Here is a 46,013-nt window from a genome sequence, read left to right as displayed (position 1 = left end):
CGACCGCGACGACCGCGACGACCGCGACGACCGCGACGACCGCGACGACCGCGACCACCGTGACCACCGTGACCACCGCGACCACCGCGACGACCGCGACCACCGCGACGATCGCGACGAGCGCGATGATCCCGCCGGTCGACGTCGAGCCGACCAGCGGGATCAGATCGAGCACCGCGACGAGGAGTGCCGATGAAACCAGAACTATGCATACATCGCAATCTATGCATATTATGTGGGTATGACTACTGACGGACGAGGCGAGCACGGGCATGGGGGCGCGTTGCTGGGCGAGCGGTCGGAGCTGATCTTCGCGATCACCTCCGGCGTCACCTACGCGGGCGGCATGACGGCGAAGTACCTGGTGTCCGCGCCGGAGTGGGTGGCGATCGCGTTGTTCGCGGCGACCTACTTCTTCGGCGGCTATTTCACCATCCGCACCGCGATCGCCACCGTGCGCCGGGGTCGATTCGAGGTCGACTTCCTGATGCTGGTCGCGGCGGTGGGCGCGGCGATGGTCGGTAAGTGGGCCGAGGGGTCGGTGCTGTTGTTCCTGTTCAGTCTTGGGCATGCGCTCGAGGAGTATGCGATGGGGCGGGCGCAGCGGTCGATCGAGGCGTTGGCCGAGCTGGCGCCGGAGACCGCGTTGGTGCGTGGACCCGACGGTGCGGTGCGCGAGGTGGCGGTCGGCGCGCTCGCGATCGGGGATGTGGTTGTCGTGCTGCCGAATTCCCGGCTTGCCGCGGATGGGATGGTGGTCGACGGTGTGAGTAGCGTCGACGAGTCGTCGGTGACGGGTGAGAGTATTCCGGTGGAGAAGGCGCCGATCGCCGACGCGGCCGCCGCGTTGGCGAGTAGTACAGCCGTGCCTGAATCGCATCGGGTGTTCGCAGGCACGATGAACGGCTCCGGTGCGATGGATGTGCTGGTGACCAGTCGGGCTGCGGACAGCATGCTGGCGCGGGTCATCACGATGGTGCGCGAGGCAGATACCCAGAAGTCGCCCACCCAGCGATTCATCGACCGCTTTCAACTGTTCTATGTGCCGGTCGTGCTCGCTGGAGTGCTCGGCGTTCTTGCGTTCGGCATGTTCGCCGCGTCGGAACCGTTCGCCGACAGCTTCTATCGCGCCATGGTGGTGCTGGTGGCCGCGAGCCCGTGTGCGCTGGCGATCGCCACGCCGAGCGCGGTACTGGCCGGGATCGCGCGGGCCGCGCAGGCCGGGGTTCTCGCCAAGGGCGGTGGACCGCTGGAGACGCTCGGCCGCGTGCGGTCGATGGCATTCGACAAGACCGGCACGCTTACCTGGGGACAGCCGAAGGTCACCGATATCGTCGCGGCCCGGCCGGAACTGCGCGACGAACTGATCGCCACCCTGTTCGCCGTCGAGTCCTACAGTGACCATCCGCTGGCCGGTGCGATCACTCGTGACCTCGCGCAACTGGTGCCCACGGGCGCCGAACGGACTGCGACATCCGTGAACTCGGTGACCGGTCGTGGCGTGACCGCCCTGGTCGACGGTCGCACCACCGAGGTCGGCAACCGCACTATGTTCTACGAACTCGATCCCGAGGGGGTCCCCACCGACATCATCCGGATCGTCGACGAGCTACATGAGCGCGGCCGCACCACGATGATCGTCCGGCACGCGGGCGTCTACCTGGGCGTCGTCGGCGTGATGGACATCCCGCGTGCCGAGGCGGCACCGGTCGTCGCCCGGCTGCGCGCACTGGGCATCGACGACATCGTCCTCATCTCCGGCGACAACCAGCGCGTCGCCGACGCCGTCGCCGCCGATATGGGCCTGAACGCCGCGCACGGCGGCCTGCTGCCCGAGGACAAGGTCACCATGATCGGCAAACTCGGCGGCCGCACCGGCACCGCCATGGTCGGCGACGGCGTCAACGACGCGCCCGCCATGGTCAACGCCTCGGTCGGCATCGCCATGGGCGCAAGCGGTTCCGCCGTCGCCCTGGAAACCGCCGACATCGCGCTCATGGTCGACGACATCGGCCGCCTCCCGTTCGCGGTGGACCTGAGCCGCCGCACCGCCCGCATCATCCGCCAGAACCTGACCTTCTCCCTGCTGATCGTCGCGGCCCTGGTCCCGGCCACCCTGATCGGGCTCCCGATCGGTCCCGCCGTCTTCATCCACGAGGGCTCCACCCTCCTGGTCGTCGCAAACGCCCTGCGTCTGTTGCGATTCCGTCGCGGAGCCGAGCACGAAGGTATCGAGCACGAGCCCCGCCCCGCTATCTGAGCGCGTTGCCCACTGGACCCGGCTTGCGTGGAGTGCGGGTAAGCATTCGATGCCGTTTTGCTTCGGGTGCCCACCGAGCAGGGCGTCGATCCCACCCCGCGACTGACTGGGCTGATGGTCAGACGATCACTGGGAGTTGGTGCTGGCATCGGTCGACTTGGGTTCAAGGGGGCGATGCAACGTCGATGAGAACCGAGTTGTTGTAAAGCTAAGCCTCCCGGAAAGGTGCACCTATCCGTGCAAGTGCCACTTAGGACTCCAAGCGACGAGCTGTTCATTGAGCTGAAGACCGATCCCAGGTTTTCTTGTGAGTAGTGCTGGGCGCGTCGTGTGCCGTACCCGACTTTAGGTGTGCGTCAGGTGCGCGATGTCGCGTTCTGGAGGTGGTCATCTGGCTGTGGTGGCGTTTCGAGAGCTCGATAATCGGCGAATCTCGGGTTCCGGAGTGGTGAAGCTACCGTCGCGCTCCCGCTGTGTCAGCCCCTCACCCAGTTGCGGCCGGAGAGCTTCGCCGTGGTGAACCTGTTGGTGTGGAGCGGGTTTCACAGAGGGTGCATACCCCTCACAGGGTGTCTAGTCGTTGTGAAGGGTATGCACGTTCTGTAGGTCGGCGTGGGCGGGGCCACGGAGGCGACGATCGGCGCCGCCGGTGGCGGGTTTGCTCGGGATCTGCACCCTTCCTCGGGGTCTGCACCCTGTGTCGGGATCTGCGCTCGGAATTGGGCCCGAGAGTCGGTGTGGGTTCCGAGTGAGTGCTCGGATTCTGCCGTCAGCTCGGCGAATTGGCGGCAGCACACCGGTTGTGTGAGGTGCACACCCTCCGCCCGCTGTCAGGATGGTCGTGAGACGCATGGTGTGCGGTGGGGTGCGGGGAGTGCAGCGGATGCAAAGGGGGTAGGTGTTCCGGCGTGGCGGATCGTCACAGGGGCCAGGGTGATTTCGATGGCGACCGCGCCCTTCGTCATATCCGAGCGGGGGCGTCGACTTCAGTTACGTGCGCTACACCGACCGCGAGCGCAGAGCATCGCTGCTGATCGCGGAGTGGCCGTCGATCAGCGCCAGCGGTCGCGGGTCCCAGGCTGTAGCGCCAAATCTGCACTCTGTCTCGGGATCTGCACTCGGAATAGGGCCCTATAGTCAGTGCAGGTCCCGAGAAGGGGTGCAAATTCTGCTCGGTGTCTCTGTTGGACAGCCGGTCAGGAGGAACTGGTACTGGCATCGGTCGAGAGGCCAGCGACCTCAGTTCCCCGTGATCGCTTGTCCAACAGGGTATTTCGATCGCCATAAGCTAGCCGCATGTCTCATTGGGGCACCGCGCAATGCTTTCGGGTGCGGGCGCGCGATCGGTGGATGCTGTCGGGCACGAGCGCGGGTTCGCTCGCGATCTACCGTGATCCCGATTATCGGTGTGGGGAGGAGGCATCCGCCCTCGAGAACTTCGGCGCGGTTCGAGCTGCCGACCGGTGAGTCTCGGGTGCTGGTGCGGAGTCGGCGCGATCGGGCGACAGGGCGGGGTCGGGGCCCCTCGACACGGAATCTCCACATTTGGTGCCGGACCTCTCCACAGGGGGTGGCTAGGGTTCCGGGCATGGAACAGAGCGGAGCGGCTGGGGGACAGCTGGCGCGGCGGATTCTGGTGGTCGATGACGAAGTGACCATTGCGGAGTCGGTGGCGGCGCGGTTGCGGGCCGAAGGGTTCGCCGTGGATCTGGCGCACGACGGTCCGAGCGCGGTGGCCGCGGCGTCGGCGCTCACGCCTGATCTGGTGGTCCTGGACGTGATGTTGCCAGGTTTCGATGGGCTCGAGGTTTGTCGGCGGATCCAAGCTGAACGTTCGGTGCCGGTCCTGATGCTCACCGCGCGCACCGACGAGACCGACCAACTCGTCGGACTCGGCGTAGGCGCCGACGACTACCTGACCAAACCGTTTTCCCTGCGCGTCCTCACCGCCCGCGTGCACGCCCTGCTACGTCGCATGGACCGCGCCGCCGACCGCGACGGCGACACCATCATCGTCGGCGACCTCCGCATCGACGTCGACCAACGCCGCGTCTGGCGCGCCGACGTCGAAGCCCAACTGACCCCCCTCGAATTCGACCTACTCGCCCGCCTCGCCCGCCGCCCTCGCGTCGTCCTCGCCCGCGAACGCCTCCTCGAAGAAGTCTGGGACTGGGCCGACGCCGCAGGCACCCGAGCCGTCGACAGCCACGTCAAAGCACTGCGCCGCAAACTGGGCGCCGACCTGATCCGCACCGTGCATGGTGTCGGCTACGCACTGGAGGCGCGATGAGCGCCGACCGTGCGGTGCCGGATGAGAACGTCGTGCCGGATGAGAGCGTCGTGCCGGATGAGAGCGTCGTGCCGGATGAGAGCGTGGTGTCGGGCGAGAGCGCGGTGTCGGGCGAGAACGTCGTGTCGGATGAGAGCGCGGTGTCGGATGAGAGCGCGGTGTCGGGCGAGAGCGCGGTGTCGGGCGAGAACGTCGTGCTGGGCGAGAACGTCGTGCTGGGCGAGAACGTCGTGCCGGATGAGAGCGCGGTGTCGGGCGACAACGCGGTGTCGGGCGAGAACGCGGTGTCGGGCGAGAGCGTCGTGCTGGGCGAGAATGTCGTGCTGGGCGAGAACGTGGTGTCGGGCGAGAGTGTCGTGCCGGATGAGAGCGTCGTGTCGGATGGGAACGCCGTGCCGGGCGAGGGTGCCGTGTCCGGCGAGCCGGATACGCCTGGCGGTAGGGCCGCACGGAACGGGAGTGCCACCCAGGGCGAGAAGGCCGTGTCGAATGAGAGTGTCGCGCGCGGCGAGTCGGCCGAGCCGCGCGAGAGAATCGTGCCCAGTGGGAGTATCGCGAGGGGCGAGAGAGTTGTCCCGGGCAAGGTGGCCACCTCGAATGAGAGTGTCGCACCTAGCGAACGGGCCGGGAGGGCCGCGGCAGGCGAGCAGGCCCTGGCGAGTGAGAGTGCTGCGCGCGGCGAGTTGACGGAGCCGCGCGAGAGAATCGTGCTCAGTGGGAGTGCCGCGCGGAGTGAGAGCGCTGTTTCGAACAGGGCGGTCACCTCGCGTGCGAGTGCCGCGTCCGGCGAACGGGCCGGCCTGCCTGGCAGGGTCGCCGCCCGAGGCGAGCAGGCGACTAGCAAGAGCGTCGCGAGCAGTGCGACCGCTGCACTGGAAGTAACGGCTGTACAGGACAACGGCGTTGTTGTGGCGTCGGTGTCAGGCTCAACTGGTGATCGCCGGGCTGCAGTTCACGAGCGATCGACCGCAGTTCACGAGCGATCGACCGCCGAGCGTTCGACCGCCGAGCGTTCGACCGCCGAGCGTTCGACCGCCGAGCGTTCGACCGCTGATGGCGTGGTCAACCAGGCTCGTGACAAGGGCCCCACTGGGTTTCCTGCGATCCTCGAGCGGTTGCGGGCGCTGTCGGACAAGGTGGCGGAGATTCTGCCTCGTCCGTTGGATCCGGTGCGGTCGATCAAGGTGAAGCTGGCGATTCTGATGTTGTGTGCCGGGGGGATTGCGTTCGGGTTCTTTCGGATCAAGATCGGGTGGTTGCCGCCGAAGACCACGTTGACTGCGGTGGGGATCGCCTTGGTGACCTCGCAGTTCTTGGCGCACGGGATTACCAGGCCGCTGCGTGAGATGACGGCGGCGGCCAAGCGGATGGCGCACGGGGACTACACGCGGCGGGTGCGGGCGACTTCGCGGGACGAGGTCGGGCAGTTGGCCGAGGCGTTCAATCAGATGGCCGCGGATCTCGCGGCGGCCGACCAGCAGCGGCGTGACCTGATCGCGAATGTGTCGCACGAGCTGCGCACGCCTATCACCGCATTGAACGCGGTGCTGGAGAACCTCGTTGACGGGGTGTCCGAGCCGGATCCGAAGACGTTGCGTACCGCGCTCGCCCAGACCGAGCGGTTGAGCCTGCTCGTCTCCGAACTGCTCGACCTGTCCAGCATCGAGGCGGGTGCCTTCCCGCTCGACCGTGAAAGCCTCGATGTCGCACCGTTGTTGGCCGAAGTGGTCGCCGAGGCGGATGTCGCCGCAGCGGCACTGGGCCGGGGTGTGCGATTCACCACTGACGTACAACCAAGCAACCTAAGCGTTTTCGCCGACCGTGCACGTTTGCATCAAGTGCTGCTCAACCTGCTCGACAACGCGGCACGCCACGGCCCGGCCGGCGGCGAGGTCCGGGTCGCCGTGCGCAGACACACAGGCAAGCTGGTGATCGAGGTGTCCGACGACGGGCCAGGCATCCCACCGGCCGAACGCGCCCGCGTCTTCGACCGATTCACCCGCGGCGGCCGCACCGCAGGCGGCGGCACCGGCCTCGGCCTCGCCATCTCCCGCTGGATCGTCGATCTGCACGGCGGCACCATCGCCGTCGCCGACCCCGGCTCCCGCATCCGCGTGGTGCTACCCGGCCACTGACCCAAGCCATACCCATTCCACCTGGACCGCACGAGGTCCCGGGGCGATCCCGCACACCCTCAGGAGGGGAATCAATGCCCGAAACGCCAACATCTCCGGAACCTGATCGGCTCGAAGTGCCGGTGCCCACCGAACCGGCATCGGGACGCGCCGTCCCCGAGGGGGCGCTGTTGTCGGTCGCACCACGGACTGCCGTTCAACCAGACGACGAGACGTTGCCCAGTTGGGCGTCGATGCAGTCGTATCCCGGCCCGCCATACCAGCCGATGCCGAGGTGGGCTCGCGTCGTCTGCCCACCCGGCGTACTACCCGCGGCCTGCCTCGCCGGATTCACCGGCGCAGCGCTGATCCCGGTGGACCGCCCCGGAATCGGCTGGCTGCTCACCGGATCGGTGGCCGTCGGCGCCCTCTATCTGGTCGACCGCAACGCCCGTAAATCGGCGCAGCACAACAACGAAGTACCGGACGTCATCGATTGGTCTGCGCCCAGCGAGACCACGGCGCCCGATCCGGCGCATGGTGCTTCGCCGACACCACCCGCAGCGACGTCGAATCCCGGAGGGGAGGATTCGACGTCCAGCACAAAGGCAGTCCACGACACCGACTTCCGAGAAAAAGAATCGGCTGTTGCGAATACACAGCACGGCAAGTTCGGAAACGCCCAGGATTCAACCGCAGCGAGCCAGCGAGATGAGGAGAATCCGAAACCCGCGGCCGGTGCAAAGCCTCAGCCGAAAGGTACCGGGGCGAAACCGGATTCCATCTCGGACGGGTCGTCTGCCGGAGGGCTGACCCAGTCAGGAGACCACTCGGCTGCCACGGACGAGGAACCCTCCCGCGACCGGACTGTCGCGGCAGTGGTCCCGGCGGACAGTGTCACTCGGGCCGCGACCGGTGCGAAATCCGAGGCGGGAGCCGTCGACGCCACAGCAACGTCGGCAGAGGTCGGTAGGGCGTCCTCGGCGACAGGGCGGGATCAGTCGCCGGATTCGTTCGCTGAATCTCCTGCTGGCGACGAAACCCTCGAACAGTCGACAGACCGAGGCGTGCTCGGGGCGACGTCCGCGCGGATCTGGTGGGCTGGAATGTTTCTCGCCCTGCTGGCGGTCGGCACCTTCCGTGCGGCGGGTTGGTTGTTCACGCTGTGCGTGTTGGCAGCGTGTGTCGCCGGATCGCTGGCTGTCGTGGGACGACGGTCGACGCACGGCGTGCTCTACGACGTGATCGCTTGGCCGCTCGCCGCTTTGGTTGCGCTGCCGTGGGTGTACACGTCGGCCGAGCGGTTGCGCGGGATCCGGTCGCAGCGCGAGTGGGGAATCGCGCTGTCTGTCGTGGTCACCATCGCGTTGCTCGCGGTGTTCGTTCCGCTGCTCGGTGGCGCGGATGCGACGTTCGCGAACCTGTTGGAGTCGGTGACACCGGAGGTCGACAGCGCCCTGACGGTTCAGTGGATCCTGCTGTTCGTCGTGGTCGGTCTCGCCGCACTCGGCGCGTTGTATGTGCTTGCCGCTCCGCCGTTGCCCGCATCGGAATTCGTTGAGGAAGAGCACGGGCGGACGCTGCGTCGCTTGGAGTGGGCACTGCCGGTCGGCGCGCTCACCGTGCTGTTCGCGGTGTTCGTCGGCGCACAGTTCGTGGCCCTGTTCGGCGGTGACGATTATGTGCAGCGCACGGCCGGACTCACCTACGCCGAATACGCGCGCAGCGGATTCTGGCAACTGTCGGCGGTCACCATCCTGACTCTCGCGGTGATCCTGGTCGTCTTGCGCTGGGCCGCGACGGACTCGGCGGCCGACCGCCTCTGGCTGCGCGTGCTGCTGTGCGCGGTGAGCGTGCTCTCGCTGATCATCGTCGCCTCCGCCCTCGCCCGCATGTGGACCTACCAGCAGGCTTACGGCTTCACCGTGCTCCGGCTACTGGTCGAGGTCTGCGAACTCTGGCTCGGCCTGGTCTACCTGCTGGTGCTCGCATCGGTACTGAGCCTGCGCCGGATGTGGTTGTCCCGCGCGATGATCGGCACCGCCATGACCACCCTGCTCGCACTGGCGATCCTGAACCCGGAACGCTTGGTCGCCGACAAGAACATCGACCGCTGGCAGCACGGCGAGGCGTTCGACGCCGAATACCTGGCAACCCTCTCGACCGACATCCTCCCCGCGACCGACCGGCTCTCCGAACCACTGCGCACGGAAGTCCGCACCCGGATCCGCGACCACCTCGACCCGGACACCTGGCACAGCTGGAACCTGTCCCGCGCGAACGCCGCCAATTGACCAGCGAGTTGTCGTTGCCACGATGGCGGTTTCGGTTGTCGTTCGGCGCAGATGAGCCCGAATGTCGACGCTCTTCGAACTGCCGCTGGGCCGCTCTGCTGGTGCCCACCCGATGGCGTCCATCTGCAGGTCAAAAGGTTTGCGCGACAACAGGCAGCACCGAGCACACCGTCGAGCAAGCACGTCCGTTGCCAGCGAAACCTGCACTCTCTCTCGGGATCTGCACTTGGAATAGTGCCCTAGAGTCGGTGCGTATCCCGAGAGAGAGTGCAGATTCTGAGGCGCTCAGACGTAGGCGTGCGGCCGTGGGTGGCAAGGCCGCTGTGAGGTCTGCGGGCGGATGGCGGTCGCGCGCTCTACGGGTGGCCACCCGATCGCATTCATGTCCAGGTCGAAAGGTTTGCGCGACAACGGCCAGCACCGGGCAAGTGCCCGTTGCGAGTGAAATCTGCACTCTTTCTCGGGATCTGCACTTGGAATAGGGCCCTAGTGTCGGTGCGTATCCCGAGAGAGGGTGCAGATTCTGAAGCGGTCAGGTTTTAGGTGTGCGGCTATGGGTGGCAAGGCCTGTGAGGTTTGCGGGTGGATGGTGGTCGCGCGCTCTGCGGGTGTCCACCTGATCGCATTCATGTTCTGGTCGATAGGTTTGCGCGACAACGGCCAGCACCGGGCAAGTGCCCGTTGCCAGTGAAATCTGCACTCTTTCTCGGGATCTGCACTTGGAATAGGGCCCTAGAGTCGGTGCGTATCCCGAAAGAGAGTGCAGATTCTGACGGGCTGCAGGCTTAGGCGTGCGGCCATGGGTGGCAAGGCCTGTGAGGTCTGCGGGGTGGATGGCGGTCGCGCTCTGCGGGTGGCCACCTGATGGCGTTCATGTCCAGGTCGAAAGGTTTGCGGGACAACGGCCAGCACCGAGCAAGTGCCCGTTGTCAGTGAAATCTGCACTCTTTCTCGGGATCTGCACTCGGAATAGTGCCTTAGAGTCGGTGCGCTTCCCGAGAGAGGGTGCAGATTCTGAAGCGGTCAGGCTTAGGCGTGCGGCTATGGGTGGCAAGGCCGCTGTGAGGTTTGCGGGTGGACGGCGGTCAGCGCGCTCTGCGGTCGCCCGAAACCTTTACGACCTGTCCATCCAGCGGTGAGCGGTCACTGTGGTCGCGGCGACACTGGCGTGGTCGAGTCGGCGGACCGCCCTCATCGCGGTTCGTCGAGCTGTGATGGTTCGTCGAGTCGTGATGGTTCGCCGAGTCGTGATGGTTCGTCGAGTCGTGAAGGTCCGTCGAGTCGTGATGGTTCGTCGAGTCGTGAAGGTCCGTCGAGTCGTGATAGTTCGTCGAGTCGTGAAGGTCCGTCGAGCTGTGAAGGTTCGTCGAGTCGTGAAGGTCCGTCGAGTCGTGACGGTCCACCGAGCCGCGTCCGGTCCCAAACCAGCGGGAACTGGTTGCGCCGGAACACAACCGGGTCCCGCACAACCAAATCCAGCGCGCTCAGTCCAGGCAGAACTCATTTCCCTCGGGATCGGTCATCACTATGTTGCCCGCACCCATCGGCGGCTGCGGGTCGTAACGTTGCACCCGCTTCGCGCCCAGCGCGACGAGCCGATCGCATTCGGCCTCCAATGCCGCCATCCGTTCGGCCCCTTGTAATCCGGGAGCCGCCCGAACGTCGAGGTGGACGCGGTTCTTGGCGACTTTGTCCTCCGGTACCTGCTGGAAGAACAGGCGTGGTCCCTCCCCGTCGGGGTCCTCGATGGCCGACCTGGTGTTGCGCTGTTCCGGCGGCACGCCGATTCGAGCGAGAAATCCGTCCCAGGCGGCCAGTGGGTCGGTGCCTGCGGGGACGTCGACACCGGGCGGGCCGGGGTGGACGTAGCCGAGCACTTCGCGCCAGAAGGTCGACAGTGCTGCCGGGTCGTGGGCGTCGAAGGTGACCTGGATGTGGCGGCTCATCGGGTTGCTCCATTCGTGGCGGTTTGTGTGTGCGGGTAGAGGTCTCGTAGTAGGCAGACCTCGGACAGATGATGGATCAGTTCGCGGTGGATGTGCAGTATCAGGTCGGCCATCGACGCTTCGGGATAGGGCTCTTTCGGGCCGACCGGGATCCGCAGCTCGGCTTCGCTTAGTGTGCGTACCCCGGCCAGCCAGGTGTCGAGCTGGGTTTCGAACTGGTCGAGGGCGGTGGCCGCGCTGCCGGCGTATTCCCACGTGTCGTAGGAAGCCGCAGGCCCGCCGAAGTGTGCCGCGTTGCGTGCGGCGAGCACGCCGACGATGACATGACCCAGTCGCCAAGCGATCGAGGTGAACGGCGCGGGAACCGGCGTCGGAAACGCATAGTCGATGGCGAAATCGCCGCCGCCGATCTGCAGTGGTGCGGTCGAGCTGCCGCGCGGCCGCACACTCCATCCGTCCGGCACCGGTAACCAGAAGTACTCGTCGTCGGTGAGCCCGTCGAGCCGGGCGCGCACCTGGTGGTCCCAATGGAACTCCCACTGCTCGCGCAGCGTCTGGTTCCAATCGAAGTCGTCTGCTTCCATGCGGCTACCCTGACATGCCTAGCGGACAGATCCGGTCCGCTATTTCTGGCAGTGTCGGTGAGGTGGACGTGGCGGGCGGGGACGATCGGGGGACGACCGAGCGGGTGCTCACCCTGCTCGGGTTGCTGCAGCAGCGTCAGGTGTGGACCGGCCCCGATCTTGCCGAGCGGCTCGGTGTCACGCCGCGCACGGTTCGACGTGACGTCGAACGGTTGCGCACGTTGGGTTATCGGGTGCATGCCAGTCAGGGTGTCGGCGGCGGCTACCAGCTCGGGCCCGGACAGGACTTGCCGCCGCTGCTGCTCGACGACGAGGAAGCGATCGTCACCGCGGTCTCGCTGCTGATCGGTGCGGGCGGCGCGGTCGCCGGCGCGGGTGACGCCGCACTCCGCGCGCTGACCAAACTCAACCAGGTGCTGCCCGCCCGATTGCGACACGAAGTCCGCGCACTGTCCGGCTCGGTGGAATCCTTCGACGGCGGTCGCACCCCGGTCGACCCCGATGTCCTGATGACACTGGCCAGGGCCTGCCGTGACGAGGTCGAGACCAGGTTCGGCTACCCGTCCGGAAAAGTGGTGCGCACGCGGCGCGTCGAGCCCTATCGCCTGGTCACCTCGGACCGACGCTGGTATCTGCTCGCCTACGACCTCGATCGCGACGACTGGCGCACCTTCCGCGTCGACCGGATGACCGACGCGGCGGCCCGAACTTGGCACTTCCGCCCACGCCCCGCGCCGGACGCGGCACCGTATGTGCAAGAGGGCGTGGCGAGTCGCGTCTATTCACACCAGGCCCGCTTTCTCATACACGCGCCGGCCGACGTTGTCCGCGCACAGATCCCACCGTCGGCGGCCGTCATCCGACCGCGCGACCACGACCACTGCGAATTGATCAGCGGCGCCGCCAATCTCGACGCCGTCCTCACCCGCGTACTCTTCCTCGGACACACCTTCGAGGTCCTCGACCCACCCGAGCTGGCAACCCGCTGCCACGAGTTAGCACAGCAACTGCGGACAGCCGGTGCGACGATCGCGCCTACGCCGGACGCGGCGGACTCGTGAGAAGCCGACGCCACCGACGACATCGCACACGAACTCCGTCGCGTTGCCCCAAGGCGCGCCGGCGCGGGCGAGTTCGTCTGCGGCAGACATGGGCCGCACTAGCCGAGGTCGACAGGCTCTCGTCGAGCAGTCCTGGCCTGCGGCTGGTTCCGTGGTCTATGCCTGGAGTTGGCCGAACCTAGGGGGACGCGGCCCAGGTGTCGTCCCTGAGTGCGGGTGGGCGCATCGGGCTTACGGCGTGCGCTGCTGAAATACGCGCAGTGGCGGGATGATTCGGACTCGCTACTACGACTTGCGCGGGGGGTTAGTCCAGTTGCGTGGCGAATTCGCCAGCGTCGGTTCTGAGCGCAGGCCGCTGAAATGTGCGCGGCGTCTGGTGCGAGTGGGTGCATCGGGCTTGCTGTGCGTGCCGCTGAGGTATGCGCGGGGAAGGTGCGAGTCCGGGCTCACCGCGGCGACCTGCGCGGGCTCAGGTGAGTAGCTGGTCCAGCTGCGTGGCGAACTCGTCGGCGTCGGTGACGTATCCGATGTGGTTGCCGACGAATTCGACGACCTCACGACCGAGTTCCTCGGCGAGCGCGAGATTGGGGAGGGCGGGGAAGGTTCCCGTCGAATCGTGCCCGATGCCGAGCACGAGCTTGTCCGCCGACTTTCGCAATGCTGGGAGATCGGGTGCGTAGCGAACGTATTGGCGCAGCTCGTTTTCCATCCAGAATTCGAGGTTCTGCTGGATTCGGGCGATCATCGGCGCGCTCTCGGGCGGCGGTTCCTGAGGCTGCTGCCCCGGTCGCCGAAGGCCCATCCCCTCAGCGAACGCACCCATCGCCACCATGCTGCCCTCGGTTCGGCTGGTGCGGTAGATGTTGTCGAAGAACTCCAGCCAGGTTGCCGAATCGGGCAGCAGGGTCGCCATCGGTGGCTCATGCGCGACGACCATGCGCACCGAATCGGGGTATCTGCTGAGCAATTCGAGCGCCACGATCGCACCCGAACTGCTGCCGAATACATAGGCGGGCTGGTCGCCGAGGTGGGTGAGCAAGGCCGCGGCATCGGCTCCATCGTTGACCACCCGATCCTCCGGTGGTCCGGCGAGCGGGCTGCGGGCGAAACCGCGCCGATCGTAGGCGACGACGGTGTATCGGTCGGCGAGACGTTCCGCAAGCGCATCGAACACGGCTGCGTCACCATTGCCGCCGGTGATCAACAGCAGCAGCGGTCCGCCACCGCGGATCTCGTAATAGAGGCTGGCGCCGGGAACAGCGAGGGTGTGCTGAGTCGGGACATCCATGGGAAACACTCCTGGAAGAAAGGAAAGCTGCCGCAACGCCTCTCGGATTACCGGCAGCACGGGAATCGGCGGGTCGGCATCCACCCACCGATCGATGGCGACCTGCAACGCCGCCGCGACAGCGCCCGCCATGATCTGCGGGAACATGTCGGCACCGAGGTCGTGGCCGGTGCGTCCGGCGATGGCTTCGGCGAGCGCCGCCTCCATCACCGCCTGCGCTTTGCGATATTCACCTTGCAGCGCAGGGGCGTTGGTGATCAGCCGCACGCCCGTTGTCCAGGTGGGATCGGGTGTTTCGGCGTCACGGAACTCATCGAGTGCAGCGTGAATGACCGCGGGCCACAGCGCTTCGGTCTCCGGCCGCTCCCGCAGGTTGTCCGCGATCCGGCGAGCCCGATCGACCGCCACCGAGCAGACCGCCTCGTACTTGCTGGCGAAGTAGTTGTTGAACGTCCGCGGCGAAACCCCGGCCGCGGCGGCGATGTCCTCGACCAGTACCTCGTCCACGCCACGCTCGACCGCCAACCGCAATGCCGCGAATCCCAGTGCTTCTCGGGTCGCCAGCTTCTTGCGCTCACGCAGTCCGAGTACGAATGCCACGAGCTCCACGGTAGTGAAACTTGCGTGGCACGCAAGATTGCGTGATCGGAAAGTTTGAGCGACAACGTGATCGGAGGAGTTGGCATCCGAACTCCGCCGAGATGGACGGGATTCGCGCTCTGCGAGCAACTACTGCGCGAACATCATCGTGTCCAGCGGGGTTTACGTGTACCGAGCAGACGGATCTGTCCGATCGAAAGTGGTTTGCACTGGGTGCGATTCAGCACAGTTGGCAATCGCTGGACTGTGTGAGTCCCTGTTCAGGCTGTGAGGTTTCGAATTGCTGCGGGTTACGACGTTGTCGACGCGCGCGCGAGCTGATGTGCGGATCGTTGGGTGGCGATGATGACTGCGCTGGCGGCGAGCGGGGGCAGTGCCCAGAGTGCCGCGGTGATGTAGCCGGCCCGGGTGGGAAGCACGGTGCCATTCGGCGTGCTGGTGGCGAGCAGGAACCCGGCGAGCGCACTGCCGATGCTCATGCCGATACTGCGAGCGATCTGGTTGATCGAGAGCACACTGGCTGTTTCACCGTGCGGCACTACGGCGACGATGAGCTTGGGCGTGACCGCGAAGACACCGCCGACGGCGAAGCCCAGCAGAGCGATCGCGGCGAGGACGGCCAGGAGCGACTGGTTGCAGGCGGCGAACAGCAATGTGCTGGCGATACCGATCACGGCCGCGAGTGTGTACGTCCACCTTTCGGTGATCCGCGCGATGAGATGCGGCACCGATCTTCCGGCCACGAACCCGAGCAGCGAGAACGGGATCAGTGCCGCGCCGGCCGCGACACCGGGGAGCATGAATCCATAGGACGCGCCTTCGGGAGTCTGCACGTAGCGGGTGAACAGGCTGAACAGCAGGTACAACCCTGCTCCGGCGACAAGTATCGCCAGGTTCGCGCGCAGGATGGGCTCTTGGCCGAGTAGTCGCAGGTTCACCAGCGGCGCTGTGGTGTGTAGTTCGATGAATGCCCAGATGACAAGGACTGCAAGGGATCCGGCGATGAGGCCACCGGCCGACCATGCCGTTGCCCACAACGCGGGTTTCGCGATGACCAAGAGCAGCCCGAGGGTGCCCAGAGCTAGGAGCAGCGCGCCGGTGATATCGATCCGGGGCCGCTCCCCGGGCGCCTCGGCAGGCAATGTCCGCCAGGCGATGGCCAGCGCGACGGCGGACAGCAGGAACCCGAGTCCGTAGGCGACGCGGAGCCCTGCGAGTTGGTCGAGCAGGCTGATCACCGGGTAGCCGACCCCGATACCTACGGTCGACGCGACCGACAACGCGGCGACCGTCGACGTCGCGCGTTCCGGTGGCAGGTGCGTGCGGGCGACACTCATCAACAGCGCGCTGACCGCGACCGCGAGTCCTTGCAATCCGCGTCCGATCAGCAATGCCGCGAACGGGAGTGGAAGCACCGTCAGCAGTCCACCGAACGTCACCAGTGCCAGGGTGGCCAGGATCGTGGTGCGACGGTACGGGCCGCTGCCGAGTCGGCCCAGTACCGGACCCGCGATCGCACCGACGAACAGCGTCACCGTCAAAGTCCATTGCGCGGCACCGAGAGACACGTGCATGCCCGTGGCGACCGCGGTGATGAGCGGCGCTCCGACACTGCCGATCACCGCACCCGCCAATGCCGTGCCCACCAGCGCGGCGCCGAGCCGTCCGTCTCGGTGGACGGAGCTCATCGGTTTGCCTCGGTCGTGATGTGCGCGAACAGCCCCGACTGGATTCGGGTGCGGACACCCTCGGCCCACGCGGCGTCGACCTGCTCGATGTCCATTGCCGCGCCCGCGTTGAGCAGCATCCCGAAGGCGAGGAACGCTTTCACGGTCACCGGTTCCAGTCCGGTGCCGTCCGCGGTTGTGTCCCACAACTGTGCGAAACACGACCGCACCGTGTCTCGCACTTCAGCGTCGCCACATGCGGCGAAGCCCTGCAGCTGCAACAGCAACCCGGTCCGATCGGCGAGCAGGTCGAAGTACTGAGCGCCCATCGCGGAAAGCGCATCCAGGTCGCCCTTCTCCGCGGCCACCTCTCGCATCCCACCGCTGACCCGCTCGAACGCCGCCTGAACGAGCTCAAGGAACAGGGCTTTCTTCGTCCCGAACATCCGGAAGATGTACGCCTGTGTGATCCCCGCGTCTCTGGCGATGGCCTCTGTAGATGCCCCGTGCAACCCGTGCTCGGCGAACTCCTTCGCCGCGATGGCAAGCACCTGGGCACGTCGTTCTGTTCCGCTCATTCGTCCAGCCATGCTCGACAAGTTAGCAGTTAGTAACTACTAACAAAATGTGACATCGGTCCCTTGCCGCGCTCACTCGCCTGCACCGAATGAGAAGGCGGCGACGGCAATTGGCAGGCAGCTAGGCGTTGTCCTGAAGGGCACGGGTGACTGCGTCGGCCGGGTCTGTCGCGGAAATGGTTGCTGGCAATGGGGTTCCGTCGGTGGCGAGAATTTGCCACGTGCCTAGTGAGATCACCGGGATGTCGCGGCTGCGGGCCAGGGCGAGTTCGGATAGCGTGCCCCAGGATCCGCCGATCATGATTACCGTGTCCGCCGACGCCACGAGAATTGCGTTGCGCGCCTCGCCCATTCCGGTGAACAGCACCGCCGACAATCCCGCGCACACCGCGTCACGATCGGTGTCCGGCCGCACGCCGATCACGAGTCCGCCTGCGCTGGATGCTCCCTCGGCGACGGCGGCCATCACGCCGGTGCCGCCGCCGCACAACACGGTCGCTCCGGCCTCGGCCAACAGCCGCCCAACCTGTCGCGCTTGGTCGGCTTCGACGTCGCTACAGTCCCTCGGCCCACACACCGCGACTTGCATTGCCACCTCCTCGAATCCGAGCGGGATATCCCCGAGTGATTATTTCGAGTGTTGCCGCCGTTTTGTCTGACTCGCCAGCACGATCCGGCTACCGGCCTGACGTATGCGATGCGCCCACCGCTCGCGATGATCGACGACGCCTGGACTGATGCCCGAAGTGCGGGGCGCGGCCCCAGACGTCGTCGAATGGCTACTCGACTATTGCAGCCGCTTCGTCCCACTTGCCCAGGGCGAGCCGCCGGCCGAACTGACGTAGGCGATGCGGCCCACCGATCGCAATGATCGACGACGGCTGGACTGGTCCGTCTGCACTCCCTTGGGCCACACACTGCGGCCTGCATCGTCACCTGCTCGATCTGAACGGGACATCCCCGGATGGGTTACTCGACTGTTGCCGCCGCCTTGTCTCACTCGCCAGGACGAGCGGGCGGCCGAACCGGCGTTATGCGATGCGCGTCCCACCGATCGCAGCCTGGCTGGGTTCGCCGCACTGGTGTGCCGGCGCGGCGCCGCACCGTCGTCTGGCCCGCGACACCGACTTGACGCACGAAGCATGCTCTTGACGCAGGTTGCAGCGTGTGTCAAGAGCATGCTTCGTGCGTCAAGTGCCGCCACGCATGCGTGGTAACGCGGTAGACGGCAGGTTTTAGGGGCGGCCTTGCGTAGTCGGTGGTGGGCAGGCAAGAGAGGCGCTTGCGTGTCCGGTAGTCGTGGTAGCTGGAGGACGCTTGCCTTGTGATTGTCGCCTGTCGAGGGCGATAACCGAAGGGGCTCTTGGAAACCGGCAGTCCGGTCTGTGATTGATTTGACCGGCATACCGGACAAAGGTGTGCAATGTTGTTACTGCGCAACGGCATTGAGGGTGTTCCGGGGCGCTGAGTAGGCACCGGTAAAGGGGGTGCGGCGGAACTATGTCGTCGTCGAACGTTTCCGGGGGGAGTTCCGCCGCGCACCGCGGGCGGCACAAGGCGGTTCCGTTGTGGCCGGGGATGATTCCGGCGGCGGGATCGCAGCGCTGGGCTGCGCAGCGCAAGAATCGGCCGTGGTTGGTCGGGTCGGCCGCGGTGGTCGGTTCGATGGCCGCGGTGGCGGTGGTGATGGTGTACACGGCGTCGGCGAGCGAGCCGCGGCAGTCGGCCTCGTATGCGGATCCCGTGCTCGGCGGGGGACCGGGCTGCGAGCCGACGAGAAACGCCCAGTTGGTGCGCGGCAACGGAACCGGATCGACCACCTCGGGACCGGACGTCATCCTGGCCTTCCAATACGCCTACTACGTGGCCCGATCCGGGGCCGACGCCCGCGCGGTCACCACGACGGACGCGTCCGTGCCGTCGGCCGAGGTGATCGGCGCCGGCATCAAATCCGTCCCGGCGGGCACCCAGCACTGCGTGATGATCACACCCATGGCCGACGGCCGCTTCGACGTGGTCATCACCGAGATCCGCCCCGACGCCGCCGTCCGCACCTACCGCCAATTCGTCACCGTCACCACAGGTCCGGGCGTGGTCTCCATCGCAAAGATCGCACCACCGACCTGACACGGCCGCAACGGCGTGGCATACCAAGGGGCGTGAGCGTGCCTCGGTGTGCCACGCCGACTGCCTGACGCGTGTGCCACGCCGACTGCCTGACGCGTGTGCCACGCTGAGTCCGCCGCGTCCATGCGGGTCGGCGGCGGAGACTTCACCATGCTTCATCGATGTGGCCACCCGGGCGTCTCCGCCGTGGACATCGACGGAGCTCCGGTGTGCAGGGTGTGCGGGCGGCACACGGATCGACCATGCCGGGCGCAGGGGCGAGCGCTGAGGGACATCAATTACCGGACCTGCGGCCCCAACTCGAACAAGTCTGCTGCGGGCGCAATCGCCACGCACGCGGGAGTCAGCGCGATCGTGCATCCCGAAACCTGCCCCGCAGGCCCGCAAGATGCGGATGCTTGCCGTAGACGGTCGATGTGAGACCTTCGACGCGGAAGCGGACGGGTTCCTGCTCGCCCCAGCGAGCTCGCACTTGCCAGGGCGGGCGGCAATTCGCTACACCCTACGTCGAGACGATCGCCAACTGCCGTGACTGGGCGACCAAAGTGCCTGTGCTGTCCCAGATGTCGAAGTCTTCCTCATGGAATCCGTCGATCAGGTAGTTGGTGGTGACGCGGCAGGCCAGCCAACCGGGGGCGGGGCGTTTGCGGATGTGGACGGTCAGTTCGATGGTGGCGGAACCGGGTATGCCGAGATCGAAGACGATCGGTGCTGCGGAGTCGACCAGGAACGCCAGCGCGATCGGATCGGCCTCGCGGCCGTCGGCCAGCCGCACCCAGAACTCGGTGGACGTGCTCCCACCCGGTTCGCCGCGCCAGAAACCGGGGACCTCCGCCATCCGCGCCTCGGTTCGCTGTGAAATCGGCGGCCGCTGGTTGCGGAAGGCGGCGAAGGCGTCGACGCATTGGTCTGGCGGCGGTAATGCCGGCGGTTTGCCATTGACCATGGTCGGCCCGTCGGCAGCGGCCAGATCGGTGAAAGTCGCGAGGACCCGCAGGATTTCCTTACCGTCGCGCAGCAAGGTCGCCTGTCCCGTCGCGGTTCGCCGCCCGACCCGGGCGACGTCGGTGGTGATCCGCGCGGGCCCCGGACTACCCGGCCGCAGGAAATGTGCGGATGCGGACAGCAAATCCGGATGCGGCACGTCGTGGCGCAACGCCTGTAAACAGCTGGCCAGCAGATACCCTCCATTCGTGGTGCCGATGAAGGTGGTCCACCGGTCCGACAGCGTCAGCCCGAACTCGTGCTCCCCGACTCGTTCACTGGCCGTATCGCTGTCGAACACGAAATCCGCCGTAGTAGTCATCCCCCGATCCTGCCCGCCGAATGTGACATGAGCGAGCGCGCACCCGGCGTTCGCCGCGACCGTGTCGCGCTCGGCAAAGACTAGCCAGTCCGTTGCTGGTTGCTGTGCGAAGTACTAGTGCGGCTATGGAATGTGCGCTCGCCGAGCGCCCCGGCGAAAGGGACAGACAGATGCAGACGTTTGCGATGAATGCCGATATCGCTGATTGCCGGGTCGATCCCGGTCCGATGTCGGCGGCGCGGGCACACCGCGCGATGCAGATCCACCTGGACTGTTCGGTGGATACCTGCCGGGTGCGCCGTCGTGCCCGGGGCATCCTGGTTCAGTCGGGGGCGATGATCCTCGACCCGCGTGCGGACCGCTGAAACTGGTTCGGCTTCCGACCCATCCGGGTCGGCGACCCAGGCGAATTCCGTTCCGTCCAATGCCAAACACGGCTTCTAGCCGTATCGACGGAAGCGAAAACAACAATGACTGTAATGCGACGTTCGGTCGTGGCGGCGATGATGCTGAGCGCCGTGGTGGGTGCCTCGGCCTGTTCGAGTGACAAGTCCACAGACACCGCCGCCCCCTCGTCGTCGGCGGCGATGACCACCAGCTCGACCATGGCGTCGGGCGATCTGGTCGGCTCGGGCTGCAAGGCCTATGCCCAGCAGGTGCCGACCGGCGCGGGTTCGGTCAGTGGGATGGCACAGGATCCGGTCGCCACCGCGGCGTCCAACAATCCGCTGCTGACCACGCTGGTCGCCGCGGTGTCCGGAAAACTCAACCCGCAGGTGAATCTGGTCGACACCCTCAACGGCGCCCAGTTCACGGTGTTCGCACCGGTCGACGCGGCGTTCGCGAAGATCGATCCGGCCACCGTCGACGGGCTGAAGACGGACTCGGCCACGCTGACCAAGATCCTCACCTATCACGTGGTGCCGGGCCAGATCGCGCCGAACAAGATCGCGGGCATGCACAAGACCGTCGAGGGCGCGGACGTGACGGTCACCGGCAGCGGCGACAATCTCAAAGTGGGTAACGCTTCGGTGATTTGCGGCGGAGTGAAGACGGCAAATGCGACCGTGTACCTGATCGATACCGTGCTGATGCCGCCCGCGGCGTAACCTCGCCACACCTCGTAGTTCGGAATGGTCCTTCCCCTCAGGAGTCGTGCTCGCCGTGTTGCTGCCGCAGATCCATTCCCGATCCGTCCTCGTCAGCGATCGTCGTGGAGGTGAGCATGCCGAATGAGCCGAGGCTCGCCGCGATCCGCCTGCGCCGCAACACCGGCGGAGGCGGACCGCCGGTGCCGCCGTCGTGCTCGACCGGCGCTGATCCGGAGGAGGCCGCGCGGTCGCGACGGCTGGTCGAGCTGCTCGACTCGATCGCGGGTGGGGATCGCGACGCCTTCACCGAGTTCTATCGGGCGACCAGCCATCGGGTGTTCGGTTTGGCGCTGCGCATCCTGCGCGGTCACGCGGCGGCCGAGGAGATCACCCAGGAGGTGTATCTGCAGGCTTGGTCGCTCGCGTCGGGGTATGACCGGAAGTTGTCGAGTCCGATGGGTTGGCTGATGATGCTGACCCACCGGCGGGCGGTCGACCGGGTGCGCCGCGAGCAGTCCGCCGCCAGCCGCGACATCGCCTACGGCCAAGCCAATCTGGGCCGCGACCACGATGTCGTCGCCGAGGAGGTCGGGCAGCTGCTCGACGAGCAGTCGGTGCTGGACTGCCTGGAAACCTTGACCGCCATCCAACGCGAAGCCGTCGCGCTGGCCTACTACAGCGGCCGGACCTACAGCGAGGTCGCCGATCACCTCGAGGTGCCGCTGCCCACCGTCAAGACCCGCATCCGGGACGGACTGAAGCGGCTCGAGAACTGCCTGACAGGAAGTGATACCGCATGAGTGAGCGCGGGGAGCCCATCCCGGCACAGCGCGCGTCGCGGATGCCGGAACCGAATGCTAGTGAGGTACGAACCCCGATGGGTGAGCGAACAATAGGTGCAGCCGAGCACTCGCGCGTGCCTGGGCCGAGTGTCAGTGTGGTGCCGGCATGAGTGAGCGAACAGTAGGCGCAACCGAGCTGTCGGTCGTGTCGAAGCCGAGCGTCCGCGAGGTGCAGGCATGAGCGAGAACGGGCGGGCCGCAACAGATCTGCTCGACCTGGCCTACCCGTACGCGATGGACGCGGTGGCCGAGCTCGAGCGCCGTAGCATCGAACACCGGGTGCGCGAGGCCGACGAGGCCACCGCGGATGCGTTCGCCGCCATCGTTTCCGGCGTCCGCGAGACATTGGCCGCGCTCACCGTGCTCGACGCGACCGCGCCGCCGCCCGGCCTGGAGACCACGTTGCTGCGGGCCCTCGACGCGGCAACCGGCGCACCGGGCAAGTCCCACAAGCGATTCGAGCGGCTGCGCTGGCTCGCGGCAGCGGTCGCGGCGGTCGTGGCCATCGGTGCGGGCGTGGGTGTGCTGGTGCATCGCAGCATCGATCCGGGCCCGCCCGCACTCACCGCGCAAATGGTGCTCGAACAACCCGATGTGCTGGTCAAATCGGTGCCGGTCACCAGTGGCGGCACGCTCACCGTTCGCACCTCGGCTCGAATCGCCGCCGCCACAGTATCTTTCGAGTCCGTCTCGGCACCGCCGCCGGGCCGTGCCTATCAAGTCTGGCTGGTCCCGCTCGGTGGTACGCCCCGCTCCGCCCGGGTGATGACCGAACTGCCGGCCACCGGTCCCGCCATGGTGACTCGCTTCGACACTGTCGACACCTTGGCCGTCACCGTCGAACCCGCCACCGGTTCACCGGCGCCGACGACCAAGGCGATCGCCAGCGTGAACCTCACCTGACCCGAGCTGCCGTCCGCCTACCGCGGGTGTCGCAGCTTCCGATCCCGACAAGCAGGGAGACTGCGATGAAACAGCATGTGGCACAAGCGCGTCCACACCCGGCACGCGGTATACCCGCTGCGGCCCTGGCTGGAGTGCTGGCCGCTCTGACGGTACTCGGTGTCGGCCACCTTGTCGCCGCATTCATCGATCCCGCCGCCTCACCGTTCTACGCGATGGGTTCCGCAGTAGTCGACCATACGCCACATGCGTTGAAGGACGCGGCGATTCGCCGCTTCGGCAGCAACGACAAGCTCGCGTTGTTCGCGTCGATGGCCGCGGTGATGCTCGTCTTCGCCGCAATCCTCGGCATGGTGGAGCGGCGCCGCCCACTGGGCAGTGTCCTGCTCTTCCTGCTCGGCGGAGTAGTACTCGGCGCCGCACTCCAACGCCCCACGGCCACACCATGGTTCGCGCTGCCAACAGTCATCGGCGTCGCGGCGGGCGTGCTGGCCCTCCGCGTGCTCATCGGCCGGGGTGCAGACGGCGGTCGCGGGCTCAGTGCCGAGTCGGCAGCGAATGTTGAACCGATATCACCGGAAGACACTGCGGCGGGCGCGGGTGGCAAGCATCCGTCGGATGCTGGCGAGGGGCACGAGCCGGGGGTGCCTGCTCCGGGCGGACCTGCGCTGCGAGGCGGTGCTTCGCGACGTCGATTTCTTACCCTCGCAGCTGGAGTGGGAGCCGTGGCTGTGGGCGCGGCCGTTGCCGGGCAGTGGATCGGGGCGCGGCTGCGGGATGTGGTGGCCGATCGGGCTGGGTTCGTTGTGCCGCGTCCGGTTGCGGCGGCGGCGCCTGTCGAACCTGGTGTGCGGCCATCGGTTCCGGGGTTGACCGAGTTCGTCACTCCCAACGATCGGTTCTACCGTGTCGACACCGCGTTGCAGCTCCCGGCGCTGACGAGTGGCAACTGGCGACTTCGAATCCATGGAATGGTCGATCGCCCAATGGAATTGGACTTCGACGAGCTTCGTCGGCGAGTAGCGGTCGAGCGCGTGATCACCATGACGTGCGTATCCAACGAGGTCGGTGGTGATTTGGCAGGCACCGCCGTCTGGACGGGATATCCACTGGCCGGCCTGCTCGCCGAGGTGGGTGTGCGACCCGAGTCCGACATGCTGTTATCTCGCAGCATCGACGGATTCACTGCGGGCACACCGGTTTCCGCGGTGACCGACGGTCGTGACGCGCTACTGGCGGTGGGAATGAACGGCGAACCACTGCCGATCGCCCACGGTTATCCCGCGCGACTGATCGTCCCCGGACTCTACGGCTATGTATCCGCCACCAAATGGGTCATCGATCTCGAACTCACCCGCTTCGACCGCGCCAAGGCTTACTGGACCGAACGCGGTTGGGGCGCACAGGCACTCATCAAAACCGCGTCCCGCATCGATGTCCCCGCCGCATTCGCCACCGTCCCCGCGGGCAACCTCACCGTCGCCGGCGTCGCCTGGGCCCAACACCGAGGCATAGACTCCGTCGAAGTCCAAGTCGACGACCAACCCTGGCAACCAGCCACCCTCGCCGACGAATACTCCACCGACACCTGGCGCCAATGGACCTGGCCCTGGACCGCCACCCCCGGCCCCCACACCCTCCGCGTCCGCGCCACCGACCGCTCCGGCACCACCCAAACCGACCGCCGCGTCCCACCTTTCCCCGACGGCTCCACCGGCTGGCACAGCCGCGTGATCACCGTGCGCTGAGAGACAAGGCGTCGCAGGACCGATCCGCACCGACGGCCCGCCACCGGCACCCTCCGCGTCCCACCTTTCCCCGACGGGTCCACCGGTTGGCACAGTCGCGTGATCACCGTGCGCTGAGGGACAAGGCGTCGTAAAACCGATCCGCCCCGAGGCTCCGCCACCCGCACCGACGGCCAGCCACCCGCATCGTCGATCGGCGACCGCGGGCGATCGGCGACCACCATGGCGAGCACGTCCAGGATCGTCACCGAGCCGCCGAGTTTGCGGCTCGCAGGTCGTGCGTTCGGCCTCATATCGCCAAGGGGACGGAGACCACGGTGGTACACGATCGTCTCGCGCTAGTCGTGCTGACCACGATATCGGCGATGATCGGCTACGCCCGGTACTGTCAGGCCCGCGTCCGTGGCGCGGGCGTGCTGGATCTCGCCATCAGATCGCCAGATCGACGTGACGTGACGTGACGATCGGGGGCGGCGCGATCAACGGAGCGGTCGGGTCGGTGGCACTGAAGCTGGCTGACGATCCTCACCGTGGAACGCCCGCGCCCGCAACGTGAATGATGAGTGTGCTGCGGCGACTACGGCGCAGAGCACAGGGTGGTGCTCCACCGCGATCACTCTGGTGCGTCCTCCGCACAACACAGTGGCCCCCTTGGTCGCGAGGCCGTCTGCCTCGTCCCCGGGCGGCGTAAGAGAAGGTCGCGCCCTGCTGGTACGCCGCACGAAGCAGCAGCACGCAGCGACCTCGGCCTTGCTCGGCCGGATAGCGGCCGAGCGCGGCACACGTGCCATCGGCGAGCAGCCCGGTCCATTACCTGTGAGGTAATCGTCGTGGCGTCGGGTTGTTCGTAGGATCGGGGAGTGGGTACGCAAACAGCTGGTGATCTGCTGCGGCATTGGCGGCTCGAGCGCAGGCTCAGTCAGCTGGAGTTGGCGGGGCGCGCCGAGACGTCGGCTCGGCATTTGAGTTTCATCGAGACCGGTCGTTCGACGCCGAGCCGGACGATGCTGGTGCATTTGAGCGAGCATCTGGAAATTCCACTGCGCGAACGCAATCGGCTGTTGCTCGCTGCGGGCTACGCGCCCGCTTACGCCGAACCCTCGCTCGATACTCCCGCGATGGACGCGGTCCGCAGCGCGATGCGGCAGATCCTCGTCGGCCATCAGCCTTATCCGGCGTTGGCCATCGATCAGAGCTGGACCATGATCGATGCGAACTCCGGCGTCGCGCTACTTGCCGGCAGTGTCGACCCCGCGCTACTGACTCCACCCGTGAATGCGCTGCGGTTGAGCCTGCATCCCGATGGCATGGCGGGCCAGATCGTCAATCTCGCGGAATGGCGCGGTCATGTGTTCGCGCGCCTGACCCGCCAGATCGAGGTCACCGGTTCGCCCGACCTGGTCGAACTGCGTGACGAGTTACTCGCCTATCCCGGTGGTGAGATCGACCCGGCGCTGCCAGAACCCGACCAATCCGTCGTCTCGCTACGTGTGCTCCGCGACGGCCACGAACTGTCGTTCCTCAGCGTCACCACCGTTTTCGGTACTCCGATGAACGTCACCGTCGCCGAACTCGCCATCGAATCGTTCTTCCCCGCCGACGAGGAAACCATGAAACGCCTCACCGCCCAGACCTCATGACCGTCGCCGACCAGCTCGGCGCACTCCTCGGCACCTCCGTCCGCGCCGTCACCGACCTCGGGTCGAGTCACACCTGGACCTTGCACCGCGCGACACTGGCCGACGGCCGCGACGTCTTCGTCAAAGCCTCCGCCGAGCCGACTACGGTCTTCACCGCCGAAGCCGCAGGCCTGCGCTGGCTCGCCACCGGGCCAGGGGCAGTCGCTGACCGGCAGGTCGCACTGGACCACACTTCCGGCCAGGTCGGAACGGCTGGCGTGTTAAACCATGCGCCGGGCAGGGGCAGACCGGGTGAGATGTTGGACGACACGCTGGGCCGGGTCGAATCAGGTCACGTGCTGAACCACACTCCCGGCCAGGCTGGATCTGGTGAGGTACTGGGAGACGCGCCGGGCCAGGCTGGATCTCGTGACGTGCTGAACGACGCACCGGGCCGGGGCGTACCGGGTGACGCGCTGGACGATGTGCCGGGCCGGGTCGGATCGGGTGACGTGCTGAACGGCGCGCCGGGCCAGGTCGGATCAGGTCGCGTGCTGGACGATGTGCCGGGCAGGATCGTTCGGGGTGACGTGCCAAGCGACGCTCCCGGCCGAACGGGATCGGGTGATGTGCTGAACCGCGCGCCAGGCCAGGTCGCATCGGGTGCGGGCCGGAAGCTCCTTCCCGAAGTGCTTGCCGCCGGTGACCACATGATCGTGCTGCCCTGGCTCGACGACATCGGACCCACTCCCGCGACAGCCGAGCGGTTCGGTCGGGAACTCGCTGCGCTGCACGCGAATTCACCCGAGGCATTCGGTGCACCATGGCAAGGCTGGATTGCCGAACTGCCTCTGGACAACACACTGTCCACCGGTCCCTGGTCTCAGTGGTATGCCGAGCGCCGACTCGCGCCCTATTTACCTCGAGCCGCCCCGCACCTCGGCGAAGACGGAACCCGCTTGCTGGAGAAGGTAATCGACCGCATCGACTCCCTCTCCGGCCCACCGGAACCACCTGCCCGAATCCACGGCGACCTCTGGTCCGGCAACATCCTCTGGACCTCCGACCGCGCCGTCCTCATCGACCCTGCCGCTCACGCGGGCCACCGCGAAACCGACCTGGCCATGCTCGCTCTCTTCGGCGCGCCGCACCTCGACCGAATCCGCGCCGCCTACAACGAAACCCACCCCCTCGCCGAGAACTGGCGCACCCGCGTCCCGTTACACCAACTCCACCACTTACTCGTCCACGTCGTCCTATACGGCGCAAGCTACCGCTCCCAAACCCTCTCCGCCGCCAGTGCGGCTCTAGCGGTTTAGCGCTCGTTGAAGTAGGCGTCGATCGCGAACACCGTCCTGACCGCCGCCCGCAACGAAACCGCTTGAAGCGCAATCGAAAGCTGCGTCATGTTCTCGAAGCGGGACCGAAGACGCTCACGGGTCGTCGATGAGGACATACAGACTCGTGATCTTGCCGTCGCGCACGATGAGCACGTCACGTCCGGAAGCGATCGCCGGTTGGCCGTCCACGCCCAGCGTCCAGCTGTAGGTGACGAGGTCCTGCGCCGTTTGGGTCGATCCTGTGCGGGTGATCGTCGTGCCCGGAGCTTGCGCCTGGAGCCCGGAGATCGCCTCGGTCATTCCGTGGTGTCCGCGATGGGCGTTATCCGGCTCAACGATGAATACGTCGGGCGCGTACACCTCCGACACCGCCTTGTCCCGATCCGGGCCGGCCGGTGCGTTCCAGGCGTTCAGGTGTGCCGTGATGAGGTTCTCGATCGAATCCGTCATGCCATTCCTCCTGATTGCTTCAGCCATCGGGGGTTGGATCGTGCACGGGTGAGGCGGTCGAACCGGGCGGGTCCGTAAGGATTTCGCGATTCTACTGGATCTGCAAGCGCGGAACTCGGTCAGCGGAAGCACGTAGCTACGGAAGCCGGAGCGGCGTCCGTAGCTACGCCGTCGATGTAGCGCTCAGTTCCCGCTGCGCGCGATCACCTTCTCGGCGAACCGGGACAGGTTCGCGATCTTGGTATCGAGTGGTTCGGTGTCCTGTTCGAGGGTGTAGGGGAGGCGGAAGCCGACGATGACGTCGGTGACACCTTTGTCCTCGAGCCGTTTGATGCCGTCGACGGTGAATCCGTCGAGCGAGATCACGTGCACCTCGAAGTCCTTCCGCGTCCCGTATTCGGCCCGCAGCGCGTCCAATTCGATCAGCAGCCGATCGAGTTCGGCTCCGTCGCCGCCCGCGTGCATCCATCCGTCACCGCGTTGGGCCGCGCGACGCAGCGCGGGCTTGCTGTGCCCGCCGATGAGGATCGGCACGGGTTCGGTCGGCACCGGACTGATCTTGATCGGCGGAATGTCGTAGAACTCCCCGTGGAACTCGAAGTACCCGCCGGCGGTGAGTCCGCGCACGATGTCGATGCACTCGTCCATCCGCGCGCCGCGCTTCTCGAACGGCACGTCCATGATCTCGAAATCGTCGGGCCACGGACTGATCCCGACGCCGAGCCCGAACCGATTGCCGCTCAACGCGGCCACCGACGCGGTCTGCTTGGCGACCAGCACCGGCGGCCGGATCGGCAATTTCAGCACGAACGGCGTGAACCGCAACGTCGTGGTGGCGGCGGCCATCGCCGCGCTGAGCACGAACGCCTCGATGAACGGCTTGTCCTCCAGGAACTCCCGGTTCCCGTCGGGTGTGTACGGGTATTTGGCGTCGGAGTCGCGCGGGTAGGCGATGCTGTCCGCGACCGCCATCGACGTGTACCCGGCCGCCTCCGCGGCCTGGGCCAACGGCACGTAGTACGCCGGGTCTGTCATCGTCTCGGCATAGGTGAAGCGCATATCAGACGCCTTCCTGGCGCCGCAGCGCCGCGTGTGTCCCGGCGCGGCGCCCGAAGAACGAGCCCGCACCGAGACAGGTTCCACTCGAATAGCCGCCGGTGTCCTGTGCGATGTTCGACGCGCAGGCTCCGGCGGCGTACAGCCCCTCGATGGTCGACCCGTCGGCTCGGAGCACCGCGCCATCGACGGTGGTGCTGAGTCCGCCGAGGGTGAACCCGACGTAGGTGGCGATGCCGGGCGTCAAATCGAAAGCGGCCCAAGGTCCTTGGATCAACGGTGTGATCCAGTCCGGATGCTTGCCGAGCTCGGGGTCGTGCCCGTCGGCCGCCGCCACGTTGTAGTTGGCCAGGGTCTCCTGCAGTGCGCCGTCCGCGGTGTCGTCCCACTGCGGCGGGCTCGACACCAGTTGCGGCACTTCGGTTCCTATCGCCATGGATTCGCGAACCCGTCCGGGATCAGCGCGTCGAACATCGCCTTCATCTCGTCCGACAGTCGCATCAACTCGAAGCACGACCCGATCGCCCCGCCGTCGAGATACGCGAACTCCATCCCGACACCTGCGAACTCGCCCTGCGCCACCACCTCGATCCCCGTCGCCCGCGCCTCATTCAGCGCACCGTCATAGTCGGCCGGCACCCACGCCGCATGATGCAGGCCCGGCCCGATCCGATCGAGGTGCTCGCTGTACAAACTGACCCCACCCCGCGGCTCGATCAACTCGAGCTGCTGCCCGCCCGCATATCCGAGTCCCACCGTGATCGTGTAATCGGCTGGCGCGCCACGCAATTCGCACAGCTCCGGCCCGAAATGCACCTCCGGAATGGTGAACCACTTCGCCACCCCGTAGCGCTGAGTGAACTCCCGCTGCGCCGCCGCCATATCCCGAACAACCCAGCACAGCTGAAAGATCGGCCCCTCGGCGATCATCGGACATCCGCGTTCGTACGGATCGCGCGTCTCGTGCCGATCCCCGCCGTCGCCCGCTCGCTGCCCACTTCTTCAACTAAACACGCATGCTTAACCCAGTCAAGCCTTGGGTTTAGTACAGTCCACCTATGCTCATCGCCGATTCGCGCGCGTCCCTACTCGACGCGGGGGAGCGACTCATCGCCGAACGCGGAGTAGAGGTCCCGCTGCGCGAGATCGCCGCCGCCGCGGGCCACCGCAACAACTCCGCGGTGCACTACTACTTCGACTCCCGCCACGGCCTGATCGAAGCCATCGTCGACCGCCGGATGAACTGGCTCGAAGAACGCCGCATGCACCTGCTCGCCACCCACGAGGCCGACGGCACCGCCCACGACATCAACACCCTCGTCACCATGCTCGCCGCGCCGATCCTCGAACTCATCACCCAGGACGAGGTCACCCACTACGGCCGCTTCCTCGAGGTCGTGCGCGCGCACCCCGTCGTCGCCGACCCGCGCCGCCTCGCAGGCACCGACCGCGCCGCCGTCCGCATCCTCGCCACCCGCCTCGCCGCCGCCCTCCCGCAACTCTCCCCGCGCCGACGCCGCCGACGCCTCGAAACCATGGCCACCGTCATGTTCGCCCTCATCGCCGACTACGAACGCACCCTCGAAGCCGGCCTGCGCAAACCCCACCCCGACGACCCCGCCGAAATCACCGACATGATCGTCGCCATGCTCACCGTCCCCACCCGCGACACGAAACCCACCACCCGCCGCCGCTGAACCCGCGATCGGCCCACTGAGTCGCGCCAGTGGTCCGTTCGCTGCTGATCGTTGCGAGACCAAGGCCTGGTTCATGTCTCCGCGGCAGGCCACGGCCGATGTCGGTGGTGACGAATGTGAGCGAGCCTGCGCGAAAATTCTCGCCGCGGTTGCCGTATTTCGCAGTCGGCCCGAATCTCGGACGGTCCTAATGGGTTGCGCCGAGCCGCATTTGGATCTGCTCCTCGACGACCTCATAGCCCAACCGCTGGTAGATGCCGTTGCTCGTGGGATTCGACCGGTCGGTGAACAGCAGAACCTCGCGATGTCCCGCGTCCAACGCGACCTGCGACACGTGGTGCGTCACAGCGGCCGCGTAACCATGCCCGCGATGTTCCGGTGGGGTCGCCACCAAACCGACCCGCACGATCCCGGCAACGCTGCGCGAGAGCGACGCGACCGACACCGGCTGCCCGTCGACCTCCCACAACCAGAAGCCGTGGTAGGACAGCCGCTCACCGACCACATCGAACGATGCTGAGGTGTCCTCATCGGCGAACACCTTGGTGAAATCCTCTAGCACCTCCCGATCGGACTCCTGGGCAAGCCGCGCCTGCCCGGCCGTCGGGCGAGGCGCCACCAGGTCATTCAACCGGTAGAGAAGCTGGTGGTCGACGACCTCGGCTCCCCGTCGCGCCGCCGCCGCGAAGGCCCGCACGACATCGGCCGGCCCGTTGACGTAGTCGACTGCCCGACCGGCAGTGTTCAGTGCCGCGACCAACCCGGCAGCATCAGCGGCGGCCAGTCCGAACAAGCCCAGCGGGAACGGCCGGGTATGCAGGATCGCTCCGCCAACCCGGCCATCGCGCGACAACCAGCCGAACAGCGGCGGGTCCGGGTGCCCCGGCGCATTGCCTGCGGCAACGGTCGCGCTCACGGTCAACGCGACATTGTGTTCAGCGGGGCGGGACCGCAGAAACTCGCCGGCCGCCCCCAGATACTGCTCAACATCTTCGGTGAAGTTCCAGCCCATTGCGCCCATGCTGCCGACGCGGGACTCGCGGCGCATCCCAATTAATAGCGCGGTCGATGGGTCCACTACCAACCGCGTCACTGACGCACGCACGGTGGGTTGTCCGGAGTGGCAGCCGCGCTGGGATACGGTCGCGTAGTGGAACTCCTAGGCATTCATCACGTGGCGATCATCGCGTCCGACTATGTCCGATCCAAGCGGTTCTACGCGGAAACACTCGGGCTCGCTGTGATCGCCGAGCAGTATCGGGCCGAACGCCGCTCCTACAAGCTCGACCTCGCCATCCCCGGCGGCAGCCGCATCGAACTGTTCTCCTTCCCCGAACCGCCCGACCGCGCGAGCTGGCCCGAGGCGGCGGGCTTGCGGCACCTGGCGTTCGCGGTCCGCGATGTCGCCGCGACCCTCGACGAGCTCGCCGCCAAGGGTGTCCGCACCGAAGAACTGCGCGTCGACGACGTCACCGGAAAACGCATGGCGTTCTTCTTCGACCCCGACGACCTGCCCCTGGAACTCTACGAAGTCTGATTCATCCCGCGCGCCCGCCGCGCCAATTCCACTGTCGCCGCACGCAACTCATCGATCGCGCCGATCGGCTCCGCATAACCCACCCGGGTCCGCGCCACCCCGCGCGGCGTCACCACCCGCAAATCCAGCCCATACCGATCGGCGCGCTCACAACTCGCCTCGGTCGCATCCGGATACCCGCCCAACGCCTGCGCCATCGCCAGCAACGCCGGGGCATGATCGTCATTGAGGTGCACGATCGCACTCGCCGCGACCGGCACGATCGGATCCGGCGTCATCGCCGCATACTGTTCCGCGGTCGCCGAATCCATCCGCCCATACCCGCCGACCCAGCGCACCCGCCGAACCCGCAACACCCACACCGAGAAATCGCTGTAGTCGATATAGAACTTCGCCGCGGGCACCGCCGCCAGATGCGCTTCCCGCGCAGCCTCGGCCTCCGCACCCACCGGCCGCTCCACCACACCGGCCAATGTGATCCTCGTCCCCGCCAGCGGATCCGCAGGCGCGTCCGGCGCCACGATCGAGAGACTGGCCCGCTGATCGCCCGTCAGGTTACGACCGTGCTCGGCCATCTGGGACACACACAGCACCGGCTGCCCGTCCAGCAACCCGTACGTCACCAGCGACGCCCACGGCGTCCCGTCCTCGCTCAAACTGCCCAGCGTCGCGGTATTCGTCGCGGCGGCCACCGTTCTCGCCTCCTCGGCGGCCGACGGCCGCGCGGGATTCGCCACCGGCGCGGTCGGCTGCGGAATCGAAGGAGCGTCGCCCGGGTCACCGTGGTCAAGGGTCATGCCGTCCATCTTCTCCTGCCCCACCGACACGACGCCAACGGGGCGTCACCAGCCGGTCATGTCGAATCGGCATGCGTACTACGGCCAATGGATCGGATCGACCGCGCGGATCGCGCCCGAATAGAGCAGACTTGCCGAGTGACCCGATACGCATTCGACGCCGACCACAACGTACTGATCGCCATCTGGGCGACCGGACGCGGTGACCTGGCCCAAACGGTTGCCACCATGCCCCGGGCGGTAACCCAAGATCAGGCAACAAATCTGGCGTCGAACCTGACCACGCTGTCGCGGTTCCACTGGCGCACCTACACCCATCCCGCCAGCGCGGCCGGCGACCCCGACATCCCCAACAGCGAGGCCTGGCGCCGCGCCGAAGAACGCCGCAACTTCAAAGAGGTCGAGGCCGGCATCCGCAGCCCCAACCTGCCCTCCGAGGAAGGACTCGTCGTCTCCTACAGCGGCGTCGTCGAATCCGCACACCGCGTCGGCCGCACCCTCTACGACATCGACGACCTCGCCCTGCGCGACACCATCGCCGCCGAAGTCAGCAACGAACAAGCCGCCATCGAATCCGCCGAACGCGGCGACCTGTCCGGCCGCGCCCGCCAAGCCGTCGAACTCTCCCGCCCCGACGTCTCCCCGGCCCAGGTCCAAGCCGCCGACGACCTCTTACGCGCCGACCCGCTCGGCTCCATCGAACTGTTCACCGAACTCGACCCCGCCTCCGCCTCCGTCGCCGCCGCCCACTGGCTGCTCGCCGCCGCCGAGGTCGCAGGGGAAATGGCCGGCGTGCCCTGCACCGACGTCGTCGTGGAAGCCGACGACATCGAAGCACTCCAGGTCGAAACCCCCACCCTCGTACTGGAACGCCTCGACGCCGGGGAGAGCCCCACCGAAGTGGTCGTCGACCTCATCGCCGAAGCCATGGCCGTGCACGAAGGCCGCGTCCCCGCCCCCTGGGCCGTCGTCGGCCGCGTCGCCGAAATCGAAGAGCAGGCCCGCAAATTCGAGGTCGACGCCGACACCCGCGAGGCCATGCTCGCCGGCTTCCGCATCAGCCGCCTCGACCCCTCCCGCCCCGCCCTCGACCTCCTCGAAGACCTCCTCGACGGCATCCGCGGCTGCCTCCTCCTCTACGCAGCCCACACCGACGACCCCGACGTAGAAACCCTCTTCACCGCCGACGTCCGCCTAGAAGCCGACGCCGACCCCGAACACCTCCTCTGAACCACCGGACCACTCGCAACAGGCCGGGCCTCGACTCCGACGCCCGGCCTGCCCCTGGAACCTGCCGTATTCCGACGGACTGCGGCCCGTCGGCGCCTACCCGCTACGCCCACTTGACGTACGAAGCGTGCTCTTGACGTAGGTTGCTGCATCAGTCAAGAGCACCTTTCGTACGTCAAGTGTTGCTAGACGTGCGTGGTGATGCGTAAGCGTGGGCGGAAATATTGTGGATGTGGGTTAGGGGGTGGGGGTTGTGCTCAGCCAGGTCAGGAGTCTCTCGTAGACGGCGTGGTGGTTGAGGAGGGTGAAGTGGTTGGCGGCGGGGACGTGCAGGCCGTTGGAGTCGTCGAAGCCTATGCGGCGGGCTCGGTTTCGGCCTGCGGCGCTGGGGGTGAGGACTAGGCCGTCGCCGATGATTCGGCCCAGGGGGTGGCGGGGGCTGCGGGTGATGGAGGCGGTGACGAAGTAGTGGGCGGCGCCGTCGAGGAGGGGGACCTCGCGAATGGCTCTGCGGGTCAACGCGTCTGTGTCGGCGCCGTGCCAGTCCTCGTCCACCAGGGAGCCCTGTCGCAGGTCGCGGATTCCCGCGCTGCGGCGGCGGAGCAGGCGACCGAACGGGCGGGTCTCGGGCACACGGACCAGCGCGGCGGACGCGTAGTGCACGAGTTGCTCCAGCGGCGCGCCCAGATGTGGCGAACCGAGACAGACGAGGTGACGAACCTTGCGCACCCAGGCCGCCCCGGACTCGCCGGCATCGAAACACGCACCACGAGCGATCAATCCGCCCATCGAATGCCCGACCAGGGACAGCTGCTCGATCTCGACCGGCCAATGCTCGACGAGCCGTTCCAGCAACGCACTCAACTGACGAGCATTCTCCGAGATGTGCAGACCGCTGTTGTAGCGGATCTGCACGGTGCTGTATCCGAGATCCTGCTCGATCCCCTCGGCATACGACGTTCGCCCGCCCAACCGCCACGCGTGCTCGGTCTCCACCAACCCGTGCAGAAACACCACCACCCGCGAATTCGGCTGCGCGACATAGTTCCCGATCTGCTCGGGCGCCACCGGATCCCCGTCCACCCGCAACGTCATCGGCCCGGCGAGGATGGGTCGCGCGTCCTCGAGGCTGTCACCGATCAGCCCCTGCAGCGCGCCGAGAAAGCCCGCCCCGAATACCGTCCGCGACGGCACCGCGCCACCCGGCAGATCCGCAGTCTTCTCCGCCAATCGACCCGCCGCGACGGCCGTCCCGCTCACGATCCGATACACACTGTCGGCAATCGCGTCATGCACCACCTCGACAGGCACCGCCGCCGGACCGACCCCGAACCGCACCGCCGCGAACACCCGCCCGGCGATCGCCCGATGCACCGACGCGATCCCGCCCACCGCCCCGCCGAGCTCGTCGCCCGCCAACCGGGCGAGGGCCCGGACCTCGGCCTGCCGCTGGTGCGTCTGTTCGGTCATCATTTCAGTGTACAAGCGTGCACTGAAATCTTCCTGCCGACGAAACCTGTAATTGCCCGCGGCAGCCCGCGGCAATCTCCGCCGGTGACTGCTGATTTCTGTCGGTGACCGCTGATTCCGCTTGGCGGCCAAGGCTGGATCATCTCTTCTTGCCCGGAGTCGGCACACCGAACCGGCACCGACACGTCAGGAGGTCTGCGGCACCCGCGTCACGCCCACCGCGGACTCGGTGAGACTGCCCAGATACAAGACACCGTCCTGCTCCACGACACCGGTGACCATCGCGAGATTCGTGCCCTCGGTCTGCAAGTCGTGCACGACATTGCCATCGAAGTCGACCGCCATCACCCAGATCGTCCTCGGCGGCTTCGGCTGCACCCACTCCGGCAGCATCCACACGAAGCGCCGCAAAATCCCGGGCAGCGGAAGTAACCGGTCCAGCAACGGATTTCGTGCCGTCGGCAACGCGATCCAGACCAGCCCGTCACTGCCGAGGCCCATATTGTCCGGGAACCCAGGAAGGTTCTCGATCAGACGATCACGCGTGCCCGCCTTCGGCCCGGTCAGCCAGTAGCGCGAAACCCGGTACCCACCTGTCTCCGCCACGACCACGCACGAACGGTCGGGAGCGAGCACCACTCCGTTGGCGAATGCCAGGTCATCGAGCAGCGTCTCGACCTCGCCGGACGGGTCGCGACGGAACAGCCGACCCGTCCCGGAATGCTCGAGGAGGTCGCCCACGTACTCGGCCAAGGAATAGCGACTCGTCGAGGACGAAAAGTAGATGGTGCCATCATCGTCACGAACGACGTTGCTGGCGAAGGGAAGCCGCTCGCCATCGACCTCGTCGACGAGTACCTCCAGCGCACCGTCCGGACTCAACTGCAACAGCCCACGCTCCGAATCGCAGATCAAGACGGTGCCGTCGGGATCGGCATGCAAGCCGAGCGGCCGCCCACCGGTATTCACGAGCTGACGCACGTCACCGGTGGACGGATCGATACTGAGGACCGAACCATCGGCGATCCCGGTAATCAGTCGTCCATCGGGGCCGAGCACCACATCCTCGGGCCCAGTACCCGGCAGCCCGAGTCGAGTGAGCCCGGGAAGCGGTGGCGTGCTACGACTTCGGCGCGCTCGCGGGGGAGCGGGCGGCGGTGTCCAGCGTTGCGGATTCATGGTCGTGGTGGGCACGACTCAGGGTAACGCCGAGGTCATGATCTTCCCGACGGAATGGTAGGGCAGGGGAGAGGTCGCGCCACGCGCGGTCGAGGATTGAACAACCGGGGCGCGGATCGAGCGAGGGTACGGGAGTCCTAAGCCGATCTGACACGCACGACTGGTTTGCAGATCCTGGTCAGGGCCGCTGGTCGACCTCAATCAGGAATTCACATGGTGATACGTAGATATGCGCATCTACCTATGTGGTCCTACCCAACCGGAATCTTCCGTCGGCCGACACTCCTGAGTAAAGACCGCATAGAACCCAGGGGGCGCTCGCTGGAAATTTCGCGGCGTAGCTCGACGACCAGGGGAGGCGTCGTATGGGCGCCGGTAAGGGACGAGCAGGAGGAGGAGTGTGGTGTGCCTGCGGATCTGCCAGGCCGCCCCTGGTGAGTTACTCGCCGTGGCGCCTGGTCGGCGAGGACCGGCGAAAGTATCAGGCGTGCAGTATTTCCGGTTACCCCGGCGACAGCGCAGACATGGATGATCATGGATGGCGAGGGCGCCCAGCCAGTGCTCCCGCGCCCTTCGCCCGGGCGTGCCTAAGCTGTATACCCGGTGTACTGGGCGTGCAGCTCACAACCGGTGTACACCGCAACGCCACGCTGGCAGTCGAATCTGCACCCGCTCTCGGGATCTGCACTGGCTATAAGGCCCTATTTCGAGTGCAGATCCCGAGTCCGGGTGCAGATTATCGGCGCTACCTTCTCGGCTTGAATCCGCGATCGACCCGGCGTAGCGCTGGGCATGCCTGCGGGCGCTGCCGAGATTGCGCGTCCGGCTTGCTTGATGTGCCCGCACAGATCTGCCGCACATCGCTGAGCAGGCGCGACGTCTGACACGGGCCGAACCTCTTACGGCTGATGTGTGATCGAGTACCACAGCACCGCGAGCGTGCCGAGCACGAACAGCGGTGACAGGATCCAGGTTTCGAGCTTGTTCCCGGTGCGGTCGATGATCGGCACCCTGGTGCGGAGCTTGAACGGCCAGAACAGCCGGCAGCCGCGGTCGGTGAGGCAGTCGCCGACCAAGTGGACCAAGGCGCCGAGGCCGACGGAGAACGGCAGCCACACGGGCTTGTCGGAGATCCAGTGGTCCATGGCGAAGGTTCCGGCGAGCGCGAGGACCACGATGGTTCCCCACGCCTCGATCCCGTCGCCCGGCGGGCACAGGTGCAGCGCCCGCACAGCCAACGCCAGCAGGAAGAAGACGAGCGCGAGGGTGAACCAGCGCCCGATCCAATGCTCGCCCGCCCACGTGCCGTAGGAGACGGCGGCGACGAAGGCGAAGGAATGGGTGGCGTGCCGGTGCCCGCCGGAGATCCACGAGATCAGCTTGCAGAAGTAGTAGGAAACGGGACCGAGCACATGCGCGATCGTTCCTTCCGGGTGGTCGGCGTCTGGCAACAGCGCCGCACCCGCCGTCAGAAATGTTCCGAGGAGCAGATCGACGGGGCCGAGATGTCCTGAGACACCTTGGATTGTCGGGTAGGTCAAGATCGCGACGGGCAGCGCCGCTGCTGCCCCCGACCAGGCCAAAGCGCCACTGGTCGCATGTGAATGTCCAAGCACCGGTTGAAGGTTAGTTCACCTCAGCATCGTTCAGCGAATGCCGGTTCAGTGATCTTGTGCGACGGCTGAATTGGGGGATGGGTAATCCTTGGCGATCGAGAGTGGCTGTGCCACACGGCGATGCTGATGGGGTAGGGGAGTGGCCGAGTGGATAATACTGGGCGAGTTGGTATCTGATAGGAGAGCCCGAGCCGGGACGTTAGGTACGAGCTGCGAGTCACTACAGTTACCCCGTCGGATCTACCGACAGTGAAAACAAAACATTGCGGTACCTAGATGTGCGTATATATGCATATAAACGCTATTAATCGGTCACCACATCCATAAAGTCCCTGTACAACAAAGACAGCATAGGGGAGAGGGCTCAGCGAACCGGCCGGAGGAACACCCTCGACAACAGGCTGCCCGAACGCCGCGAAGTGACCACCATGCCGGGCTCACTTCAGTACCGAATATCAGCGAATCGCCGTGCCGCCCAACGCTGGAACGGCCGCTGTATCTCTTGGGGAATACTGGGCCCTCGATCGGTACACCGACCGCCCACCGCCCCGTACGCGCACAGCTCGCGCACGTACGCCAACGGCACGCCCTGCGACGAGTCCTCGACGGTCTCTCGCTCCGGCGATCGGGTCATCCGCAGCCGCGCCCGTAAGCCGTCGAGTTCCTACTCAGGCACCGGAATACAGTGCAACGTCACGGCCGCGCGTGCGGGTTGACGATCCGATCGAGCGCATGCAGGTCGGATTCGAGGGTGTAGAAGACCCGCAGCGTACCGACGAACAAGAACAGCCCGCAGACGCAGAGCGCAACGATCGACGCGATCACCGTCTGCTGCTGCACCGGATCGAGGAACGCCACTCCGGCGGCGACCCCGAACAACGGTACGGAGGCGGCGATGCCGAGATAGATCCGGCTGCGCCGCGAGAGCCGGCGCAGCTGTGCGGACTCGTCGGGCGCGCGGAGTCCGGCGGCCACCAATCCGGGGTAGTACCAACGCAGTACGAAGAACGTCACCGGGAAGTAGGTGTACACCACGGCTACCGCGGCCGCGACCAGGTGCGAGGAGATCAGGTTGAACAGCAGCCCCGCGGAGAGGTCCGCGATGGCGTGCAGCTTGAACAGGAACGCCACCAACGCGAGCAGCCATCCGGTGAACGCGACAGCGGCGATCCGGTCACTACAGGCAAGAGTGTCCGCACGCGCCTTGGCCAGGGTCTGCTCGTCGTACTGCTTGCCTTGCCGTAACCCGTGCGGCACCAGAAACACCAGCCGACACCAGTACAGCAGGATCGCGATCCCCACCGGATAGCCGATGGCCGCGGCGATCAACCCGAGCTTGGTCACCTGCGCCTGACCATCGGCCCCGAGTTCGAGGTCGAGCAGTTTCGTGTTGTGCCCCGCCAGGTAGAGCCCGCCGAGTATCTGCCCGAGCGCGCTGGACAACGTCACCACCGGCATCGGTCGCATCCGCAGCCTGCCGCGCAGACTGCGTCGCGGTGGGTCGACGAGATCGCGTGCGGTCCGGTCCAGGGTGAGCTCGAGGTGCTGGGCGAGGTCCGAACCGGTGGCGTAGCGATCGTCGCGGTCGGGGGACAGGCAGGTGAGCAGCGCGTGCCGGAGGATCTGCGGGCAGTCCGCCGGTGTGCCTGCTTGGAGGCGTTCGTCGATCGGCTTGCGGCGCAGTTCGATCATTCTGGTGAGCGAGGTGTCGGATTCGCCGATGCCGAGTTCGTCGGTGAAGGGGAGCCGGCCGGTGAGTAGTTCCCACAGGACGACCGCGAGGGCGTAGATATCGCTGCGGGTATCGAGGTCGGCGGCGGTGGTGGCCATGTTGGGATGACAGGCTTCGAGCTGCTCGGGCGACATGTACGCCAGCGACCCGCCGAAGTAGGCGACCGGGCTCGCTCCCGGAATGTGGGTGCTGAAGCTGATATTGAAGTCGGCGAGCTTGGGGTGACCGTCGGCGGTGAGCAGCACGTTGGCCGGTTTGATGTCGCGGTGCAGCACGCCGGCCCGGTTGGCGTAGTCCAGCGCGGTAGCGAGGCGGCTGCCGAGCCAGGCCACCGCTTCGGGCCAACTCAGTCGTGCCAGCTCGGCTCGGGTAGCGGACGGTTGGGGTGTCAGCACACCACCGGACGTCACTGCCGCATCGACGGCGTCCAGCAGCAGTTGCCCGGTGCGTCGCGCGACCGGCGTGGTGCGGACCAGGCGGAGCACGCCGAGCAGCGTGCCACCGGGCACATACTGCATGTACATCAGCTTGAGGTGTTGTTCCTCGATCTGCCGTTGATCGAAGACGCGCACGATGTGTTCGTGATCGAGCTGCGCGAGCGTCTGCGGTTCGCTGCCGCGGTCGCGCGAAATCTTCACCGCCACAAGCCGTTGCATCGAGCGCTGCCGGGCGAGGAACACGCGCGCGAACGCGCCCTGGCCGAGCGCGATCAGCAGATCGAAGTCGTCGATGGTGGCACCGGGTGCGATGGTGTCGAGTGCGTTGATCGCGGTCGGATCCGAGAGCAGGGTGGTGCGGAAGTTCTCGGCGGCCATGATGTCGGTGTCGAGCTGGGTGGCGAGCTGTGCCATCTGCGCGGCGAAGTCCTGCTCGTATTCGCTGAGGTCGAGCGCGGGGTCGCCGCCGCGGCTGCGGGCGGTGATCTCCTCGTAGATGAGGTCCGGCGGCAGTGGTGCGGCGTCGAGTTCGGGGAACTGGGCCCGATAGTCGGCGAGACGTTTGCCGTGGTGGGTCTGCTGCCAGCGGTGCTGCAGGTCCACCTTGATCAGCTCGATCAGTGCCGAGCGTCGCAGCCCGTCATCGGCGGGCAGATGCGCCGCCAGGTCCGGTGGAGCGTCCGCGTCCTCCCATGCACTGTCGAATCCAACAACCAGTCGCGTCAACGCAGTCTGCGTCGCCGCCACCCGGTCCATCTCCATGTGGCCCACCCGATCAAAAAATGGCTTCCCGAGCCCCCTCCCGAGAATAAACGATCATCACGGCCGTAGCCGCCGAATTACCTGCTACCGCTGGTCCTGCGGTCGGTCAGCTGCGCGGGCCACCACCGGAACGATGTGCAACAAAGTGTTGCGCGTCGAGGGCTCCTCGGCTAACGTCATGCGCAACAAGTTGTTGCGAGTCAGAGGAGTAAGCATGGAACACGGCCAGATCGAACGCACGATGTACGTCGAAGCCACCCCCGAGGTGGTCTACGAGGTGATCAGCAGCCCCACGCATCTGAAGGAGTGGTGGCCCGACGATATCGACCTGGACCCCGTCCCCGGCGCGTCCGGCACGCTCACCTTCGGAACAGGGGAGGACCGCGACATTGCCTCGATCACCGTGATCGATGCCGAACCACACCGGCTGTTCTCCTTCCGCTGGACGCACCCGGCCGACGAACCGGCGGCCGTCGGCAACTCGCTGCTCGTCACCTTCGAACTCGCCCCCTCCGGCGACGGCACCACGGTCCGGATGACCGAGACCGGTTTCCGCGAAATGGGCTGGGAGATCGCCGTTCTGGAGCAACAGTACAACGACCACGTCTCCGGCTGGGACGCCTATCTGCCCCGCCTGGGCAAGTACGTCGCCCGGCTGGTCGCAAGTCGATGAACAGCGCCGTCGACGACGACCTGTGGTCCGCCATCGGCGACCCCACCCGGCGACGCATGCTCGACCTGCTCCTGGCCGACGGTGAGGGCACCGCAACCAGCCTCAGCGAACGACTACCCGTCACCCGGCAGGCCGTCGCACGACACCTCGGCGTCCTCGACCGGGTCGGACTGGTGCACGGATCACCCGAGGGCCGCGAGCGGCGCTACCGGGTCGACGACGCCCAACTCGCCCGTGCCGTAGCGCAACTCAACGCGGTCGGCTCCACCTGGGACGCCAGGCTCCAGCGCATCAAGCGGATCGCCGAAGCCATCCAACGCAGCAAACAACAGTAGAGAGAGAATCGACAATGGTAGACATCCTGCACCGGGTCGGCGTCAAGTCGCCGTCCACCGACGACGTGTACGCGGCATTGACCTCGGTCGACAAACTGGCCAGCTGGTGGACCAACGAGACCAAGGGTGCCGCGGACGCCGGGGGAGTCCTCGAGTTCCGTTTCCCCGCAGGCGGATTCGACATGAAGGTGGTCGACCTGCAGCCAGGCAAGCGGGTGCTGTGGGAGGTGATCGGTGGCCCCGACGAATGGGTCGGCACCGAAATCGTCTGGGACCTTAAGCGTGAGGACGACTACACGGTCATCCTGTTCAAGCATCAAGGCTGGCGCGAGCCCGTCGAGTTCATGCACCACTGCAGCACCAAGTGGGCGACCTACCTGATGAGCTTGAAGGAGCTGGTCGAAACCGGAACGGGCGCACCGAGTCCGCACGATGTCCGGATCGACAACTGGGGATAGGACGTCGGGGTCGAGCGCGCGCACGCTCGACCCCGATCACCTAGCGCAGCGCCACGATCACCTAGCGCAGCGACCGGAAGCCCGCGCGAACCTCGTCGACAAAGAGCTGCGGCTGCTCCCACGCCGCGAAGTGCCCGCCCTTGTCGAGCCGGTTGTAGTGGATGAGCTTGGGATACGCCTCCTGCGTCCAACTCTGCGGAGCCTGGTACAGCTCGTCGGGGAAGACGCTCACGGCTACCGGGATGCTCACACCCTTGACGGTGAGGAACGGGAGCTTGTTCTCCGCGTACAGGCGAGCCGAGGAGATCGCGGTATTCGTCAGCCAGTAGAGGGTGATGTTGTCGAGGAGATCGTCGCGGGTCAGCCCCTCGGTCTGCCCGGCAAACACCCGGGCGATCAGCGCCAGACTGGCCACGTCGTGATCGATCATGAACGAGGCCAAGCCAACCGGCGAATCCACCAACCCGGTCAGCGTCTGCGGGCGCGACGCCATGATCTGCGCGTAGGCGATGTGCTGATAGAAGAAAGCCAGCTGCTCGCATGCCCGTGTTTCGTCATCGGAGAGCCCGGACGGGATCGGATTCCCGATCTGGAGCGCCCGATCGATCTCGGGCGGCACCGCGGCAGGCATGTTCGTGTGGATACCGATCAACTCCGGCGGCGCCGCCACCGCCATCAGGTCCGTGATGATCGCACCCCAGTCGCCACCCTGCGCCACGAACTGCGCGTACCCGAGCCGCTTCATCAACTCCACCCAGGCCCGGCCGATCCGCTCCGGACCCCATCCGGTCGTCGTCGGCTTACCCGAGAACCCGTAACCGGGGATCGACGGAATCACCAGATGGAAAGCGTCCGTTGCCGAGCCGCCGTGTGCGGTGGGATCGGTCAGCGGTCCGACGATCTTCAGCTGCTCGATGATCGAACCGGGCCAGCCATGCGTGACGATCAAGGGGAGCGCGTCATCATGCTGGGACCGGACGTGAATGAAGTGAATGTCCAAGCCGTCGATCTCGGTGATGAACTGCGGCAGCGCATTCAGTCTCGCCTCACACTGGCGCCAGTCGTACGTCGACCCCCAGTACCGGGCCAGCTCCTGACTGGTCGCGAGGGGAGTACCTTGCGACTGATCGGCGACGGTCTCCTGCTCCGGCCACCGCGTGGCCGCGATCCGCGCACGCAATGCCTGGAGTTCGGTCTCGGGAGTCTCGAAGGTGAACGGCCGAATCGCTCCGGATATGACAGACATGTGGATTCCCTTGCTGTGCTGAGTGACAGCCGAGCAGGGTCCGAACCCGTCCACCGCGAAAGACGGCACCCATTGGCATCTTTCATGAGGGGCATCACGACGAAGCCCGCTCAGACTTTTGCTGGTAGGCCCTGGCCGAGACGCCTACAGCAATGAGGTTCCGCCGCCCCGGCAGGCACGTCAACCCTCGCCGCGAATACCTCGACTGGAGCATGGGCCTACGGTGAGTGGATGGACGCCACGCTTGATCTGCGCACCGAGATCCGAGAGTTTCTGCGGTCGCGTCGCGCCCGTATCGCGCCCGAGATGGCCGGCCTGCCCGCCTACGGTGGCAATCGCCGGGTCAAGGGCCTGCGTCGAGAGGAGGTAGCGCTACTCGCCGGGGTATCGGTCGAGTATTACGTGCGCATCGAGCGTGGTGGTCTGGCCGGCACCTCGGACGGCGTGCTCGACGCGCTGGCCACGGCCTTACAGCTCACCGAAGCGGAGCGCGCTCACCTGTTCCATCTCGCCCGCCGATCCGGGGCACCCGGCGGTCGGCGGCACCGCAAACCTCCCGCGACGGTGCGTCCGGTGCTTCAGCAGGTGCTCGATGCCATAACCGGTGCACCGGCGTGGATCAGCAATAGGAGACTCGACGTGCTCGCCATGAACCAACTCGGTCGCGCGCTGTATGCACCGATGCTGACCGACCCGCGACAGCCCGCCAACACAGCGCGATTCGTGTACTTGCATCCCCGCGAGGCCGAAACGTTCTTTGTCGACTACGACCGGACGACCCGAAACGCGGCCGCTATCTTGCGTATGGAAATGGGCCGCAATCCCCACGACGAGGAGCTCATCGCCTTAGTGGACGAATTATCAACGGGCAGTGAGCTGTTCCGGCAACAGTGGGCATCTCAGGACGTGCGGGTGCACGGACACGGAAGCAAGCGGGTGAACCACCCGGCGGTGGGCATGCTCGACTTGAATTTCGAGTCCATGGATCTACCCACCGACCCTGGCCTGCAGTTGAATGTCTATACCGTGCCTGCGGGAGGGCAGACCGCTGACAACCTGGCCTTGTTGGCGTCGTGGGCCGCCCAGGAGACGCTGGCGACCGAGTCGGCACAGGGGCTCTGACGGCACCCGGGTCACAAGGGACTAGGCCTGGCGAAGCTGTTCAATGGGGGCAGCCACCTCGTTGCGCCTCGCGAACCGGTCCAGGTAGGCGACGGCCGCAAGCAGTCGAGGTGGGTCGTCACCGAACGCACCGAGCCCAGCGTTGCACCGCGGGCACAGGAGTCCACGAACGGCGCCGGAGCGGTGATCGTGGTCGACGGCGAGGGTTCGGTCATGTGGGGAGTATGCCCGAACCCGCTGACAAGTCGTTTACTTTACATAGTGTTGATTATCGGCGTAGAAACTGGCGTGGATAATCAGGGCTGCGCCGTTCGATGTTGTTGGTGTGTGCGGTGTTTCGTGCGTGTGCGCCACGACGCCTCCGGATGCTCTCTGGCATGGCCGGTGGATGTCGGCGTTGTGCGGGTTGGATTGTTGTTGAGCTCCCCTTGGCCGGATTTACTGCTGGTGTAAATATTCCGGTTCGTGGGCGATTTGGTCGGAAAGTATTGGGATGGTTCGGGATTGGGTTTTGTGGGGTTCTCCCCTAGGTCCACTGCCCTACCTTCAAAACGTCAC

38 protein-coding genes and 2 pseudogenes are annotated in these 46,013 nt (G+C 66.4%); 21 read left to right on the top strand and 19 right to left on the bottom strand.

Annotated elements, in window-relative coordinates:
* The first annotated feature begins 241 nt into the window (after positions 1-241).
* The 4 genes from ACFWF1_RS42905 to ACFWF1_RS42890 all read left to right on the top strand — a co-directional run bounded on the left by ACFWF1_RS42905 (position 242) and on the right by ACFWF1_RS42890 (position 8,958).
* On the top strand, positions 242-2,260 hold the full coding sequence (locus ACFWF1_RS42905) for a heavy metal translocating P-type ATPase (protein WP_379291266.1): 2,019 nt from the start codon (positions 242-244) through the stop codon (positions 2,258-2,260).
* Between the two features lie 1,588 nt (positions 2,261-3,848).
* On the top strand, positions 3,849-4,550 hold the full coding sequence (locus ACFWF1_RS42900) for a response regulator (RefSeq protein ID WP_379291268.1): 702 nt from the start codon (positions 3,849-3,851) through the stop codon (positions 4,548-4,550).
* Positions 4,551-5,752: 1,202 nt separating this feature from the next.
* Positions 5,753-6,685, top strand: coding sequence for an ATP-binding protein (locus ACFWF1_RS42895; protein WP_379291385.1), 933 nt, complete (start codon positions 5,753-5,755; stop codon positions 6,683-6,685).
* Positions 6,686-6,759: 74 nt separating this feature from the next.
* Positions 6,760-8,958 (top strand): DUF4153 domain-containing protein, encoded by a 2,199-nt coding sequence (locus ACFWF1_RS42890; protein ID WP_379291269.1) that lies wholly within the window; start codon positions 6,760-6,762, stop codon positions 8,956-8,958.
* A 1,484-nt stretch (positions 8,959-10,442) separates the two neighbouring features.
* Here ACFWF1_RS42890 and ACFWF1_RS42885 read toward each other — a convergent pair.
* On the bottom strand, positions 10,443-10,904 hold the full coding sequence (locus ACFWF1_RS42885; protein WP_379291270.1) for a VOC family protein: 462 nt from the start codon (positions 10,902-10,904) through the stop codon (positions 10,443-10,445).
* Positions 10,901-11,488 (bottom strand): DinB family protein, encoded by a 588-nt coding sequence (locus ACFWF1_RS42880; RefSeq protein ID WP_379291272.1) that lies wholly within the window; start codon positions 11,486-11,488, stop codon positions 10,901-10,903. Before ACFWF1_RS42880 ends, ACFWF1_RS42885 begins: the two co-directional genes overlap by 4 nt.
* Positions 11,489-11,502: 14 nt before the next feature.
* On the opposite strand from ACFWF1_RS42880, the gene ACFWF1_RS42875 reads away from it, so the two are divergent.
* Positions 11,503-12,549 carry a helix-turn-helix transcriptional regulator gene (locus ACFWF1_RS42875; RefSeq protein WP_379322281.1) on the top strand — a complete coding sequence of 349 codons (1,047 nt, stop codon included), beginning with the start codon at positions 11,503-11,505 and terminating at the stop codon, positions 12,547-12,549.
* 469 nt (positions 12,550-13,018) lie between these two features.
* Here the strand turns inward: ACFWF1_RS42875 and ACFWF1_RS42870 are convergent, their stop codons facing one another.
* The 4 genes from ACFWF1_RS42870 to ACFWF1_RS42855 all read right to left on the bottom strand — a co-directional run bounded on the left by ACFWF1_RS42870 (position 13,019) and on the right by ACFWF1_RS42855 (position 17,271).
* Entirely contained in the window at positions 13,019-14,437 is a 1,419-nt protein-coding gene (locus ACFWF1_RS42870) for an alpha/beta fold hydrolase (protein ID WP_379291276.1), read from the bottom strand.
* A 290-nt stretch (positions 14,438-14,727) separates the two neighbouring features.
* A complete protein-coding gene (locus ACFWF1_RS42865; protein WP_379291277.1) occupies positions 14,728-16,125 on the bottom strand; it encodes an MFS transporter in 1,398 nt (465 codons plus the stop codon).
* Complete coding sequence (locus tag ACFWF1_RS42860) at positions 16,122-16,694, bottom strand: TetR/AcrR family transcriptional regulator (protein WP_379291279.1); 573 nt, start codon at positions 16,692-16,694, stop codon at positions 16,122-16,124. Before ACFWF1_RS42860 ends, ACFWF1_RS42865 begins: the two co-directional genes overlap by 4 nt.
* A 109-nt stretch (positions 16,695-16,803) precedes the next feature.
* Entirely contained in the window at positions 16,804-17,271 is a 468-nt protein-coding gene (locus ACFWF1_RS42855; protein ID WP_379291281.1) for a dethiobiotin synthetase, read from the bottom strand.
* 911 nt (positions 17,272-18,182) lie between these two features.
* On the opposite strand from ACFWF1_RS42855, the gene ACFWF1_RS42850 reads away from it, so the two are divergent.
* Entirely contained in the window at positions 18,183-18,809 is a 627-nt protein-coding gene (locus ACFWF1_RS42850) for a hypothetical protein (protein WP_379291282.1), read from the top strand.
* A 502-nt stretch (positions 18,810-19,311) separates the two neighbouring features.
* On the opposite strand, the gene ACFWF1_RS42845 is transcribed toward ACFWF1_RS42850, so the two are convergent.
* Complete coding sequence (locus ACFWF1_RS42845; RefSeq protein ID WP_379291283.1) at positions 19,312-20,115, bottom strand: thioesterase family protein; 804 nt, start codon at positions 20,113-20,115, stop codon at positions 19,312-19,314.
* A gap of 170 nt (positions 20,116-20,285) precedes the next feature.
* Between ACFWF1_RS42845 and ACFWF1_RS42840 the strand changes: the two genes are divergently transcribed.
* From ACFWF1_RS42840 to ACFWF1_RS42805, 8 genes are all read left to right on the top strand, one after another.
* Positions 20,286-20,480 carry a hypothetical protein gene (locus ACFWF1_RS42840; protein ID WP_379291285.1) on the top strand — a complete coding sequence of 65 codons (195 nt, stop codon included), beginning with the start codon at positions 20,286-20,288 and terminating at the stop codon, positions 20,478-20,480.
* A gap of 105 nt (positions 20,481-20,585) precedes the next feature.
* On the top strand, positions 20,586-21,224 hold the full coding sequence (locus ACFWF1_RS42835) for a fasciclin domain-containing protein (protein WP_379291286.1): 639 nt from the start codon (positions 20,586-20,588) through the stop codon (positions 21,222-21,224).
* Between the two features lie 116 nt (positions 21,225-21,340).
* Entirely contained in the window at positions 21,341-22,006 is a 666-nt protein-coding gene (gene sigK / locus ACFWF1_RS42830) for an ECF RNA polymerase sigma factor SigK (protein WP_379291288.1), read from the top strand.
* Between the two features lie 219 nt (positions 22,007-22,225).
* Positions 22,226-22,951: an anti-sigma factor domain-containing protein gene (locus tag ACFWF1_RS42825; RefSeq protein WP_379291289.1), complete on the top strand. Its 726-nt coding sequence runs from the start codon at positions 22,226-22,228 to the stop codon at positions 22,949-22,951.
* A 65-nt stretch (positions 22,952-23,016) separates the two neighbouring features.
* The gene (locus ACFWF1_RS42820; RefSeq protein ID WP_379291291.1) at positions 23,017-24,699 is read left to right on the top strand and encodes a molybdopterin-dependent oxidoreductase; all 1,683 of its coding nucleotides are present in this window, start codon (positions 23,017-23,019) and stop codon (positions 24,697-24,699) included.
* Positions 24,700-25,016: 317 nt separating this feature from the next.
* Positions 25,017-25,160 (top strand): hypothetical protein, encoded by a 144-nt coding sequence (locus ACFWF1_RS42815; RefSeq protein WP_379291293.1) that lies wholly within the window; start codon positions 25,017-25,019, stop codon positions 25,158-25,160.
* A 399-nt stretch (positions 25,161-25,559) separates the two neighbouring features.
* The gene (locus tag ACFWF1_RS42810) at positions 25,560-26,339 is read left to right on the top strand and encodes a helix-turn-helix domain-containing protein (protein WP_379291295.1); all 780 of its coding nucleotides are present in this window, start codon (positions 25,560-25,562) and stop codon (positions 26,337-26,339) included.
* On the top strand, positions 26,336-27,637 hold the full coding sequence (locus ACFWF1_RS42805; RefSeq protein WP_379291296.1) for a fructosamine kinase family protein: 1,302 nt from the start codon (positions 26,336-26,338) through the stop codon (positions 27,635-27,637). The genes ACFWF1_RS42810 and ACFWF1_RS42805 overlap by 4 nt, the downstream gene beginning before the upstream one ends.
* A 114-nt stretch (positions 27,638-27,751) precedes the next feature.
* On the opposite strand, the gene ACFWF1_RS42800 is transcribed toward ACFWF1_RS42805, so the two are convergent.
* From ACFWF1_RS42800 to ACFWF1_RS42785, 4 genes and pseudogenes are all read right to left on the bottom strand, one after another.
* A complete protein-coding gene (locus ACFWF1_RS42800; RefSeq protein ID WP_379291298.1) occupies positions 27,752-28,108 on the bottom strand; it encodes a nuclear transport factor 2 family protein in 357 nt (118 codons plus the stop codon).
* Positions 28,109-28,291: 183 nt separating this feature from the next.
* Positions 28,292-29,167 (bottom strand): TIGR03619 family F420-dependent LLM class oxidoreductase, encoded by an 876-nt coding sequence (locus tag ACFWF1_RS42795; RefSeq protein ID WP_379291299.1) that lies wholly within the window; start codon positions 29,165-29,167, stop codon positions 28,292-28,294.
* Position 29,168: 1 nt separating this feature from the next.
* Positions 29,169-29,534 (bottom strand): annotated as a pseudogene (locus tag ACFWF1_RS42790) (FAD-binding protein); the annotation flags it as partial.
* Positions 29,535-29,590: 56 nt separating this feature from the next.
* Complete coding sequence (locus tag ACFWF1_RS42785) at positions 29,591-30,094, bottom strand: VOC family protein (protein ID WP_379291301.1); 504 nt, start codon at positions 30,092-30,094, stop codon at positions 29,591-29,593.
* Positions 30,095-30,222: 128 nt separating this feature from the next.
* Here ACFWF1_RS42785 and ACFWF1_RS42780 point away from each other — a divergent pair, with 128 nt between their 5' ends.
* Entirely contained in the window at positions 30,223-30,861 is a 639-nt protein-coding gene (locus tag ACFWF1_RS42780) for a TetR/AcrR family transcriptional regulator (protein ID WP_379291302.1), read from the top strand.
* Between the two features lie 187 nt (positions 30,862-31,048).
* Here ACFWF1_RS42780 and ACFWF1_RS42775 read toward each other — a convergent pair whose 3' ends face one another.
* A complete protein-coding gene (locus ACFWF1_RS42775; RefSeq protein WP_379291304.1) occupies positions 31,049-31,909 on the bottom strand; it encodes a GNAT family N-acetyltransferase in 861 nt (286 codons plus the stop codon).
* Positions 31,910-32,011: 102 nt separating this feature from the next.
* Between ACFWF1_RS42775 and ACFWF1_RS42770 the strand changes: the two genes are divergently transcribed.
* Positions 32,012-32,398 carry a VOC family protein gene (locus tag ACFWF1_RS42770; RefSeq protein ID WP_379291305.1) on the top strand — a complete coding sequence of 129 codons (387 nt, stop codon included), beginning with the start codon at positions 32,012-32,014 and terminating at the stop codon, positions 32,396-32,398.
* Here the strand turns inward: ACFWF1_RS42770 and ACFWF1_RS42765 are convergent.
* Positions 32,386-33,195: a HugZ family protein gene (locus ACFWF1_RS42765; RefSeq protein ID WP_379291307.1), complete on the bottom strand. Its 810-nt coding sequence runs from the start codon at positions 33,193-33,195 to the stop codon at positions 32,386-32,388. The genes ACFWF1_RS42770 and ACFWF1_RS42765 overlap by 13 nt on opposite strands.
* Positions 33,196-33,333: 138 nt before the next feature.
* Here ACFWF1_RS42765 and ACFWF1_RS42760 point away from each other — a divergent pair, with 138 nt between their 5' ends.
* On the top strand, positions 33,334-34,425 hold the full coding sequence (locus tag ACFWF1_RS42760; protein ID WP_379291308.1) for a hypothetical protein: 1,092 nt from the start codon (positions 33,334-33,336) through the stop codon (positions 34,423-34,425).
* A gap of 237 nt (positions 34,426-34,662) precedes the next feature.
* On the opposite strand, the gene ACFWF1_RS42755 is transcribed toward ACFWF1_RS42760, so the two are convergent.
* The 4 genes from ACFWF1_RS42755 to ACFWF1_RS42740 all read right to left on the bottom strand — a co-directional run bounded on the left by ACFWF1_RS42755 (position 34,663) and on the right by ACFWF1_RS42740 (position 41,621).
* Complete coding sequence (locus ACFWF1_RS42755; protein WP_379291310.1) at positions 34,663-35,895, bottom strand: lipase family alpha/beta hydrolase; 1,233 nt, start codon at positions 35,893-35,895, stop codon at positions 34,663-34,665.
* Between the two features lie 186 nt (positions 35,896-36,081).
* Positions 36,082-37,089 (bottom strand): SMP-30/gluconolactonase/LRE family protein, encoded by a 1,008-nt coding sequence (locus tag ACFWF1_RS42750; protein ID WP_379291312.1) that lies wholly within the window; start codon positions 37,087-37,089, stop codon positions 36,082-36,084.
* Between the two features lie 884 nt (positions 37,090-37,973).
* Positions 37,974-38,690 (bottom strand): metal-dependent hydrolase, encoded by a 717-nt coding sequence (locus tag ACFWF1_RS42745; protein ID WP_379291314.1) that lies wholly within the window; start codon positions 38,688-38,690, stop codon positions 37,974-37,976.
* A gap of 693 nt (positions 38,691-39,383) precedes the next feature.
* A complete protein-coding gene (locus tag ACFWF1_RS42740) occupies positions 39,384-41,621 on the bottom strand; it encodes a serine/threonine-protein kinase (RefSeq protein WP_379291316.1) in 2,238 nt (745 codons plus the stop codon).
* A 214-nt stretch (positions 41,622-41,835) separates the two neighbouring features.
* Between ACFWF1_RS42740 and ACFWF1_RS42735 the strand changes: the two genes are divergently transcribed.
* Genes ACFWF1_RS42735 through ACFWF1_RS42725 form a run of 3 tightly spaced genes read left to right on the top strand, consistent with a single transcriptional unit; the run spans position 41,836 to position 43,087 of the window.
* Positions 41,836-42,294 (top strand): SRPBCC domain-containing protein, encoded by a 459-nt coding sequence (locus tag ACFWF1_RS42735; RefSeq protein WP_379291318.1) that lies wholly within the window; start codon positions 41,836-41,838, stop codon positions 42,292-42,294.
* Positions 42,291-42,629: an ArsR/SmtB family transcription factor gene (locus ACFWF1_RS42730; protein WP_379291320.1), complete on the top strand. Its 339-nt coding sequence runs from the start codon at positions 42,291-42,293 to the stop codon at positions 42,627-42,629. The genes ACFWF1_RS42735 and ACFWF1_RS42730 overlap by 4 nt, the downstream gene beginning before the upstream one ends.
* 14 nt (positions 42,630-42,643) lie before the next feature.
* A complete protein-coding gene (locus ACFWF1_RS42725; RefSeq protein WP_379291321.1) occupies positions 42,644-43,087 on the top strand; it encodes an SRPBCC domain-containing protein in 444 nt (147 codons plus the stop codon).
* A gap of 61 nt (positions 43,088-43,148) precedes the next feature.
* On the opposite strand, the gene ACFWF1_RS42720 is transcribed toward ACFWF1_RS42725, so the two are convergent.
* Positions 43,149-44,333 (bottom strand): epoxide hydrolase family protein, encoded by a 1,185-nt coding sequence (locus tag ACFWF1_RS42720; RefSeq protein WP_379291322.1) that lies wholly within the window; start codon positions 44,331-44,333, stop codon positions 43,149-43,151.
* Positions 44,334-44,564: 231 nt separating this feature from the next.
* Between ACFWF1_RS42720 and ACFWF1_RS42715 the strand changes: the two genes are divergently transcribed.
* Positions 44,565-45,455 carry a helix-turn-helix domain-containing protein gene (locus ACFWF1_RS42715; RefSeq protein ID WP_379291323.1) on the top strand — a complete coding sequence of 297 codons (891 nt, stop codon included), beginning with the start codon at positions 44,565-44,567 and terminating at the stop codon, positions 45,453-45,455.
* 21 nt (positions 45,456-45,476) lie between these two features.
* Here the strand turns inward: ACFWF1_RS42715 and ACFWF1_RS42710 are convergent.
* Positions 45,477-45,686: pseudogene (locus tag ACFWF1_RS42710) on the bottom strand (endonuclease domain-containing protein); the annotation flags it as partial.
* Between the last annotated feature and the right edge of the window lie 327 nt (positions 45,687-46,013).

It is taken from the genome of Nocardia sp. NPDC060255 (genome assembly GCF_042727395.1).
In the GTDB taxonomy this organism is placed as follows: Bacteria; Actinomycetota; Actinomycetes; order Mycobacteriales; family Mycobacteriaceae; genus Nocardia.
This window is presented reverse-complemented; position numbering and strand designations above follow the sequence as displayed.

Coding starts and splice junctions, on each gene's coding strand:
- ACFWF1_RS42905 (WP_379291266.1), top strand. CDS start 242: ATGACTACTGACGGACGAGGCGAGCACGGGCATGGGGGCGCGTTGCTG.
- ACFWF1_RS42900 (WP_379291268.1), top strand. CDS start 3,849: ATGGAACAGAGCGGAGCGGCTGGGGGACAGCTGGCGCGGCGGATTCTG.
- ACFWF1_RS42895 (WP_379291385.1), top strand. CDS start 5,753: ATGTTGTGTGCCGGGGGGATTGCGTTCGGGTTCTTTCGGATCAAGATC.
- ACFWF1_RS42890 (WP_379291269.1), top strand. CDS start 6,760: ATGCCCGAAACGCCAACATCTCCGGAACCTGATCGGCTCGAAGTGCCG.
- ACFWF1_RS42885 (WP_379291270.1), bottom strand. CDS start 10,904: ATGAGCCGCCACATCCAGGTCACCTTCGACGCCCACGACCCGGCAGCA.
- ACFWF1_RS42880 (WP_379291272.1), bottom strand. CDS start 11,488: ATGGAAGCAGACGACTTCGATTGGAACCAGACGCTGCGCGAGCAGTGG.
- ACFWF1_RS42875 (WP_379322281.1), top strand. CDS start 11,503: ATGCCTAGCGGACAGATCCGGTCCGCTATTTCTGGCAGTGTCGGTGAG.
- ACFWF1_RS42865 (WP_379291277.1), bottom strand. CDS start 16,125: ATGAGCTCCGTCCACCGAGACGGACGGCTCGGCGCCGCGCTGGTGGGC.
- ACFWF1_RS42860 (WP_379291279.1), bottom strand. CDS start 16,694: ATGGCTGGACGAATGAGCGGAACAGAACGACGTGCCCAGGTGCTTGCC.
- ACFWF1_RS42855 (WP_379291281.1), bottom strand. CDS start 17,271: ATGCAAGTCGCGGTGTGTGGGCCGAGGGACTGTAGCGACGTCGAAGCC.
- ACFWF1_RS42850 (WP_379291282.1), top strand. CDS start 18,183: ATGTCGTCGTCGAACGTTTCCGGGGGGAGTTCCGCCGCGCACCGCGGG.
- ACFWF1_RS42845 (WP_379291283.1), bottom strand. CDS start 20,115: ATGACTACTACGGCGGATTTCGTGTTCGACAGCGATACGGCCAGTGAA.
- ACFWF1_RS42840 (WP_379291285.1), top strand. CDS start 20,286: ATGCAGACGTTTGCGATGAATGCCGATATCGCTGATTGCCGGGTCGAT.
- ACFWF1_RS42835 (WP_379291286.1), top strand. CDS start 20,586: ATGACTGTAATGCGACGTTCGGTCGTGGCGGCGATGATGCTGAGCGCC.
- sigK (WP_379291288.1), top strand. CDS start 21,341: ATGCCGAATGAGCCGAGGCTCGCCGCGATCCGCCTGCGCCGCAACACC.
- ACFWF1_RS42825 (WP_379291289.1), top strand. CDS start 22,226: ATGAGCGAGAACGGGCGGGCCGCAACAGATCTGCTCGACCTGGCCTAC.
- ACFWF1_RS42820 (WP_379291291.1), top strand. CDS start 23,017: ATGAAACAGCATGTGGCACAAGCGCGTCCACACCCGGCACGCGGTATA.
- ACFWF1_RS42805 (WP_379291296.1), top strand. CDS start 26,336: ATGACCGTCGCCGACCAGCTCGGCGCACTCCTCGGCACCTCCGTCCGC.
- ACFWF1_RS42800 (WP_379291298.1), bottom strand. CDS start 28,108: ATGACGGATTCGATCGAGAACCTCATCACGGCACACCTGAACGCCTGG.
- ACFWF1_RS42795 (WP_379291299.1), bottom strand. CDS start 29,167: ATGCGCTTCACCTATGCCGAGACGATGACAGACCCGGCGTACTACGTG.
- ACFWF1_RS42785 (WP_379291301.1), bottom strand. CDS start 30,094: ATGATCGCCGAGGGGCCGATCTTTCAGCTGTGCTGGGTTGTTCGGGAT.
- ACFWF1_RS42780 (WP_379291302.1), top strand. CDS start 30,223: ATGCTCATCGCCGATTCGCGCGCGTCCCTACTCGACGCGGGGGAGCGA.
- ACFWF1_RS42775 (WP_379291304.1), bottom strand. CDS start 31,909: ATGCGCCGCGAGTCCCGCGTCGGCAGCATGGGCGCAATGGGCTGGAAC.
- ACFWF1_RS42765 (WP_379291307.1), bottom strand. CDS start 33,195: ATGACCCTTGACCACGGTGACCCGGGCGACGCTCCTTCGATTCCGCAG.
- ACFWF1_RS42755 (WP_379291310.1), bottom strand. CDS start 35,895: ATGACCGAACAGACGCACCAGCGGCAGGCCGAGGTCCGGGCCCTCGCC.
- ACFWF1_RS42740 (WP_379291316.1), bottom strand. CDS start 41,621: ATGGAGATGGACCGGGTGGCGGCGACGCAGACTGCGTTGACGCGACTG.
- ACFWF1_RS42735 (WP_379291318.1), top strand. CDS start 41,836: ATGGAACACGGCCAGATCGAACGCACGATGTACGTCGAAGCCACCCCC.
- ACFWF1_RS42730 (WP_379291320.1), top strand. CDS start 42,291: ATGAACAGCGCCGTCGACGACGACCTGTGGTCCGCCATCGGCGACCCC.
- ACFWF1_RS42725 (WP_379291321.1), top strand. CDS start 42,644: ATGGTAGACATCCTGCACCGGGTCGGCGTCAAGTCGCCGTCCACCGAC.
- ACFWF1_RS42720 (WP_379291322.1), bottom strand. CDS start 44,333: ATGTCTGTCATATCCGGAGCGATTCGGCCGTTCACCTTCGAGACTCCC.
- ACFWF1_RS42715 (WP_379291323.1), top strand. CDS start 44,565: ATGGACGCCACGCTTGATCTGCGCACCGAGATCCGAGAGTTTCTGCGG.